50 protein-coding genes (2 of these 50 cut by a window edge) are annotated in these 57,029 nt (G+C 69.3%); 30 read left to right on the top strand and 20 right to left on the bottom strand.

Annotated elements, in window-relative coordinates:
• Positions 1–2,320: the 5' portion of a 3-hydroxyacyl-CoA dehydrogenase/enoyl-CoA hydratase family protein gene (locus IT355_17165; GenBank protein MCC7055006.1), read on the bottom strand. Its footprint begins 26 nt before the window's first position; only the first 2,320 of its 2,346 coding nucleotides appear in the window; the start codon lies at positions 2,318–2,320; the stop codon falls past the left edge of the window.
• 160 nt (positions 2,321–2,480) lie between these two features.
• Positions 2,481–3,137, bottom strand: coding sequence for a hypothetical protein (locus IT355_17160; GenBank protein ID MCC7055005.1), 657 nt, complete (start codon positions 3,135–3,137; stop codon positions 2,481–2,483).
• Positions 3,138–3,306: 169 nt separating this feature from the next.
• Between IT355_17160 and IT355_17155 the strand changes: the two genes are divergently transcribed.
• On the top strand, positions 3,307–4,254 hold the full coding sequence (locus tag IT355_17155) for a hypothetical protein (protein ID MCC7055004.1): 948 nt from the start codon (positions 3,307–3,309) through the stop codon (positions 4,252–4,254).
• Between the two features lie 9 nt (positions 4,255–4,263).
• On the opposite strand, the gene IT355_17150 is transcribed toward IT355_17155, so the two are convergent.
• Positions 4,264–6,243, bottom strand: a complete 1,980-nt coding sequence (locus IT355_17150) for a M20/M25/M40 family metallo-hydrolase (GenBank protein MCC7055003.1) — start codon at positions 6,241–6,243, stop codon at positions 4,264–4,266.
• Positions 6,244–6,344: 101 nt separating this feature from the next.
• Here IT355_17150 and IT355_17145 point away from each other — a divergent pair, with 101 nt between their 5' ends.
• The 11 genes from IT355_17145 to IT355_17095 all read left to right on the top strand — a co-directional run bounded on the left by IT355_17145 (position 6,345) and on the right by IT355_17095 (position 16,131).
• Positions 6,345–6,740 (top strand): hypothetical protein, encoded by a 396-nt coding sequence (locus tag IT355_17145; protein MCC7055002.1) that lies wholly within the window; start codon positions 6,345–6,347, stop codon positions 6,738–6,740.
• A gap of 167 nt (positions 6,741–6,907) precedes the next feature.
• Positions 6,908–7,432, top strand: a complete 525-nt coding sequence (locus IT355_17140) for a hypothetical protein (GenBank protein ID MCC7055001.1) — start codon at positions 6,908–6,910, stop codon at positions 7,430–7,432.
• Positions 7,429–7,857 carry a hypothetical protein gene (locus tag IT355_17135; GenBank protein ID MCC7055000.1) on the top strand — a complete coding sequence of 143 codons (429 nt, stop codon included), beginning with the start codon at positions 7,429–7,431 and terminating at the stop codon, positions 7,855–7,857. Before IT355_17140 ends, IT355_17135 begins: the two co-directional genes overlap by 4 nt.
• A gap of 197 nt (positions 7,858–8,054) precedes the next feature.
• Positions 8,055–8,924: an SPFH domain-containing protein gene (locus tag IT355_17130; protein ID MCC7054999.1), complete on the top strand. Its 870-nt coding sequence runs from the start codon at positions 8,055–8,057 to the stop codon at positions 8,922–8,924.
• Between the two features lie 33 nt (positions 8,925–8,957).
• Complete coding sequence (locus tag IT355_17125; GenBank protein MCC7054998.1) at positions 8,958–9,146, top strand: hypothetical protein; 189 nt, start codon at positions 8,958–8,960, stop codon at positions 9,144–9,146.
• Positions 9,147–9,272: 126 nt separating this feature from the next.
• The gene (locus IT355_17120) at positions 9,273–10,097 is read left to right on the top strand and encodes a hypothetical protein (GenBank protein ID MCC7054997.1); all 825 of its coding nucleotides are present in this window, start codon (positions 9,273–9,275) and stop codon (positions 10,095–10,097) included.
• Positions 10,098–10,109: 12 nt separating this feature from the next.
• Complete coding sequence (locus IT355_17115) at positions 10,110–11,369, top strand: hypothetical protein (GenBank protein ID MCC7054996.1); 1,260 nt, start codon at positions 10,110–10,112, stop codon at positions 11,367–11,369.
• A complete protein-coding gene (locus IT355_17110) occupies positions 11,369–12,706 on the top strand; it encodes a hypothetical protein (GenBank protein MCC7054995.1) in 1,338 nt (445 codons plus the stop codon). The genes IT355_17115 and IT355_17110 overlap by 1 nt, the downstream gene beginning before the upstream one ends.
• A 49-nt stretch (positions 12,707–12,755) precedes the next feature.
• Positions 12,756–13,358 carry a HupE/UreJ family protein gene (locus IT355_17105; protein MCC7054994.1) on the top strand — a complete coding sequence of 201 codons (603 nt, stop codon included), beginning with the start codon at positions 12,756–12,758 and terminating at the stop codon, positions 13,356–13,358.
• A gap of 164 nt (positions 13,359–13,522) precedes the next feature.
• Positions 13,523–15,607 carry a M1 family metallopeptidase gene (locus IT355_17100; protein ID MCC7054993.1) on the top strand — a complete coding sequence of 695 codons (2,085 nt, stop codon included), beginning with the start codon at positions 13,523–13,525 and terminating at the stop codon, positions 15,605–15,607.
• Positions 15,607–16,131 (top strand): hypothetical protein, encoded by a 525-nt coding sequence (locus IT355_17095; protein ID MCC7054992.1) that lies wholly within the window; start codon positions 15,607–15,609, stop codon positions 16,129–16,131. Before IT355_17100 ends, IT355_17095 begins: the two co-directional genes overlap by 1 nt.
• A 161-nt stretch (positions 16,132–16,292) precedes the next feature.
• Here the strand turns inward: IT355_17095 and IT355_17090 are convergent, their stop codons facing one another.
• Positions 16,293–16,433: a hypothetical protein gene (locus tag IT355_17090; GenBank protein MCC7054991.1), complete on the bottom strand. Its 141-nt coding sequence runs from the start codon at positions 16,431–16,433 to the stop codon at positions 16,293–16,295.
• Between IT355_17090 and IT355_17085 the strand changes: the two genes are divergently transcribed.
• From IT355_17085 to IT355_17050, 8 genes are all read left to right on the top strand, one after another.
• A complete protein-coding gene (locus tag IT355_17085) occupies positions 16,432–16,524 on the top strand; it encodes a potassium-transporting ATPase subunit F (GenBank protein ID MCC7054990.1) in 93 nt (30 codons plus the stop codon). The genes IT355_17090 and IT355_17085 overlap by 2 nt on opposite strands.
• Positions 16,521–18,254, top strand: a complete 1,734-nt coding sequence (kdpA, locus tag IT355_17080) for a potassium-transporting ATPase subunit KdpA (protein MCC7054989.1) — start codon at positions 16,521–16,523, stop codon at positions 18,252–18,254. The genes IT355_17085 and kdpA overlap by 4 nt, the downstream gene beginning before the upstream one ends.
• Positions 18,255–18,256: 2 nt before the next feature.
• Positions 18,257–20,329, top strand: coding sequence for a potassium-transporting ATPase subunit KdpB (kdpB, locus tag IT355_17075; protein ID MCC7054988.1), 2,073 nt, complete (start codon positions 18,257–18,259; stop codon positions 20,327–20,329).
• Between the two features lie 7 nt (positions 20,330–20,336).
• Entirely contained in the window at positions 20,337–20,957 is a 621-nt protein-coding gene (gene kdpC, locus IT355_17070) for a potassium-transporting ATPase subunit KdpC (protein ID MCC7054987.1), read from the top strand.
• A complete protein-coding gene (locus tag IT355_17065; protein MCC7054986.1) occupies positions 20,954–22,030 on the top strand; it encodes a porin in 1,077 nt (358 codons plus the stop codon). Before kdpC ends, IT355_17065 begins: the two co-directional genes overlap by 4 nt.
• A gap of 5 nt (positions 22,031–22,035) precedes the next feature.
• Complete coding sequence (locus IT355_17060) at positions 22,036–24,726, top strand: sensor histidine kinase KdpD (GenBank protein ID MCC7054985.1); 2,691 nt, start codon at positions 22,036–22,038, stop codon at positions 24,724–24,726.
• The gene (locus tag IT355_17055) at positions 24,723–25,430 is read left to right on the top strand and encodes a response regulator (protein ID MCC7054984.1); all 708 of its coding nucleotides are present in this window, start codon (positions 24,723–24,725) and stop codon (positions 25,428–25,430) included. The genes IT355_17060 and IT355_17055 overlap by 4 nt, the downstream gene beginning before the upstream one ends.
• A 154-nt stretch (positions 25,431–25,584) precedes the next feature.
• A complete protein-coding gene (locus IT355_17050) occupies positions 25,585–26,403 on the top strand; it encodes a prolipoprotein diacylglyceryl transferase (protein MCC7054983.1) in 819 nt (272 codons plus the stop codon).
• A gap of 261 nt (positions 26,404–26,664) precedes the next feature.
• On the opposite strand, the gene IT355_17045 is transcribed toward IT355_17050, so the two are convergent.
• The gene (locus tag IT355_17045) at positions 26,665–28,473 is read right to left on the bottom strand and encodes a DEAD/DEAH box helicase (GenBank protein MCC7054982.1); all 1,809 of its coding nucleotides are present in this window, start codon (positions 28,471–28,473) and stop codon (positions 26,665–26,667) included.
• A 171-nt stretch (positions 28,474–28,644) separates the two neighbouring features.
• Entirely contained in the window at positions 28,645–29,154 is a 510-nt protein-coding gene (locus IT355_17040; GenBank protein MCC7054981.1) for a DUF2127 domain-containing protein, read from the bottom strand.
• A 120-nt stretch (positions 29,155–29,274) separates the two neighbouring features.
• On the opposite strand from IT355_17040, the gene IT355_17035 reads away from it, so the two are divergent.
• Positions 29,275–29,703, top strand: a complete 429-nt coding sequence (locus tag IT355_17035) for an SET domain-containing protein-lysine N-methyltransferase (protein ID MCC7054980.1) — start codon at positions 29,275–29,277, stop codon at positions 29,701–29,703.
• A gap of 241 nt (positions 29,704–29,944) precedes the next feature.
• Here the strand turns inward: IT355_17035 and IT355_17030 are convergent, their stop codons facing one another.
• The 5 genes from IT355_17030 to IT355_17010 all read right to left on the bottom strand — a co-directional run bounded on the left by IT355_17030 (position 29,945) and on the right by IT355_17010 (position 37,112).
• Positions 29,945–30,640, bottom strand: a complete 696-nt coding sequence (locus IT355_17030) for a ferritin-like domain-containing protein (protein MCC7054979.1) — start codon at positions 30,638–30,640, stop codon at positions 29,945–29,947.
• A gap of 159 nt (positions 30,641–30,799) precedes the next feature.
• On the bottom strand, positions 30,800–31,480 hold the full coding sequence (locus IT355_17025; protein ID MCC7054978.1) for a ferritin-like domain-containing protein: 681 nt from the start codon (positions 31,478–31,480) through the stop codon (positions 30,800–30,802).
• 26 nt (positions 31,481–31,506) lie between these two features.
• Positions 31,507–32,202 (bottom strand): PEP-CTERM sorting domain-containing protein, encoded by a 696-nt coding sequence (locus tag IT355_17020; GenBank protein ID MCC7054977.1) that lies wholly within the window; start codon positions 32,200–32,202, stop codon positions 31,507–31,509.
• Between the two features lie 245 nt (positions 32,203–32,447).
• Entirely contained in the window at positions 32,448–33,899 is a 1,452-nt protein-coding gene (locus IT355_17015) for a hypothetical protein (GenBank protein ID MCC7054976.1), read from the bottom strand.
• 264 nt (positions 33,900–34,163) lie between these two features.
• Entirely contained in the window at positions 34,164–37,112 is a 2,949-nt protein-coding gene (locus tag IT355_17010; GenBank protein MCC7054975.1) for a TonB-dependent receptor, read from the bottom strand.
• A gap of 747 nt (positions 37,113–37,859) precedes the next feature.
• On the opposite strand from IT355_17010, the gene IT355_17005 reads away from it, so the two are divergent.
• The 4 genes from IT355_17005 to IT355_16990 all read left to right on the top strand — a co-directional run bounded on the left by IT355_17005 (position 37,860) and on the right by IT355_16990 (position 41,253).
• On the top strand, positions 37,860–38,459 hold the full coding sequence (locus IT355_17005) for a DUF305 domain-containing protein (GenBank protein MCC7054974.1): 600 nt from the start codon (positions 37,860–37,862) through the stop codon (positions 38,457–38,459).
• Positions 38,460–38,482: 23 nt separating this feature from the next.
• Complete coding sequence (locus IT355_17000; GenBank protein MCC7054973.1) at positions 38,483–40,321, top strand: hypothetical protein; 1,839 nt, start codon at positions 38,483–38,485, stop codon at positions 40,319–40,321.
• A gap of 145 nt (positions 40,322–40,466) precedes the next feature.
• Positions 40,467–40,913, top strand: a complete 447-nt coding sequence (locus IT355_16995) for a type II toxin-antitoxin system RelE/ParE family toxin (protein MCC7054972.1) — start codon at positions 40,467–40,469, stop codon at positions 40,911–40,913.
• Positions 40,914–40,941: 28 nt separating this feature from the next.
• Positions 40,942–41,253 carry a helix-turn-helix transcriptional regulator gene (locus IT355_16990; protein ID MCC7054971.1) on the top strand — a complete coding sequence of 104 codons (312 nt, stop codon included), beginning with the start codon at positions 40,942–40,944 and terminating at the stop codon, positions 41,251–41,253.
• 22 nt (positions 41,254–41,275) lie between these two features.
• Here the strand turns inward: IT355_16990 and IT355_16985 are convergent, their stop codons facing one another.
• Positions 41,276–44,410, bottom strand: a complete 3,135-nt coding sequence (locus IT355_16985; GenBank protein ID MCC7054970.1) for a DUF3427 domain-containing protein — start codon at positions 44,408–44,410, stop codon at positions 41,276–41,278.
• Between the two features lie 132 nt (positions 44,411–44,542).
• Positions 44,543–45,526 carry a proline iminopeptidase-family hydrolase gene (locus IT355_16980; GenBank protein ID MCC7054969.1) on the bottom strand — a complete coding sequence of 328 codons (984 nt, stop codon included), beginning with the start codon at positions 45,524–45,526 and terminating at the stop codon, positions 44,543–44,545.
• Positions 45,527–45,654: 128 nt separating this feature from the next.
• On the opposite strand from IT355_16980, the gene IT355_16975 reads away from it, so the two are divergent.
• Positions 45,655–46,383, top strand: coding sequence for a hypothetical protein (locus IT355_16975; GenBank protein ID MCC7054968.1), 729 nt, complete (start codon positions 45,655–45,657; stop codon positions 46,381–46,383).
• 246 nt (positions 46,384–46,629) lie between these two features.
• On the opposite strand, the gene IT355_16970 is transcribed toward IT355_16975, so the two are convergent.
• Both IT355_16970 and IT355_16965 read right to left on the bottom strand, forming a co-directional pair.
• Positions 46,630–48,477, bottom strand: coding sequence for an ABC transporter ATP-binding protein (locus tag IT355_16970; GenBank protein ID MCC7054967.1), 1,848 nt, complete (start codon positions 48,475–48,477; stop codon positions 46,630–46,632).
• Between the two features lie 99 nt (positions 48,478–48,576).
• On the bottom strand, positions 48,577–49,515 hold the full coding sequence (locus IT355_16965) for a hypothetical protein (protein ID MCC7054966.1): 939 nt from the start codon (positions 49,513–49,515) through the stop codon (positions 48,577–48,579).
• Between the two features lie 613 nt (positions 49,516–50,128).
• Between IT355_16965 and IT355_16960 the strand changes: the two genes are divergently transcribed.
• From IT355_16960 to IT355_16950, 3 genes are read left to right on the top strand one after another with little or no spacing between them, the layout of a single operon-like run.
• Positions 50,129–50,683, top strand: a complete 555-nt coding sequence (locus IT355_16960) for a sigma-70 family RNA polymerase sigma factor (GenBank protein ID MCC7054965.1) — start codon at positions 50,129–50,131, stop codon at positions 50,681–50,683.
• Positions 50,680–51,633: an anti-sigma factor gene (locus IT355_16955; protein MCC7054964.1), complete on the top strand. Its 954-nt coding sequence runs from the start codon at positions 50,680–50,682 to the stop codon at positions 51,631–51,633. The genes IT355_16960 and IT355_16955 overlap by 4 nt, the downstream gene beginning before the upstream one ends.
• A 3-nt stretch (positions 51,634–51,636) precedes the next feature.
• Positions 51,637–52,035, top strand: coding sequence for a MaoC family dehydratase (locus IT355_16950; GenBank protein ID MCC7054963.1), 399 nt, complete (start codon positions 51,637–51,639; stop codon positions 52,033–52,035).
• Between the two features lie 133 nt (positions 52,036–52,168).
• Here the strand turns inward: IT355_16950 and IT355_16945 are convergent, their stop codons facing one another.
• Positions 52,169–52,606: a hypothetical protein gene (locus tag IT355_16945; GenBank protein ID MCC7054962.1), complete on the bottom strand. Its 438-nt coding sequence runs from the start codon at positions 52,604–52,606 to the stop codon at positions 52,169–52,171.
• Positions 52,607–52,995: 389 nt separating this feature from the next.
• Here IT355_16945 and IT355_16940 point away from each other — a divergent pair, with 389 nt between their 5' ends.
• On the top strand, positions 52,996–54,651 hold the full coding sequence (locus tag IT355_16940; protein ID MCC7054961.1) for an amidohydrolase: 1,656 nt from the start codon (positions 52,996–52,998) through the stop codon (positions 54,649–54,651).
• Positions 54,652–54,899: 248 nt separating this feature from the next.
• Here the strand turns inward: IT355_16940 and IT355_16935 are convergent, their stop codons facing one another.
• The 4 genes from IT355_16935 to nosD form a co-directional block, all read right to left on the bottom strand.
• Positions 54,900–55,259 (bottom strand): Rrf2 family transcriptional regulator, encoded by a 360-nt coding sequence (locus IT355_16935; GenBank protein ID MCC7054960.1) that lies wholly within the window; start codon positions 55,257–55,259, stop codon positions 54,900–54,902.
• A gap of 130 nt (positions 55,260–55,389) precedes the next feature.
• Positions 55,390–56,226 (bottom strand): ABC transporter permease subunit, encoded by an 837-nt coding sequence (locus tag IT355_16930; GenBank protein ID MCC7054959.1) that lies wholly within the window; start codon positions 56,224–56,226, stop codon positions 55,390–55,392.
• Entirely contained in the window at positions 56,223–56,996 is a 774-nt protein-coding gene (locus tag IT355_16925; GenBank protein MCC7054958.1) for an ABC transporter ATP-binding protein, read from the bottom strand. Before IT355_16925 ends, IT355_16930 begins: the two co-directional genes overlap by 4 nt.
• Positions 56,993–57,029: the 3' end of a nitrous oxide reductase family maturation protein NosD gene (nosD, locus tag IT355_16920; protein MCC7054957.1), read on the bottom strand. 1,208 nt of this gene lie beyond the right edge of the window; the window shows 37 of its 1,245 coding nt (coding positions 1,209–1,245); the start codon falls outside the window, past its right edge — the gene reads right to left on this strand; its stop codon occupies positions 56,993–56,995. Before nosD ends, IT355_16925 begins: the two co-directional genes overlap by 4 nt.

The following is a 57,029-nucleotide window of genomic DNA, read 5'->3' as shown; positions in this document are numbered from 1 at the left end:
CGAGCATGTGCTCGATCCGGGCCAGGGTGCCCGGTGTGCGGGCGAGTTGCATGAAGTGCGTGCGTTCCAGCGCCAGCAGCGCCACTTCGTCGAGCGAGGCGCCCGCCGCCGCGTCACCGCCGGTGACCACGCTGGCGAGGTGTTCCGACACCACTGCGTCGTGCGCAGTCGCCTGTCCGGACGCCACCATCGATGCGACACCGGCCATGAGCATCGCCTTGCCACGCGCACCGGCGACCGACACCGAACGCATCGGCGGCGCGGCATAGCCGGCCACCAGCGACAGCGCCTTCGCCTTCGCGTCGGCCAGCAGCCGGTCACGATTCATGGTGATGCCATCGCCGCTGCGCAGGTATCCGATCGTCCGCGCGTCGGCCGCCGAGGTGGAGGTTCGCGTGGTGGCGATGGCCTGGAACACGTGCCCGGTCGCCGCCATTGCCCTGGCGGCATCAACCTGCACCGGTGCGACGTGGCGCAGCAGCATCTCCTTGCACCCGCCCCAGCCCGGCACGATGCCCACACCCGCCTCCACGAGCCCGATGTAGCTCTCCGCGTTCGCCTGCACCGCATCGGAGTGCAGCAGGATCTCGCAGCCGCCACCGAGTGCCATGCCGGCCGGCGCACTCACCACCGGGAACGGGGCATGCTGCAGCGCGAGGTACGTCTTCTGCCCGTCGGCCACACTCTGCTCGAGGGCATCGTAGCTCGCGATGTTCAGCAGGAACATCGCGAGGCCGAGGTTCGCCCCGACGCTGAAGTTCGATCCGTCGTTGTAGATGACCAGTGCCTTGTAGGCGCCGCCGCCGTCGCCCACGGTCGCGATCACCTGGCGGATCATCGCCATGATCTCGGGATCGATGGTGTTCATCTTCGAGGTGAACTCCAGGCAGAGCACCCCATCGCCGATGTCCCACACGCTGGCAGACGCGTTCTTCATCACCGGCTTGCCCTTCCGCTTCACGTCGTCCAGCGAGAGCACGCCGGCGGCGCGCGGCACGGCCGCGTACTCGCCCGACGGGAGCAGCTCTTCCAGCACACCACCGTCGATGCGATAGAACGGAAGCCCGCGCGCCGCGATCGGTGGCACGGCGATGCCGTGTTGCTGCAGCAGCGCAGCGAATCCTGCGGCACCGAGCTGGTCGATCAGTTCGAAGGGGCCGAACGTCCAGCCGTAGCCCAGCTTCATCGCCTCGTCCACCGCACTCACACGATCGGCGATGGTCGGCACCAGCGAAGCGGCGTACGAGAGTCCCTGCGCCAGCAGTGACGCCGCGAAACGCCCGCCCCGATCATCGAACGACACGAGCGTGCGCAGCGCCCCCTTCCCCTTCGCTGCCGACAGCGACGCCAGTCGCGGTTCCCGTTCGGCGCGGTACGCGCCCGTCTGCAGGTCGACCACTTCCTTGATTCGCGCGCCGCTGGCGTCCTTCACCAGCCGTGTGAAGCCACCACCCTTGCTCTTCCGGCCGGTGTTGCCGGCGGCGATGAGCGTCTCCATCGGGGCGAACGATGTCGGCAGCGACAGGAACGGATCGCCGGCCGGCAGCGTGGCGTGGAAGCTCTTCATGATGTGCGGCATCAGGTCGAGTCCCACCAGGTCGGTGAGCCCGAAGATGCCGGTCTTGGGCAGCCCCATCGGCTTGCCGCACACCGCATCCGCCTCCTCCACCGACAGCCCGTGCCGCAGGGCCTCGTGCATCGCCGCATACATGAAGTACGTGCCGATGCGGTTGGCGATGAAGCCCGGGGTGTCCTTGCACACCACCACGCCCTTGCCCAGCCGCTCGTCGCAGGTGCGGCGCAGCGCGTCGGTGACCTCCGGGCGCGTCTGCGGCCCGCTCACCAGCTCCAGCAACCGCATGTACCGCGGCGGGTTGAAGAAGTGCGTGATCGCGAAGTCGGCGGCGAACGCCTCGGACTGTCCCGCGATCAGCGTGCCGAGCGGGATGGTGGAGGTGTTCGACGAGATGATGCTGCCGGGGCGACGCGTGGCGTCGAGCTTCTTGTACAGCGGCGCCTTCACCGCCGGGTCCTCGAACACCGCCTCGATGATCCAGTCCACCTCGCTGACGGCGTCGAGGTCATCCTCGACGTTCCCGGGGGTGACGAGGGCCATCGCCTCGGCGCTCATGAACGGCGCGGGTTGCTGCGTGCGCATGCGCGTGAGCGCGCCGGCTGCGAGGACGTTCCGCTCGGCGGCGCCGGCTGGAACGACGTCAAGCAGGAGGACCGGGATTCCCGCGTTCGCCAGCTGCGCGGCAATACCACTCCCCATCGTGCCCGCGCCGATGACGGCGGCGCGGCGGATCTCGATGGCCATGAGAGGCGACGTTGAGACGATGAGTTGAGAAGAAGCAGCCGACCGCGAAGCAGACGCCGGCGTGGTACCCGAATCCTGCCGCCGCGGCCGCGCCGGCGCAACGTCGGATGGTCAGGGTCGCGTCACGACCCGCGTCGTGCACTTCCCGTTTGCCTGACGGTCAGCTCGCCTCGGCCGGAAACACCAGCATCGGCCACGTCCGGCGCCACGGCTCGGCGTTGGCGAAGGTCAGTTCCATCGTCATCGTCCAGCGCACCGAGCTGCCGGCATCGTACCAGCTCGCAGGCGCGCTGTCGGGGATGCGGAAGGTCACCGTCTGGCGCCAGCTGTCCCCCGCCGCGACCTGGCTGCCGGAGAGGGTCACGGGGAGCGGCAGCACCAGCAGCGATGCCCCCCGCCGGTCACCCGCCCACTGGTGGGCCTCGGCCACCAGCGACAGGCCCCGCACCGTGAGCGCGTTCCTGGCATGCAGCACGGTGGCGAAGGTGGCCGGCTCGCCGGCCGTCACCCGGCTGTCGTCGAACGACGGCTCCACCCACCCGATCCGCCGCGACTCCTCGAACTCCGGGCGCAGCGCCTGCAGCTCGGGCAGTGACGAGAAGAGCGCCACGCCACCGACCGCCACCGCAACCAGCGCCTCGGGATTGGCGACCCAGGCCCCCACCACGCCGAGGATCACCAGCGCGATCGCCAGCAGCGCCGTGGCCAGCGACCGGCGCACGCTCCCGCGCTCGAGCGGCGCCCGGTACTGCTCTCGCACCAGCTCGACGTACACGTGTCCCTTGGGGCCGATGCGATCGGCGTCGTTCGAAGGCATCGGGCGAGAATGGCGGCAGGTCAGGGGCGGCGCAACCGCAACCGGCGGATCGCTCGACGCCGGGGTGGCCGGCGCGCCGGGTATCCTTCCTGCCGGGGCGAACCCGCCCCACCCGCGGCGCGAGCACCTCGCACACGCCACGTGCACGCCGTTCCCGCGCCCGGCCCCGATGACCGACTTCCCCATCCTGCACGCCCCTGTCTCACTCGGTGCACTCCGGCTGCCCTCGCGGGTGCTGAAGGCCGGCCTCGGACGCGGGAGAGCGCAGGCGGACTGGTCACCGTCACCGGAGTCGGGTGCGCTGCTCGCCGCGCACGCCGACGCCGGGCTGCTGCTCACCGACGGCGCCGCCGCAGCGCGACCAGGCGTGGGTTGGCCAGGCATGGCCGGCCTCTGGACCGACGAACATGGCGAGGCGTGGCGTCAGGTGGTGACCAGCGTGCACGATGCCGGAGGACGGATCGCACTCCAGCTCACGCACTGCGGCCGTCTCTCGCTCCACGCGTGGCAGGAGGGCGGCGCGGCGCCGCTGACATCCACGCCACTCACCGCCTCCTCGGTGTTGCTCCGCTCGCCGCGCGGCACCGACGAGCCGGCGTCAGAGCCACGCGCGCTGGACTCGACCGAGATTCCCGCGGTGGTGCAGCAGTTCTCGCTCGCGGCGCGCCGCGCCCTGGTCGCCGGCGTCGACGCCATCGAGATCCAGGCGGGAGACGGCCACCTGGTGGACCAGTTCCTGCGCGACGGCGTGAACCAGCGCTTCGACCGCTACGGCGGTGCCGCCGAACAGCGCGCCCGGTTCCTGATGGAGGTGACCGAGGCAGTGGCGAAGGTGGTCGGTGCCGACCGCACCGGTGTGCGCCTGTCACCGGCCGGCACCGCGAACGCGATGCGCGACCGTGATCCCCTCACCACGTTCGGCACGGCACTGCGGCTGCTGGCCTCACTCGACCTGGCATGGGTGCACCTCTCCGGCCCCACCGACACCGACCTCACCCCGCGCCTGCGCGACCGCTATCCACGGCCGTTCGTGCTCCACGGCGACTTCACCCCTGAGCGCGCCGCCGCCGCGATCCTCAGCGACGTCGCGTGCGCGGTCAGCTTCGACTGGGGCTAGTGGCGTGCCCTAGCGCATCGGTCGCGTGGTGCCCACCGGCTGGCCGTTCGGGTGCCACGCCGGCTTCGCACCGTTGGCGAGGATGACGATCGCCTGCGCCGCCGCCTCGATCACGCGCGCCATGTGCGAGGGGTCGGCGTAACGGGCCTCGTCGCGCACGGTGTGGTAGTCGGCGTGCAGGTTGAAGCTCGAGAGCGTGTGGGCCGGGATGCCCATGCGCGCGAACGCGATGTTGTCGCTGCGCTCGAAGAAGCGCTGGGCGGGCCGGCGGTCGGGAACGATCGGGATGCCGCCGTCGCGCAACTGGTCGCCGAGGGTGGAGCGCTCGTACCCCGTGAGCCACGCCTTGCCCGCGCCACCGGCCAGGCTGTCCGGGCGCCCGATCATCTCCACTTCCAGGTTCGCGACCATCTCGGACAGCGGCCGCGTGGGATGGTCGATGAACCAGCGCGTGCCGAGCAGCCCCACCTCTTCCCCGGTCATCGCGGCGAAGATGATCGTGCGCTTCGGGCGCACCGCGCCGCGGGCCAGCAACCGCGCCACCTGCAGGACGGCGATCGTGCCCGCCGCATCGTCGTCGGCGCCGTTGTTGATCGAGTCGCCCTCCACCGCCTTCGTCACGCCGATGTGGTCGTAGTGTGCGGTCATCAGCACGTACTCGCTCCGCAACGCGGGATCACTGCCCTCGATGTAGCCCACGACGTTGGCGCCCGGCAGGCGGTTGGCCGCCGGCACCGAGTCGTACGCGCCCCAACTGGTGAGGAGCTGCGGACGCACCCGCGCGCCGGGCGCCGCGCTGCCCCTCGCCAGCGGCACGCGCTGCACGAAGCCGCTGTCGCCCGCCGGCTGCAGCCCCGCTGCCGCGAACTGCGCGGCCAGCCACCGCGTCGCACGCCAGCTGCCCGGTGAGCCGGTCAGCCGCCCTTCCATGCTGTCCGCCGCGAGGATGGCCAGGTCGCGCGCCACATCCGCATCCCGCACACGCGGTCGGTATGTCGCGGCGCGGGGCGGCGGCACCGGCGTGGGCTCGGCCACGAACGCCAGCCAGGCGCCGGTGGGATCGATCGTCACCCGCGTGATCTTCGTGAGCGGGGCGTACGACAGGTCGGCGGCGACGCTCCAGCCCTGCTGGTTACGCGTCCACACCTGCAGCGTGGTGCCGCTGCCGGCGACGATGGTGGTGCTGTCCAGCCACGCATACTCCTCGGCACCCGGCAGCGTCGGCACCAGTCGCGTCACCACGCGGGTGGCCAGGTCCACCTCGTCGATGAACCACTGCGCGCCGGCGCGCTGGACGAAGCTCACGCGCCCAGTGCCGGGCACGCGCTTCACGCCACGCCCGATGTCCCGCGCGATCGTGTCCAGGCGTCCCGACACGGTGTCCATCACCTGCAGCGTGGCGGGCGCGCCGAGGACGAACATCGCCACCTGCGCGTCCACCCACGCGTAGTACCCCACCGGCTTCACGCGCCCCACGAGGCGTTCCGCGCGACCGTCGGCCGACAGCGGGAGGCGCCAGAGGTGCTGGGCCGAGTCACGCTCCACCCGCACCACCGTGAGCGCGCTGCCGTCGGGTGTGACCTGCGCCGAGTACTCGCTCTCGGCGGTGACGGCGACCGGCACGTGCTGCGAGCCATCCAGGGCATAGCGCCAGATGTCGGTCTGCACGTCGCGCTCCGTGTTGGCCAGCAGCGCGTTCGGCGCACGGCGCGTGTAGAACAGTGTGCGGCCGCGGGCGTCGAAGCTGGGCTGGTTGTCGTAGCCGTCGCGCCGCGAGAGGTTCAGCGGCGGCTGCACCAGCAGGGCGCCGTCGCGGCGACTGATGCGCGAAAGCCAGACATCGGTGTTGGGTGCGCCGTTGGCGGCGCCGGTGGCTGGTGCGCGGCGTTGCTGCGCAGGCAGGTCGGCGGCGGGAAAGGCGGCGGGAAGCGCCAGCAGCAGTGCCGCGCGCGGGAGCTGTCGGAGACGACGAGGGGTGTGGAGTGCCATGCGGGCACGCTACGCCCGAACGCCGGGCCACGCCAGCAGTGGCGGGCGGGATCCCGGGAGCGGCGCTGTGATGCGGTGCCGGCCGGTGCGAGATTGTCCCCATGCGCCCACGCCACGCCACCCTCCTCTGCATCGCCATCCTGTCCGTCACCGCCTGCAGCCAGCGGGACAAGAAGGCCCGCGTCCAGGACAGCGCGGTGGTGGGACGCTGGGAGAGTGACAGCGTGTCCGGTGCCGGAGGCAGTGCGCGACTGGCCCGGCTGCTGATCCGCGAGGACGGCATGGCCGAGCTGGTGCGCGTGACGCCCGGCCGTGACAGCCTCGTGGAACGTGGCACCTGGGACGGCGCCGACTCGCTGCTGCGGGTGGTGGTCCGCACCGAGGGAACGGCGGCCCGCGCCACCTCCATCCTGCTCGCGGTGCGCGGCGGCACGCTTGGCCTGGTGCAGTTCGACAGCACGACCTGGGACGCCGGCCAGCACTTCCGCCGCCGCTGATCGTCGCGTCCCGCGACCCGCGCGCGACGGACGACCGTTGAATCTCGCGTGCCGGCACGCATGACATTCCGGCACCACGCCGCGCACGCTTGCGGGATGCTGGAATCGAGGCGAAGGTCGTGCACGCGCCGCTCTCCCGCCGCGGTGCCTTCCCCCTGCTCCTGCGCATGAACCGTCCGCGCCGACGCACCCGGGCCGGCCTTCCGGTCGCCGTGATCCTCGCGATCCTCGCCGCGATCTTCTCGTCGCGGTCGCGTGCCCCGCAGCGTGCGCCGGCCAGCACGGCGCCGGCTGCCGCACCGGCGACGCCCCGCGCCGCACCGGCAGGCCAGGCCGCGCGGGATGCCGATGCCGCACGCGAACCGTCGGCCGGTGCCGCGGCTGTCGGTGGCGGGCCGGGCTTCACCAACCGGCGGCACCTGGTGGAGCACTTCGAGAAGCACGGTGCCGAGTTCCCGGGGCTGGACATGGCCGGCTACCTGCGTGCGGCGCAGTCACTGCGGGATGCGGCAACCGGCGCCACCGTGCTCGAGGCCCGGCGTGCCGACGGTGTCGTGACCCGCTTCGATCGCGAGAGCGGGGCCTTCCTGGCGTTCAATCGCGACCGCACGATCCGCACGTTCTTCCGGCCGAACGACGGCGAGTCCTATTTCCGGCGGCAGGCCTCACGCACGCCGGGGGGTGGACCATGACCACCGAACGTGAAGCGGTGCACACGTACCTGGTCAGCCGCGGCTGCGCGCCGCTGGTGGTGCGTCGCGGGCTGGTGGGGCTGCTGGAGCAGTGGTCGGCGATCGTCGCCCAGGCCGAGCGCGGGCGCGACATGTCGCTGGACGAGTGGCTGAACGACATGGACCTCCGCGACATCCTCGCCGGCGCACTCGCCGCCACCGGCACCCGGGAGCGGCGCGCCGCCTCGACGCGCCTCGACGAAGCCGACGAGCGCTTCCACGCCATCACCGAGCCCTCCCCCTGCCTCTGGGGCGAGGCCATCGCCCAGACGAACGCGTGGCGACCCGAGTGGCAGTGGTGGTATTTCCGGCGCCCCACCCTGCCGGGGCCGGTGCTCAAGGAGGACCTGCTGGTCAACGGGTTGCTCCGACCCGACCAGGACTGATCCTCGTCCAGGCGCGCGGGCGTCGGTCCGGGGTCCGGCCAATGGGGTGGCGAGAGGGGGACGGCCGGTGGCCGCTCCCCCTTCGTGCGTCATGCCTGTCGCCACCACGGTCGGTGTCGGCTGAAACCAGGGGGGTCGACGATCGTATATCACGGTGATATCATATCGATGTCACTTCACCCAGGTCGAGAACTCCCATGACACGTGAATTCCTCCGCAAGGCCGCCCCTGGCCTCCCCATGCTGTTCGCCCTGCTCGCCGGCATGGCCATCGGGGCGTACTTCATCTATGCCGGCATCAGCGGGCGGTCGTTTTCCACGCTCGCCGGCGGCGCGGTCCTGATCCTGGCCTGTCTCTTCCTGTCTGCCGGCCTGTTCACGGTGGAGCCGAACGAGGCCAAGGTCCTGCAGCTCTTCGGCACCTACAAGGGCACGGTGCGCCAGCAGGGGCTCTTCTTCGCGAACCCGTTCTTCACCAAGAAGCGGATCACGCTGCGCGCGCGGAACTTCGAGACCACGCGCCTGAAGGTGAACGACAAGCACTCCAACCCGGTCGAGATCGCGGCGATCGTGGTCTGGCGCGTGATCGACAGCGCCGAGGCGCTGTTCGAGGTGGAGAACGTGGAGACGTACGTGATGACGCAGAGCGAGAGTGCGCTGCGTGCACTGGCCACGAAGTACCCGTACGATGCCCACGCCGAGGGGGAGGTCTCCCTCTCGGTGAATCCCGACGAGATCGCGAACGAGCTGAGCATCCAGCTCACGGAGCGGTTCGCGAAGGCCGGCGTGGAAGTGATCGAGAGCCGGGTGAGCCACCTGGCCTACGCCCCGGAGATCGCGGGAGTGATGCTGCAGCGCCAGCAGGCCTCGGCGATGATCGCCGCCCGCACCAAGATCGTGGAGGGCGCCGTGGGCATGGTGGACATGGCGCTGCAGATGGTCGAGGAACGCGGCATGGCGACGCTCGACGGCGAGCGCCGGGCCGCCATGATCAGCAACCTGCTGGTGGTGCTCTGCGGTGAGCGGAGTGCGCAGCCGGTGCTGAACACCGGCACGATCTACCAGTAGGCCGGACCGTTGGCGGAGCGGAAGTCATTCCTGTTGCGCGTCGACCCGGCGCTGCTGGAGTCCATGCAGCGCTGGGCGAACGCGGACCTGCGCAGCCTGAACGGCCAGATCGAGTTCGTCCTGCGCCGGGCGTTGCAGCGGGATGGCCGCCTCCCCGCCGCGCCGGGCGACGCGCCCGCGGCCGGCGACGCCGGGCCCTCGGGCACACCGCCGGCGGGGTGAGGAGGGGGCTGGTGCCGGCCCGGCTTGGGCAGCATCCTCAGCTGACGGAACTGCAGACTCCGACACTGGTACTCAGCTGATACCATTCTGGTGGTCTTCCCGCCAAGCCCAGCCCCGGAGCGCCCCATGCGTCCCTCCCCGACCCGGTTCCATCCCCGCTCCGCCGCCCGTGCCCGCACGGCCGAGCCGCGCACCGGCACCTGGCTGCGCTGGCTGCTGGCGCTTGCCGCCGCCGCGGCCCCGATTCCGCTGATGGCCCAGAACGTGGGCAGCGTGGGTGACGGCTTCTACTTCCGCCGTCCGATCCTGAGTCTCTCCGTGCGCGGCGGCTACGAGCGCCCCACCGCCGGCAGCGACATCTACGGCCTGGTCACCGAGCAGCTCACCGTGAACCGGGGTGACTTCGCCACCGGCGGCTACCAGGTGGACCTCGGGGTGCGCCTCAGCGAGCGCGCCGAGATCGTGCTCACCGCCGGCAACTCGAGCCGCGACGTGGCGTCCGAGTTCCGGCGCTACGTCGACAACAACGACCTGCCGATCGAGCAGTCCACCCGCCTGCAGCGCTTCCCGGTGTCGCTCGGCGTGCGCTACGCCGTCACCGCGCCGGGCGAGCGGATCTCGAAGTTCGCCTGGATCCCGTCCCGCATCACGCCCTGGGTGGGCGCCGGCGCGGGCGTCATGAGCTACACCTTCAGCCAGACCGGCGATTTCGTGGACTTCGAGACGCTCAACGTCTTCCGCGACGAGTACAAGGCGTCGGGGTGGGCCCCGATGGCCTACGCCAGCCTGGGCACCGAGCTCCGGCTCACCACCCGCTTCTCGCTGATGGGTGACCTGCGCTACACCGCGTCGCGTGGCAGCATGAACGCCTCGCGTGGCGCCTTCGTCGGCTTCGACAAGATCGACCTGTCCGGCGGCTCGGCGTCGCTCGGCCTCACCATGCGCCTGTAGGAGGGGACGACCATGACCGTCACCACACGCACCACCGGCGCGCTCTGCACCGCCGCGTTCGGCCTGCTGCTCGCCACGCCGGCCCTTGCCCAGAAGGACCCGGGCGTGCGCCTCGACGAGCGCTGGCGTCCCTTCGTCGGCTGCTGGAGCACGCACACGGGTGGCCTCGCCGGCCCGGGCGTCTGCATCCTCGGCACGGAAGACCCGCAGGTCGTCGAGCTGCGCAGCATCGGCGCCGACTCGGTGGTCACGAGCCTGCTGATCGATGCCAGCGGGCGGCAGGTCACGCGCACGCGTGACGGCTGCACCGGATGGGAACGCGGCACCTGGTCGCGCGATGAGCGGCGCCTGTTCGTGCAGTCCGAGCTCACCTGTGGCGGCGGGCCGGTGCAGAAGACGAGCAGCCTCTACGCCATGTCGCACAACGCCGGCTTCGCGCGCATCGAGGCGGTGAAGACGCGCGGCGGCTCGGGCGTTCGCGTGATCAACTTCGCGTCGGTGGCGCCAGGGGCTGACGTGCCGCAGGCGATGCTGGACCGCATGCCGCCGGCCACGGAGCTGCGGACATACGCCGCGCGCGTGGAAGCGGCGGCGCCGGTGACCGCCGCCGACGTGGCCGAGGCGGTGAAGCAGGTGGATTCGCCGGTGGTGGAGGCGTGGATCGCGGATCGCGGCCAGCGCTTCGACCTCGCGGCGACGGACCTGCGCCGGCTGCGTGATGCGGGCGTGGCACCGGGCGTGATCGACGTGATGGTGGCGCTGTCCAATCCGCAGGTGTTCACCCTGGCACGCGGCGGTTCTCCCGCCGTTCGGACGGCCACCGCGGACCCCCGCGTGGTCGCCGGTGGCCAGGTGCCGTGGGGCTACGACCCGATGCTCGGGTCGCCGTATGTCGGGGGCGGGACGTATGGCTACGGGTACGGCTATGGTTACGGCTACGCCGGCGGCCTGTACGGCAACTGGCTCAATCCATACGCGGCGTGCATCTCGGTCTTCAGCTGCCAGAACTCCGGCTGGGCCTATGGCGGCGGCGGACCGGTGGTGATCATCACGCAGCCCACGCCGACGGGTCCGGCTCCGCGACCGGGCCGGGTGGTGAACGGGGCCGGCTATTCGCAGGGCGGCGCGTCGAATGACGGCCGCCGGGCGACGCCCTCGGGCGGCGGCGGCGGCACCTCCACCAGCGTGGGATCTGGCTCCGGGTCATCGTCGTCGGGCGGGAGCAGCACGAGTGGCGGCGGTGCGCAGCGCACCGCGAAGCCGAGGCCGTGATGCCGCGCGCACTGACGGCGCACCGCCGGACGTGCGCCGCACTCGGCCTGATCGTGGCCGGCACCGCGGCGAGTCTCGGTGCGCAGGCCCCCGACACCGCTGCGGCGCCTGCCATCACGGTCGATGCCCACTGGCTGCCATACCTGGGCTGCTGGGAGACGACGGTGGACGGGCTGCGCGGGCCGATGACCTGCCTGCTCTCGACCGATGACCCGCGCATCGTCGACCTGATGACGGTCGCCGGTGATTCCGCCACCATGCGCGAGCGCTTCGACCTCACCGGACGGCCCGTGGCGCTCGAGCGCGATGGGTGCACCGGCACCCAGGTCACCGGGTGGTTGCTGAACGAGCGCTCCTTCCAGGTGCGCACGGAGTTCACCTGCGCCGACAGCGTCACGCAGCAGTCCACGTCGGTCTTCACGATGCGCACCGAAGGGTCGTTCGTGCGGGTGCAGGCGATGAAGCGGCGGGGGACCACCGCGGTGCGCATCATCGAGCACCGGCTGGCGGCGGACACGCGCGCCGTGTCCGCCGCCGTCTTGCGCCGCGTGCCGAACCCCGACGGCTCCGTCGTCCGCACGGCGCGCTCCACCGCACTCGCGTCGCTCACCGCCGGCGACGTGCTGGACGCCACGCAGTTGCTGGACCCGGCGCTGGTGGAGGCGTGGATTGCCGGCCACGGGCAGAAGGTGCTCTTCGGCGCGCGCGACCTGCGGAGCCTGCGCGCCGCGGGCGTGCCGGAGCGGGTGCTCGACATGATGATTGCCGTTTCCAGCCCCGGCACATTCACGCTCTCCCCGCGCGGTGAGCCGGTGGTCCGCGAGCGGGTCGCCCTGCGCCAGCCTGCGCGCGAGCGGGCCGTCGCCAACGCGGCAATGCTCGCGGGGCTCGGCACATTCGGGTGCGGCGGCTACGGCGGCATGTACATGAGCGCGTCGTGCTCGCCGAGTTACTCGTGTTACCTCGGGTACGGCAGCTACGGCTCGGCGTGGGGCGGGTGGAACGACAGCTACTGCTACAACCTCTCGCAATACCGGCAGGCGTACGTCGTCTATCCGGACACCTGGGTGGGCGGTGGCACACCGAACGCCAATCCGCCGGCCTCCGCCTCGCCGCCCAGCCGGGTCGTGAATGGCAGAGGCTACTCGCAGGGGGCCGTCGACGGAGACGGACGGACGGCGCGGCCGGTGCAATCGGTGGGCAGCAGCGTCGGGAGCGTGGGCTACAGCGGTGCAGCGGCGGCCGGCGGCGGCACAGCCGTGAACACCAGCACCGGTGGCAGCGGCAGCGCGTCGGGCGAGGGTGCTGCCCAGCGGACGGCGAAAGAGCGACCTTAGGTCGCGCGCGACGCGACGGTCGCGGGCGCGACCGTCCTCAGCCTTCCCGATGTCGTCCTTCGGCAGCTTCCTCGCGCTCGGCCTGCACCACATCCTCACCCCTGAGGCGGCCGACCACCTGCTCTTCCTGGCCACCCTCGCGCTCGCGCACGAGCTCGGAGGATGGCGCCAGCTCCTCGTCCTGATCACCGCGTTCACCATCGGGCACTCGCTCACGCTGGCGCTGGCCACGCTGAACCTGGTGCATCCCGACACGCGTGTCGTGGAGGCGCTGATCCCGGGCACCATCGTGGTCACCAGTGTCGTGAACCTCTGGACCTGGCGGCGTGGCCGGCGTGCCAACGACCCTCCGGCGACCGACACCGCCGGCCGGCTCTGGCCCCGCTACACCATGGCGCTGACCTTCGGCCTGATTCACGGGCTCGGATTCTCGTCGGTGCTGCGGGGGCTGCTGGGCGACGAGGAGTCGATCGTGATGCCGCTGCTGGCCTTCAACCTCGGCATCGAGCTGGCGCAGGTCATCGTGCTGGTGGTGCTGGCGGTGATCGGGGCCCTGCTGGTGGGCCGCCTGACGGACCGCCGCGGGTACGTGCTGGCGGCCAGCGGCGTGACGCTGGGATGTGCCACGCAGATGCTGCTGGCGCGGCTGTGAGCGACCCCGCGCACCGCGCCACGACGGGGGCGCGGAAGGTCCGCGCCAGGCCGGGGAGGTCCTCCGTGCTCCCTGCCTGGCCGGGCAGCGCGGCTGAGCGGAACCGTTCCGCCGGTCCCCCCGTAGTTTTCCGTGTGTCGTCCCAACCTCCAGACCGCCACCCCATGTCATCTCCCATCGTCTGTCGCCGGCTCCTCACGGCCCTTGGCCTGCTCGCATCGGCGCCGCTCGGCGCGCAGCAGTGGCTCCACCCCGACACCGTCGGCCGCACCAACCAGTCCATGTTCCGCGTGCTGGACCAGTGGCCCGCACCGAACGAGACCCGCGCCGCCAACGGCAAGCCGGGCGCGAAGTACTGGCAGCAGCGCGTGGACTACGTGATCCGCGTCGCGCTCGACACCACCACGCACACCGTGACCGGCTCCGAGCGCGTCACCTACCACAACAACGCCCCCGACGCGCTGGGCTACCTCTGGTTCCAGCTCGACCAGAACATCGACAACCCCACGGTGAGCGAGGCGATGATCGGCGCGCCGGCGCTGCCGCGCAACATCTCGCCCCGCGCGCTGGCGTTCATCAACGCGCGCCTGGACACCAAGGGCTACACGATCACGCGCGTGCAGCTGGTGTCGCGCACCGGCCAGAAGACCGATGCCGCCTTCGTGCTGCAGGGCACGCAGATGAAGGTGCCGCTGTCGTCGCCGCTGGCCACCGGCGGGGTGCAGGACCTGGAGATCGACTGGAGCTACGTGATGCCCGAGTCGTTCGCCAGCCGCAACGGCCGCGGCGCGCGCGAGAAGCTCAAGGACGGCTGGGAGTACCTCGCGGCGCAGTGGTTCCCGCGCGCCGCCGTGTACGACGACGTGGTGGGGTGGCAGAACGACCAGTTCTACGGGCAGGGTGAGTTCTACCTGAACTTCGGCAACTACGACGTCAGCATCACGGTGCCGCACAACCACATCGTGCAGTCCACCGGCACGCTGATGAACCCGACCGAGGTGCTGACGGCCACGCAGCGGCAGCGGCTGGCGCAGGCGATGACGTCGGAGACGCAGGTCTACATCATCACCAAGGACGAGGCGAACACGCCGGCCACGCGCCCGGCCGGCTCGGCGCCGCTGACGTGGCGGTTCAAGGCCGAGAACGTGCGCGACTTCGCATGGGCGTCGTCGCCGGGCTTCATCTGGGATGCAGCCGGCTTCCGGTACACGCCGGCGTCGAAGCCGATCGAGATGCACTCGCTGTACCCGCGCGAGGCGCTCGGCGTGTGGGATTCGCTGAGCACCAAGGCCATCGCGCAGACCATGCGCACGTACGGGAAGCTGGCGTTCGAGTACCCGTACCCCAAGGCCAGCAACATCCACGGCATCGTGGGCGGCATGGAGTACCCGATGATCGCGTTCTGCGGCGCCCGCCCGCCGGCCAACGCGAACGCCACGGTGCTGAAGAACGTGGGGTACGGCCTGGTGGCGGTGACCATCCACGAGGTCGGGCACAACTGGTTCCCGATGATCGTGGCCAGCGACGAGCGGAAGTGGACGTGGATGGACGAGGGGCTGAACAGCTACCTGGAAGGGATGGCGTCGGTGGAGTTCGACCAGTCGTGGCCGAAGGCCCGGCTGCCGATCGTGGGGGCGAACATCGTCGGATACATGCGGAACACCGACCAGGTGCCGCTGATGACGGAGTCGGACCTGATCCACCGCGGCTTCGGCCCGAACGGGTACACCAAGCCGGCGTCCGGCCTGTTCATCCTGCGTGAGCAGGTGCTCGGCCCGCAGCTGTTCGATGCCGCGTTCCGCGAGTACAGCCAGGCATGGATGTTCAAGCACCCGCAGCCGGCCGACTTCTTCCGCAGCATGATGCAGGCCAGCGGCGACAACCTGAACTGGTTCTGGCGTGGCTGGTTCTACAGCACGCACGCCAACGACCAGGCGATCGGCAAGGTCGAGGCGCAGAACGCCGACTCGCTTGGCCTGGGGGAACGCGGTCGCTTCTACAACCGCGTCTCGCTGGAGAACAAGGGCGGGCTGGTGATGCCGGTGGTGATGGAGTTCACGTTCACCGACGGCACGAAGGAACGGGTGCGGCTGCCGGTCTCGATCTGGCGCACGAACGAGAAGGCCTTCGAGTACGGCCGCTTCTCGCAGAAGGAGGTGGCGTCGGTGGAACTCGACCCAGACAACGCGCTCGTGGACATCAACCGCGAGAACAACAAGTGGTCGAAGCCGGCGCCGGTCCTGCCGTGATGACCGGCTGGCTGCCGGCGCTGCTGCTGGCGGGGACGGTGCTGTCGGCCGCCCCCGCCCGCGAGGTGCCGGGGCGTGACCCGCCCGTGCGGCACGACTTCCACGTGTCGTACACGCGCATGGCGATCGAGCCCACGGTGATCACGGCGCAGATCCGGATGTTCACCGACGACGTGACGCGGGCGCTGGTGGAGCGCTCGCGCACGCCGGCGCTGGTGCTGGCCTCGAAGGCGGCGGAGGCCGCGTTCCAGTCGTACCTGGCGGAGATGTTCCCCGTGTCGGTGAACGGACGGCGGCTCGCACCGGTGGTCGTGAGCGGCGGGGCGGACGGGCAGATGTGGGCATTCATCGTGACATGGACGTCGGCGGCGCCGATCACTGCGGTGTCGATGCACAACGCGACGATGTTCGAGCTGTTCGACGACCAGCAGAACATCGTGAAGCTGAAGCACCTCGGCAGCGGGAAGGAGGCGACGCAGTTCTTCTCCGGGGGATCCCGGGCGGACCAGGTGTTCCGGTTCTGAGCCGTGGTCGAGTGGACCACGTTCGCGGGGACCGTGCACGGGGACAGGGATCGTGAACCACCACCGTGCGGGTGACGCGGGCATGCGTCACCCGCCCGGTCCGTTCCCGTCCACGCCCTCACACTTCTCTCACACCCGCCACCCGAAGTCTCGCACGGCGCTCACGCCGCCACCGGTAACCTGAGGGAGTTCCCTTCCCGACGGAGATACCGATGGACCTCGTCGTACTGCTGGTGGCCGGCGCGCTGCTGGCGCTGTCGCTCCTCGCCGTCCGCGCCCTCGCGCGCCGCTGAGCCGACCATGCCGCTGACCGACATCATCGCCGCGCTGGTCGTCCTCGCGCTGCTGGCCTACCTGATCCATGCGCTGCTGGCGCCGGAGCGCCTCGGATGACGCGCTCCGCCTGGCTGCAATCCGCCCTCTTCATCGCCCTCGTGCTCCTCGCCGCGCACCCGCTCGGCGTGTACATGGCGCGCGTCTACCAGGGCCAGCGCACCATCCTCTCGCCGCTGCTCGCACCACTCGAGCGACTCTGCCTGCGCCTCACCGGCGTTTCCGCCGACAGCGAGACGGGATGGGCTGCCTATGCCCGGCAGGTGCTGCTGTTCAGCGCAGCCGGCGTGTTGCTGGTCTACGCGCTGCAGCGGCTGCAGGGTCTCCTGCCGCTCAATCCGCTGGCCCTCGGTGCCGTCGAACCGACGCTGGCGCTGAACACCGCGATCAGCTTCGTCACCAACACCAACTGGCAGGCCTACGGCGGTGAGGGCACGATGTCGTACCTCACGCAGATGCTGGCGCTCGGCACGCAGAACTTCGTCTCGGCGGCGGCCGGCATGGCGGTGCTGGCTGCGCTGGTGCGCGCCTTCACCCGCGCCGAGCGTGGCACCATCGGTGACTTCCGGGTGGACCTCGTGCGCGGGACGGTGCATGTGCTGCTGCCGCTGTCCCTCGTGCTCGCGGTGGCGCTGGCCGGCGAGGGCGTGGTGCAGACCTTCGACGCCCCCGCCACGGCCCACGTGCTCGACGCCGCGCCCGACCCGACCGCCACGCAGGTGATCCCGCTGGGCCCCGCCGCCAGCCAGGTGGCGATCAAGCAGCTGGGCACCAACGGCGGCGGGTTCTTCAGCGTGAACAGCGCGCATCCCCTCGAGAACCCCACCCCGCTCTCCAACCTGCTGCAACTGGTCGCGATCCTGCTGATCCCCGCCGCCCTCTGCTGCACCTTCGGCGCAATCGTGGGTGACATGCGACAGGGGTGGGCGATCCTGGCCGCGATGACGATGATCTTCACGCCGCTCGCGGTGGGCACCATCGCTGCCGAGCAGGCCGGCACGCCGCTGCTGGCACGGGCCGGCGTGATGGCCGATGCCACCGCCACCCAGGCCGGCGGCAACATGGAAGGCAAGGAGGTGCGCTTCGGCATCGTCAACAGCGCCCTCTGGGCCACCGCCACCACCGCCGCGTCGAACGGGTCGGTGAATGCCATGCACGACAGCTTCACGCCGCTTGGCGGCCTCGCTCCGACCTGGCTCATGCAGCTCGGCGAGATCGTCTACGGGGGCGCCGGCAGCGGGTTGTACGGCATGCTGGTGTTCGCACTCATCACGGTGTTCATCGCCGGGCTGATGGTGGGACGCACGCCCGAGTACCTCGGCAAGAAGATCGAGGCCTTCGAGATGAAGATGTCGGCGCTGGTGATCCTGCTGCCGTCGGCGGCGGTGCTGCTTGGCACGGCACTCGCCGTGGGGACGCAGGCGGGACGTTCCGGCATCCTGAACCCAGGCGCCCACGGCTTCACCGAGGTCCTCTACGCACTCAGCTCCGCCAGCAACAACAACGGCAGCGCCTTCGGCGGGCTGTCGGTGAACACGCCATTCTACAACGTGCTGCTCGCGGTGGTGATGTGGGTCGGGCGATTCGGCGTGATCATCCCCGTGCTGGCCATCGCCGGCAGCCTGGCGCAGAAGAAGCGGGTGCCGGCCGGCGCGGGCACGCTGCCGACGCACACTCCGCTCTTCACCGCCCTGCTCATCGGCACCGTGCTGCTGGTGGGGGCACTCACCTTCCTGCCGGCGCTGGCACTCGGGCCGGTGGTCGAACAGCTCCAGCAGGGAGGGCGCTGACCATGTCCACGCATGAACGGACCGGGCTGGTGCGGTCCGGGCAACTAAGGGCCGGCATCCTCGCCGCATTCGCCAAGCTCGACCCCCGCTCTCAGGTACGGAACCCGGTGATGTTCGTGGTCTTCGTCGGCAGCATCGCGACCACGATCCTGGCCCTTCTCGCGAGCACGGGCCGCGTGACGGAGGGCTCGCCCGCGTTCGTGTGGGCCATCGCCGCCTGGCTCTGGTTCACGGTGCTGTTCGCGAACCTCGCCGAGGCGCTGGCCGAGGGCCGCGGCAAGGCACAGGCTGATGCTCTGAAGGCCACGCGGCGCGACGTGATGGCCCGGAAGCTCGACGATCCCGCGAATCACCTGGTGATCGAGAGCGTGGCCGCGGCGACGCTGCGCAAGGGCGACGTGGTATACGTGGTGGCGGGCGACGTGATCCCCGGCGATGGCGAGATCATCGAGGGCATCGCGAGCGTGGACGAGAGTGCGGTCACCGGCGAGAGTGCACCGGTGATCCGCGAGGCTGGCGGCGACCGCAGCGCCGTGACCGGCGGCACCCGCGTGCTCTCGGACTGGATCGTGGTGCGCATCGCCGCCAACCCCGGTGAGAGCTTCCTCGACCGGATGATCGGCCTGATCGAGGCGGCACACCGGCAGAAGACGCCGAACGAGATCGCGCTGGCGATCCTGCTGGCCGCGCTCACGATCATCTTCCTGCTGGTCTGCGCAACGCTGCTGCCCTACTCCCGGTTCAGCGTGACCGCCGCCGGCAGCGGCGTGCCGGTGACGCTGACGGTGCTGGTGGCGCTGCTCGTCTGCCTCATCCCGACCACCATCGGCGGGTTGCTGTCGGCGATCGGCATCGCAGGGATGGACCGCATGCTGCGCCAGAACGTGCTCGCGACCTCGGGCCGCGCCGTGGAGGCGGCCGGCGACGTGGACGTCCTGATGCTCGACAAGACGGGCACCATCACGCTCGGCAACCGGCAGGCGTCACGCTTCATTCCTGCGGCCGGCGTGCCGGAGCGCGAGCTGGCCGAGGCGGCACAGCTGGCGTCACTGGCCGACGAGACGCCGGAGGGGCGGAGCATCGTGGTGCTGGCGAAGACACTGCACGAGCTGCGCGAGCACTCGTTCGCCGTGGGCGAGGCGACGTTCGTCCCGTTCACGGCCGAGACCCGCAGCAGCGGGGTGGACTTCGGCACGCGCTCCATCCGGAAGGGCGCGGCGGACTCGATCGCACGCCTCGTGACGTCGCACGGCGGCACCGTGCCGCCGGATGTCGCCGCCGCGGTCACGGAGGTGGCCCGCGCCGGCAGCACACCGCTGGTGGTGGCCGACGGCCCGCGCGTGCTCGGCGTGATCCAGCTCAAGGACATCGTGAAGGGTGGCATCCGCGAACGCTTCGCCGAGCTGCGGCGGATGGGCATCAAGACCGTGATGATCACCGGGGACAACCCGCTCACGGCCGCGGCCATCGCCGCCGAGGCGGGGGTGGACGACTTCCTTGCCGAGGCGACGCCGGAAGCCAAGCTGCGGCTCATCCGCGAGTACCAGGCCGGCGGCAGGCTGGTCGCGATGACCGGCGACGGCACCAACGACGCACCCGCGCTGGCCCAGGCCGACGTCGCGGTCGCGATGAACTCCGGCACGCAGGCGGCGAAGGAGGCGGGCAACATGGTGGACCTCGACTCCAACCCCACCAAGCTGATCGAGATCGTCGAGACCGGGAAGCAGATGCTCATGACGCGCGGCTCGCTCACCACCTTCAGCCTCGCGAACGACGTCGCGAAGTACTTCGCGATCATTCCCGCCGCCTTCGCCACCACCTACCCCGCGCTGAACCGCCTCAACGTGATGGGGCTCGCCACACCGCAGAGCGCGGTGCTCTCGGCGGTGATCTTCAACGCGCTGGTGATCGTGGCGCTCATCCCGCTGGCGCTCCGCGGCGTGACGTACCGCCCGCTCGGTGCAGCGGCGATCCTGCGCCGCAACCTGCTGGTGTACGGCCTCGGCGGGCTGGCCGCGCCGTTCGCCGGCAGCTGGCTCATCGACCGCGCCCTCGTGGCGCTGCACCTCACCTGAGGTTCGCATGTCCCTTCGCCCCGACCTGCTCCCCGGACTCCGCGCCCTCGGCGTGCTCTCCCTCCTGACAGGAATCGTGTATCCCGTCGCGGTCACCGGCATCGCGGCCACCGCCTTCCCCGTGCGGTCGCGCGGATCACTCATCACCGTGCGCGACACGGTGCGCGGCTCGCTGCTGGTGGGCCAGTCATTCACCAGCCCGCGCTACCTGTGGGGTCGCCCGTCGGCCATCGCACGGCCGTACGATGCGCGCGGCAGTGCCGGCTCCAACCTCGGCCCGACCAACCCTGCCCTCGACAGCCTGGTGCGGGCCCGGGTGGCCAGCATCCGCGCCGCCGGCGACGCTGGCGACACGCCGGTGCCGGCGGACCTCGTCACGGCCTCGGGCAGCGGGCTCGATCCCCACCTGTCGCCGGCGGCGGCCGACCTGCAGGTGGCGCGCATCGCGCAGGCCCGCGGCCTGGACCCCCGGGTCGTGCGGCAGGCCGTGGACGCCGGCACGGCAACACGTACCTTCGGCTTGCTCGGCGAACCACGCGTGAACGTGCTGCAGGTCAATCTCGCGCTCGACGCCCTCCCCGCGACCGCCGCGCCGGCCCCGACTCTTCGTCCCACCATGACACCATGATCCGCCCACTCTGCCTCGCCGCCGCCCTCGCGCTGCTCACCGGCGCCCTCGGCGCGCAGGTGGCCGACACCGCCACCCGCATCCGATTCAACGGCTTCATCGACACCTACTACGCCTGGGACTCCAACCGGCCCGTGGATGGCGAACGGCAGTTCACCACCCAGGCCGTGCGCCACGACGAGGTGAACGTGAACCTCGCCTGGCTCGGCGTGACCGTCGAGCGCCGCGCGCTCCGGGCACGGTTCGCCATCCAGGCCGGCACGTCGGTGCAGGTCAACTACGCCGGCGAACCACGCAGCGGCCCCACCAGCGGCCCCGACGTCGCACGGATGATCCAGGAGGCCGTGGTCGGCGTGAAGCTCGGCGATCACGCCTGGGTCGATGGCGGCGTGTACCTGAGCTACATCGGCCTCGAGGGCTGGTCGTCATCCGACAACCCCACCTACACGCGCTCGCTGGTGGCGGACTACTCGCCGTACTATCTCTCGGGTGTGAAGCTCACCTGGCAGCCGACACCGCGTGTCACCGCGCAGGCGCACGTGATGAACGGCTGGCAGAACATCGCCGAGAACAACCGGTCCAAGGCCGTCGGCGGCCGGATCGACGTGGCCGTCTCCCCTGCGCTCACGCTCAGCTACGCCAACTTCTTCGGCAACGAGCGCCCCACCGGCGGCAGCGGCGTGCTCCGGCAGTTCCACCAGGTGATGGCGAAGGGAGTGCTGCCCACCGGCACCCAGTTGCAGGGCCAGGTCGACATCGGGTCGCAGGGTGGCCGGCGCTGGGATGGGCTCGTCGGCATCGCGCGGCAGCCGGTGAGCGCGCGGGTGGCGGTGGTCGGGCGACTCGAGCGCTATGCCGATCCCGACCAGGTGATCATCGGCACGGGGTTGCTGACGGGATTCACCGGCACTGGCGGGTCACTGGGAGTGGATGTGACACTGGATGAGGGCGTGCGCTGGCGATCGGAGGTGCGCGAGCTGCACACCTCCTCCCCGCTCCTCGCGCATGGCAGCGCCGCGATCGGGTCGTCACGTGACCGCCTGCTCGTGACGTCGCTCAGCCTGGCGTTCTGACCGGCATGGTCGAGCCGCGCGACGGGCGCCCCGATCCTGACGCGTTGCTGCACCGGCTGCGTGAGGAGGGCGATGAGGCACGCACGCGCGGCCGGTTCAAGCTGTTCTTCGGTGCGGCCCCGGGCGTGGGCAAGACCTTCACGATGCTCGAGGCAGCCGCCGCCCGTCGCGACGAGGGCGTGGACGTGGTCATCGGCATCGTGGAGACGCACGGGCGGCGCGAGACGCAGCGCCTGACCGAGGGGCTGCCCATCCTGCCGCGGCGGACGGTGGAGCACCGCGGCATCGTGCTCGAGGAGTTCGACCTCGACGCCGCCATGGCGCGCCGCCCCGCGCTCCTGCTGCTCGACGAACTGGCGCACACCAACGCCCCCGGCAGCCGCCATGCCAAGCGCTGGCAGGACGTGGACGAGCTGCTCGACGCCGGGATCGACGTCTACAGCACCCTCAACGTGCAGCACGTCGAGAGCCTGAACGACGTGGTGGCGCAGGTCACCGGCATCACCGTCCGCGAGACGGTGCCTGACAGCGTGATCGAGCATGCCGACGAGATCGAGCTGGTGGACGTGTCGCCGGAGGTGCTGATCGAGCGCCTGCGCGACGGCAAGGTGTACGTGCCCGAGCAGGCGGCACGCGCACTGGACCGGTTCTTCCGCCGCGGGAACCTGCTCGCGCTGCGCGAGCTGGCGCTGCGCCGCACGGCGTCGCGCGTGGACGCCGACATGCGCGGCTGGATGCAGCGCAGCGGCATCCGTGACACGTGGGCCGCCACCGACCGCGTGCTGGCGTGCGTGGGACGCCGGCCCGACGACGACCGCATCGTGCGCCGCGCGCGCCGGCTCGCCGAGGCGCTCGACGCCGAGTGGATCGCGCTCAGCGTGGAGCCGGTGATGGCCGGCGGGTTCAGCGACGACGACCGCGCCACGGTGGCCGCACACCTGCAGCTGGCCGAGCGCCTCGGCGCGCGGGCCGTGACCCTCGCGAACGACGATGTCGCCGATGCCGTTGCCGGGTTCGTGGGGGCGAACAACGTCACCCGGCTGGTGCTCGGCCAGCCCCGACGGCGCGCCTGGGCGCCCTGGCGCCGGTCACTGCTGGACGCCGTGGCCCAGCGCGTGACCAGCGTGGACGTGATGGTGGTCGCAGCCGATGCGCCGCGCGGGGACGGCAGTGCCACCGCGGCGCAGCATGCACCGGCGCCGCGCCTGTCCGGCTACCTGCAGGCCACGGTGGTGGTGGGGATCGTCACCGCCATCGGCCTGCTGCTGCGTGCACGTGTCAGCACGACCGACGTCGCGATGCTCTACATCCTCGGCATCGCCATCATCGGCAGCCGCACGCAGTACCGGCCCGCCCTGTTCGCCTCGGTGCTCGCGATCCTCGCGTTCGACCTCTGCTTCGTGCCGCCGTTCTACACGCTGGCGGTGAGCGATGCGAACTACCTGCTCACGTTCGCGATGATGCTGGTGGTGGCAGTGCTGGTGAGCCGGCTCACGGGCACGCTCCGTGCGCAGGCCGACGCCGCGCGCGCACGGGAGGCGCGCACCGCGGCCGCATTCTCGCTTTCCTCCGACCTCAGCGCCGCGCGGGCACCGGCGGAGATCTCGGCCGCGCTCGAGCGGCACAGCACCAGCGTGGTGCCGGGCAGCTCACGGGTGAGCCTGCGCCGCGACGATGGCGCGCTGGACTCCGACGACGGCGTGGAGCGCTGGGCCTTCGAACACCGCCAGATGGCGGGCATGGGGACGCAGACCCTGCCGGCCAGCCCGGCGCTCTACCTGCCGCTGGTGGCCTCCGACGTGGCGCATGGCGTGCTGCGGATGGCGCCGGCCGATCCGCGCGACGTGTCGGACCCGGCGCGCCGGCAGCTGCTGGAATCATTCGCCACGCAGGCCGCCATCGCCCTCGAGCGGGTGCGGCTCGCCGAGGGCACCGAGCTGGCCCGCGTGGAGGTGGAGGCCGAGCGGCTGCGGACGTCGCTGCTCAGCTCCCTCTCGCACGACCTGCGCACGCCGCTCGGCGCCATCGAGGGTGCCGCCAGCAGCCTCGCGGACGCCGGCACCACCCTCGGTGACGAGACCCGGCGTGACCTCGCGCAGGCGATCGTGGAGGAATCGCGCCGCATGACGCGCATGGTCGGCAACCTGCTCGACATGATCCGCGTCGAGACCGGGGCGCTCAGCGTGCACCAGGAGTGGCAGCCGCTGGAGGAGGTGGTGAGCGTGGCGTTGCTGCGACTCGACGAGCGCCTCGCCGGCCGCGAGGTGACCGTGTCGCTGCCGGTCGCACTCCCGCTGGTCTGCATCGACGCGATCCTGGTGGAGCAGGTGCTCATCAACCTGCTCGAGAACGCGCTCAAGTACTCGCCGGCGGGTTCGCCGATCGCGATCGGCGCCACCGCAGCCCGCGACACCGTGACCGTCAGCGTGAGTGACCGCGGCATCGGCATCCCGCCGGGCCAGGCGCTGGCGGTGTTCGACAAGTTCCACCGCATCGAGCACTCGACGGAGACGCCGGGCGTGGGGCTGGGGCTCACCATCTGTCGCGGCATCGTGCTGGCGCACGGCGGCAGGATCTGGCTCGAGGCGCGCGACGGCGGTGGCACCGTGGTGCGCTTCTCGTTGCCCGCCGGCGAGCCGCCGGCGCACATTGTCGGCATGCCCCACGACGGTCCCGACGACGACGTCACCGCATGACGCAGGCCGGCCCGCTGGTCCTGCTCATCGAGGACGAGCCGCAGATGCGGCGCTTCCTGCGCTCGGCGCTGCCCGCGCACGAGTACCGGCTGGTCGAGACGGCGACGATGCACGACGGCCTCGCGCAGGCCGCGGCGCGGAATCCCGACCTGATCCTGCTCGACCTCGGGCTCCCCGACGGCGATGGCCTCGACGCCACCCGCCGCATCCGCGAGTGGAGCGCCGTGCCGATCATCGTGCTGTCGGCGCGGGAGCTGGAGAACGACAAGATCGCCGCGCTCGACGCGGGGGCGGACGACTACCTTACGAAGCCGTTCAGCGTGGGAGAGCTGCTGGCGCGGATGCGCGTGGCGCTGCGGCATGCCGCGCGGGCCACGCAGCCGGCGCAGGCCACCTTCCGTGCCGGCACCCTGGCGGTGGACCTCGTCAGGCGCCTCGTCACCGTGGCTGGCGAGGAAACCCACCTCAGCCCCACCGAGTACAAGCTGCTCACGACCCTGATCCGGCACGCCGGCATGGTCTGCACGCAGCGGCTGCTGGTGCGCGAGGTCTGGGGCAACCACGTGGTGGACGACACGCAGAACCTGCGCGTGGTGGTGGCCCAGCTCCGGCGGAAGATCGAGGCCGACACCGCGCGGCCACGGCTGCTGCAAACCGAGCCCGGCGTGGGCTACCGGCTCCGTGACGACGTCGAACCGGGCTAGTGTCGTGTCCCGCAGATTCGTGACACGAGAGGCTGGCAGGAATTCCGTGGCCTGGCAGTGCGGAAAACGCAGCAGTACCAGCGGTATCGCGAGGATTTCCAACGCCGCCAGACCGCAGGCTGCCGGCCCCGGCGCGGGCCTTTAGATTGGGCAGATGACCTGGCCCTATCCGAAGCTCTCGCCCGACCTCATCCACATCGGCCCCCTGCGCGTGCGCTGGTACGGGCTGATGTACGTGTTCGGCTACATCGCCGGCGCGCGGCTGGCCCGGAAGCGCATCAAGGACGGCACCCTGCCGCTGACGCAGGAAGGGCTCGACACCTGGCTCACGGCGCTGTTCATCGGGATGCTGCTCGGTGCCCGCGCGATGTACGTGCTGGTGTACGACCGCAGCCTGCTGACCGGTGTGGAGTGGCTCAAGGTCTGGAACGGCGGCCTCTCGTTTCACGGCGCGGCGCTGGGAATGGTGGTGGCGTGCTGGTGGGCCGCGCGGCACTTCCGCATCGACCTGATGTACCTCACCGACGCGCTCGCGCTCTGCGCCGCGCCGGGCCTCACCTTCGGCCGCATCGGCAACTTCATCAACGCCGAGCTGTACGGCCGCCAGTCCGACGTGCCGTGGGCGATGGTCTTCCCCACCGACCCGCAGCAGGTGCCGCGCCACCCGTCCCAGCTCTACGAGATGCTCGGCGAGGGCATCATCCTCGGCAGCTTCCTCTGGTGGCTCGAGGCAAAGGCGCGGCGCGAGGGATGGTGGCGTCCCGGTGTGGGCGGCACGGCGTTCCTCATCGGCTATGGCGTCGTGCGCATCCTGGTCGAGTTCACGCGGCAGCCCGACGCCCAGCTCGGCTTCCTCGCCGGCGGCATCACCATGGGGCAGCTGCTCTCGACGCTGATGATCGTTGCCGGCGTCGCGGTCGCGTCATGGGTCTACCGCCAACCTGTGCGCACGCCGGCTCCTGCTGCGGCCTGAGCGTCTTGAACAGCATTGACGCAAAGGCGCAAAGGGCACGGAGGACGCAAAGGGGTCTGCGCCGACCTCAAACCTTTGCGCCCATCGCAACTGAAGATGCTCTAGGAACTGCGTGATCGTGCGCGCAGTTCCTACAGCATTTTTCGTTGCCGCAAAGGAAGCAGAGGCCTGCCGTGTTCACCGACCCCTTTGCGCCCTTCGCGCCCTTTGCGACTTTGCGGTGAAGCGGTTGCTCCTGACGATGCCGCAGGGGCGTAGAAGTCAGGAGCGGTCGCGACGGACCACGACGCGCTTGCCCTTGATGGTGGTGTTGCGGAGCGCGTCGATGATGTCGTCGGCGATCTCGTCCGGCACCTCGACGATCGAGAACTTGTCCTGGATCTGGATCGCCCCCACCACGCTGGCGTCGAGCTGCAACTCGTTGGCAATGGCACCGACCAGGTCGCCCGGACGGACCCGCGCCAGGCGGCCGGCGCCGACATAGAGTCGTGCGACATCCCACTGCGGCTTGCGTGCCGGGCGGGCGGGACGCTCGCCGTCGGCGCCGGGGCGCTCGGGCCGCTCCGTGCGCTCGGGACGATCGGTGCGCGGTGCGCGCTCCGGGCGCTCGTTGCGCTCGAAACGCGTGCTCGTGCGCTCGGCCGAGCCGCGGTGCGGCGTGGGCGTGCGCTCGCTGCGCTCCGGGCGGTCCCGGCGCGGCTCGACGGCGGGAATCTCCTTCTCGTCGGCGCTGCCGCCGTTCGCCAGCTCCAGCTGCTTCACCGCGGCGGCCGCGACGTCCATCACGTCGAACTCCTCCGCCAGAGACTCCACGATGCTGCGGAACGCATCCAGGTCTCCGGCCAGGATCCCCTCGCGCAGCGACGCCTTCGTCAGCTCCAGGCGGCGGGTGCGCAGGTCGGCGACGGTGGGCACCGTGGCGATCTCGATCTTCGACTTCGTCGCCAGCTCGATGTTCCGGAGCATCCGGTGTTCGCGCGGCTCGGCCAGCGAGATCGCGACGCCCTCGCGGCCGGCACGCCCCGTGCGGCCGATGCGGTGCACGTAGGCCTCCGTCGACGTCGGCACGTCGTAGTTCACCACGTGCGACACGTGCTGGATGTCGAGCCCGCGCGCGGCCACGTCGGTGGCCACCAGCAGGTCCGTCTTCTCGGCGCGGAACTTCTTCATCACGCGGTCACGCTGGTCCTGGCTCAGGCCACCGTGCAACGCCTCGCAGCGGTAGCCGCGGGCGTTCATCGTCTCGGTGAGCTCGTCCACCTCGGTGCGCGTGCGGCAGAAGATGATCGCCGACTGCGGCTGCTCCACGTCCAGCACGCGGCCCAAGGCGGCCATCTTGTGCGCGCGCGGAACGATGTAGGCCACCTGGCGCACCTTCGCGGTCTGGCCCGGCTCCACCTTCGCCTTGTCGATCCTGACGCTGATCGGGTTGCGGAGGTGCTTCTTCGCGATCTGCGCGATGCGCGGCGCGACGGTGGCCGAGAACAGCGCCGTCTGGCGCTCGGCCGGCGTGGCGGCGAGGATCGCCTCGAGGTCCTCGGCGAAGCCCATGTCGAGCATCTCGTCGGCCTCGTCCAGCACCACGATCCGCACCGTGTCGAGCAACAGCGTGCCACGGCGGATGTGGTCGAGGGCGCGGCCCGGCGTGGCGACGACGACGTCGACGCCGCGGCGGAGCGCGCGGATCTGCGTGTCCATCGCCGAGCCGCCGTAGATCGGCAGCGCGATGATGCCCATCGCCTTCCCGTACCGGTGCACCGCCTCCGCGACCTGCATGGCCCGCTCGCGGGTGGGGGTGAGGATCAGCGCCTTCGTGCGGGTGCGCGCCGGCGCACCGGTGTCGACGAGGTGCAGCAGCGGCAGCGCGAAGGCTGCCGTCTTGCCGGTGCCGGTGGCGGCCTGCGCGAGGATGTCATGCCCCGCGAGCAGCGGCGGAATCGCCGCGCTCTGGATCGGGGTGGGTTCCTCGTAGCCAAGACCGGCGAGTGCGCCAACGAGTCGTGCATCGAGACCGAGGCCGGCAAAGCCGGTATCGGTGGAGAGTTCTGAACTTGTGGGACTTGATGTCATAGCTTATGAAGGTACACCGGCCAGGGCCGAAAAACGGCCCCGCGGTCCGATCTGGGCCGGTGCGGAGGCGTCCCGCAGCAGGCGTTCCGGCCCTCGTCCGGCGCCCCCGGGCGGCAAACAGGCGCTTCCGTCGCGCTCCCGTCCGTCAGGCCGCAGCGGGCCGGCGCAGGCTCAGGGCGCGGGGGCCCGTCCGGTGGGGATCGTCCCCGCCAGTTCGTGCTGCAGCCGCTTCGCGAGCAGCCAGACCACGGTCACGTTCACGAACAGCAGCACGAAGAGCGTCGTGGACGGGTGCATGAAGCACTCGTAGACCTCCGGCGGGATGAGCAGCCCGGTGGCCACCACCGTCAGCCACTCGGCCCAGCGCCGCTGCAGCCAGAGCCCCACGGCCTCCACCAGGAAGAGCGCCGAGTACGCGAAGAGCGCGCCACCCAGGATCAGCACGCGGTGCGTCTGCGGGCCGGAGATCCACCCGAGAAACCGCTCGGACACGTGCTGCACGTAGCCGACGGGCAGGTCCTGCACCCACTGCTCGAACGCCGCCGCCACCTCCGGGCGTACCAGCCGCACCGTGGCCAGCCCGAGCGCCACCAGGATCGCCGTCTGCACGAACTTGTACACCGCCAGCACCCGGAGGAATGCGGTGCGGTCGACGACGGACGGGCGGGTTGGTGCGTTCATGGACAGGGAAAGGTGGTCTCGCGCGCGGCCTCGTGCGAGAGTCACCCCGCGCCCGGCCCGGGTCCCCGCCACATTTGACGAATGCCGCGCTACGACGCCACAGCCTCCCCGCCCTTCGAGATCCGCCAGTCACCGATCCAGGGCCTGGGTGCCTTCGCCACCCACCACATCCCGGCCGGCACCCGGCTGGTCGAGTACGCCGGCGAGCGCCTGTCACCCGCGGCGGCGGAGGCCCGCTACCCCGATGACACTCACACCCGGCACCACACCTTCCTCTTCGCGATCGACGATGCGGTGGTGATCGACGCCGCCGTGGACGGCAACGATGCCCGTTGGATCAACCACTCCTGCGCCCCGAACTGCGACGCCGTGATCGACGACGGGCGCATCTGGATCGAGTCCATCCGCGACATCGTGCCCGGCGAGGAGCTGGCGTACGACTACGCCTTCACCCTGCCCACGCGCCACACGCCGGCCGCCAAGCGGCGCTATCCCTGTTCCTGCGGCGCAGCCTCGTGCCGCGGGACCATGCTCGCGCGCAAGCGTTGACGCCTGGACCGACCGGCATCGGCAACACGGTCGTGTTGCCGATGCCGGGAATTCGGTGACAGGAATTCGGTGACAGTGCACTCAATCTGTAATCCGGTGACAGTGCACTCAGGAAAATCAGTGACAGTGCACTCAGAAATCCGGTGACAGTGCACTCAAATCGAAATCCGGTGACACTGCACTCAACTCGAAATCCGGTGACAGTGCACTCAATTCACCGGGTTTCGGTCGCCGAGCCCGGTCAGGCGATGAACGGGTCCACGATGGCCAGCACCTGTGCCATGGTGAGCGGCTCGTCGAACGCTTCCGTGACGGCCCCAGCCGACACACCCGTGATGGTCGTGACATCCAGGCCGAGGTGCGTCGTGTTGGCCTCGCCGGCGTAGACCGGCGCGATCGCGGCAACGTCGGTCATCGCCCCCGAGATCCACCCCTGATTGGGCTCGTTGTCCTGGAAGTTGCCGCGCAGGCGCCGGACTTCCGCCGCGTGACGCGCCTCGACGGAGTGGACGCTCAGTGCGGCCTGCAGCACATCCTTGTACGGGGCGAGCGTCGCCGCCTGTCCCTTGTACGCACGCACACCCGTGTCCTCGAACGCCTGGGCGACGGCCAGGAAGGTGGCGTAGTTCGTGAAGACATCCGCGAACGGCCCGCTGCCGCTGCCGTTGCCGGCCGTGAAGTCGAAGGTGGGCTTCGGCCGTGCCGAGCTGCCCAGCAGCGTCTTCAGGTAGTCCACGTGCACGGCCTCGTGCGACTGGATGGTCGTGAAGATCGTGCGATCGGCAGCGGGGATCAGCCCCGCGGCAGCCACACCGCGGTTGTAGAACTCCGACTCGAGGTATTCGAGCCGAAGGGCGAAGTTGAGCACCCCCAGCACGGCGGTCGGCAAGGCGCGCCCCTGACCGTAGGCCGCCGTGGAGAGGGCTGCGAGCGCCATCGGGATGGTGCCCATGCGCAGGCCGGCCAGCACGGTGCCCGAGGTGGTGGCTCCCTTCGCAATCGCGTCGCGCCGGGAGACGAGCGTGGCTGCGATGTCAGGATCCAGGGCGCCGGGCATGGCTGCTGTGGTGGAATCGTTGGTCATGTCGTGTGGCTCCTAGGCGTTGACGACGGTGATGCTTTCCGTGATGAACGGACCGGCGGCGGTGAGCACGTCCTGCGGGGTGCTGCCGGCGTCGAACGCGTCCGGTGCAAAGGCGGCGCTGCGCGGGCTGAGCATGTCCCGGATCGCCGATGCGTGACGCGCCTCCACCGAGACGATCTTGCCGGCCACACCGAGGTACGCCTCGCTGGCGATGAACCGGGCCGCGCCGTTGTACGCGCTCACGCCGAGGTCCTCGAAGGTGCGCGCCGTCTGCAGCACGCTGGTGCGGTCCGCGAAGTCGATCGCGCCGAACTTCGGTGTGAGGTCCGGGATCCGGGCCGACCCGAGCGCCGCGGCGAAGAAGTCACGATGGGCCACCTCGTGGTCGCGGATGTCCGTGAGCACGCGTCGTTCGGCCGCCGTGAACACCGAGGCGAACGCCCCGTTGGTCACCACGCCGATATAGAAAGCCGCCTCGAGCTGCTCGAGCGCATAGGCGTAGTTCAGCACGTCGATGTCCTGCGAGAAGTCGAGCGTGATCGCACCACCGGCCCCGACGACGGCGCCCCGCGGCCCGCTGGAGGGGGCGAGCAGCTCCGGGGCACCGGCACCACAGCCCACCAGCGCGAGGGCAGCACCGGCGAGTCCGGCGCGCCGGAGGAATTCGCGGCGATCCGCCACGACGGCGGACACAGCCCGGGACGTATCAGTTGACTGGCTCATGCGCGAGTCCCCCAGCGGCGGCCCACAACCAGCATGATGCAGAGCCCGGATCCGAGCAGCAGGACCGTCGACGGCTCCGGCACCACGCCGACATCCGGGACCCCCGCGCTGAAGTCGTCGAACTTGACCAGCGACTCGCCGAACTCGTTGGTGGCGACGATCTGCACCCCGGTGACGCCGATGAAGAGGTCGGCGAAGGAGAACATGGCGAAGCCGGCCTGGCTGCCCGCCAGCGTGACCGACCGCGACACGTCGCCGCCGGCGCGGAACCCGTTGAACGTCACGCTCGTCGCCGCGCCATCGAACGGCGCGAGCAGGATCGACGTGAAGTCGAACGTGGCGCCGTCCTGCCGACGGATGTCGATGGTGGTGGCCGCAGCCGCGTTGAGGAGGAGCGATGGCGTGCTGCCGCCACCGAAGACGGGGCTGCTGGCGCTGCCCGCCACGAACGCATTGGCGGCCGCGGCGCCGGTGCACGGAATGCCCACCGCCGTGAACAGGAAGCCGCTCTCGAGATGACAGTTGCCAACGAAGCGCGTGCCCGAACCGGGCGAACTCTCGGTCAGGCTGTTGAAGGTGACGACAGTGGCCTGCGCGGACGCAGGAGCAGCGGTGGCCGCGACGCCTGCGAGCGCGATGGCGGCCACGGCAACGAGACGCGTGGCGTTCCGGTACGGATGAGACATTGGCATGCCCGGCGAATTGTGGGTGGCTGTCGAAGGGCCCTCCGACAGCTGGCGCGAGCGAGCGACGGCGGCTCGCGCAGGCAGGCGCCCAGTCACGGTCACTCCCGTGCAACGGACGCCTCGCTATCGGGCTACGACGGCATGATGCCGACCGGATCTCTGCACCCACAACACGGGCGGTGTGCGGAATGCCTGCGCTCGCTCGCCGCCGGTCACCTCACCGCGTCACACCTTCCCGCGCGCTCAGGACGTCATCGCCCGGTGGACGTACTGTCGAGCCATCCGCCCGTGAAGCCCGCCCGACGCAGGCCGGCGACGACATACGGGTTGCGACGCATCGTCCGCCAGATGAGGCCGGAGCGGTGGTTCTCGAGCATCGCCACGATCGGCCCCTGGTCGATGCCGAGGTGATCGGGGGCGATCCAGCCGGCACCTGGCACGACGGCGCCGTGCGACAGCTTCACCCCCGGCAAATCCAGCATCGTGGGATTGAAGGAGTCGTGGAATCCGTAGCGCGTGAACAGCGCGTCGCCGTACCGCTCGCGCATCGCGACCATGGCGGGGAACGCGATTTCGGGTGCGAACGGCAGGGATCCGATCGCCGCCGTCGGTGCGATGGTCCCGTCGTCACGCTCGGCCCCGTCGGCATCATCGAACGCGGAGGCCCCGCGCGCCCAGTAGGTGTGGAGCTGCAGCGGGCCGTCCTTCCAGGTGAGCAGCGTGTCGGCCGGTCCGTCGGCCGCCGTGAGGCCCCAGATGGTTGGCCCGTAGTCACGGAAGCCGCGCGGGTTGTCGATGGCGTACTGCCGCTGCGCGAGGGTCGCCCGTCGGGAGTTCTCGAACCAGTCGATGCCCTTCCCCTGCATGTATGCGTCGCGGATCCCGCGGAAGTCGATCCAGACGTGCGAATACTGGTGTCCGAACAGCGGCGTGAAGTTCACGTGATCCTGCCCGCGATAGCGGCGCCACGCGTTGGTGCTGGACCAGGCGTCCCAGGCATCGCGGCCCAGCGGATGGGTCGGTGAGCCGAGGGCGAGGATGTAGAGGAGCATCGCCTCGTTGTAGCCCTTCCAGTCGGCAGTGATGTAGCCGCTCTCGGGCTTCCAGCCCATGCTCACGCGCGGCGCGCGCGTGACGGCCCAGGGCCACTCGACGCGCCGGTAGAGGGAATCGGCATACGCGCGGATCGCCACCTCGGTGGTGTCGCTGCCGGTGTAGTAGCTCTGCGCGAAGAGCGCGCCACCGAGCAGCAGCGAGGTGTCGATGGTGGAGAGCTCCACGTTTTCGAAGCGCTGGCCGTCGGTATAGCGCAGGAAGTGGTAGAAGAACCCCTTGTGCCCGCCCATGCCCTTCGCGGCCGGCCCCTGCGGCAGCGTCCAGAGGTACCGCAGCGTGGTGAGCGTGCGGCGCGCGGCCTGCGCCCGCGTGACCCACCCGCGCTCCGCACCCACGGGGTACGCCGTGAGTGCGAAGCCGATGCTCGCCACCGACGAGAAGTCCGTCCGCGGCCAGCGATCGTGTGCCAGTCCGGTGAGGGTGTCGGTCGTTTCCCAGAACCACCGGAACGTCCGCTCCGCCACCGTATCCGCGAGCGCTGATTCGCGTGCGCTCGGGGCATACCTGGCTGGCACCGGCGCACTCGTCATCCCGCCACGCGAGCAGGCTGCAACAACCAGGACAGCCGCCAGCTTCAGTGCCTTCATTCGTGGCTCCGTGCATTGGCCTGGACCGATCCAACTGCTTGAACGCAAAGATGCTAGAGCGGGCGATGAACGCAAAGGAACTGCAACAGCGAAAGCCCTGGGAACGAGCAATCGCAACAGCCCACAACACGAGTCGGCCGTTGCGGTTGCCGTTGCTGTCACCGAGGCAACTCGATGCGCCGGGCGGCGCCAGTCGCCGCCCGCCACACGGAGTCCTTTGCGCCCGTCGCCCTCCCCTGCGCCTGTGCGCTCAAGCAGTTGGCGTCAGAAGTCCACCGTCAGCCCCGCCTGGAACCGCCGCGCATCAGCCGACACGCAGTTCGCGCGCCCGAAGTTGGCGTTGGTGCCCGGCGGCGTCGGGATGAAGCCATCCCAGCACCCGAGGTTGTCGAAGTTGAAGGCGTTGAACAGGTCCGCCGTCACCCCGATGCGGTTCACCGAGCGGGCGGTGAAGAGGTCCTTCCGCAGGCGCATGTCCACGTTGCGATAGCCCCACACGTTGCCCGGCACCAGGAAGCGCTTCTTCGGCGGCCGGCCACTGTTCAGCAGCAGCTTCTGCTGTCCGCCACCGCTCCCGAGCGTCTGGTCGACGATCGTGTACGGGTCGCCCGAGTGCAGGCGGATCACGCCGGAGTAGTTGATGCCCCACAGGTACGGGATGTCCACGATCCAGTTCGCGACCAGAAGGTTCGGCACGTCGATGCTGGTGGGGAATTTCGGATAGGCACTCACGCTCGGATAGTCCAGCGAGAACAGGTCGCCGCCGCGCTGGCGTCCCTGGGCGTAGGTGTACGCGACCCCCATGCCCCAGTTGAACTTGTCGCGCGCGACGAAGGTGTACGGGCGGTCGAGCTGGAGCATCAGCGCCTGGTACCAGGTGCGCGGTGAGTTGTCACTCAGCAGCACGTTGCTGTAGTTCGAGCTGACCGTCGCGCAGCAGTTCCCCTCGGCCGTGCGGTTTCCGAAGATGAACGTGAAGCCGTTCCGGCTGCTCACGTTGGTATAGGTGGCCGCCGCGCGCCAGCTGCCCAGCACCTGGCGGATGCCGGCGCTGTACTGCGTGGAGACGGGTGGCTTCTGGTCGTTGCGGATCAGGAACACCTCCGGCTTCGGCGCCAGGCCACTCGCGATCAGCCCGTCCAGGCCGGCGGCGCTGAGGTACGACGAGTTCCACTGGATCGTCTGGAAGCCGTCGCGCGGCAGCCCGTCGCTGCTGAAGCGGAAGGTGCGGATGGCGTACTGCAGCCGGAACCGCTCGTCGAGGCCGTTGTTGAAGTTGCTGCGGTCGTAGAAGAGGCCGAAGCTGCCGAACACCGTCGTCCGCTGCGCCTCGTCCAGGGCGTAGCTGAACCCGGCCCGCGGCTGGATGGCGCCGAAGAAGATCTTCCGCTGGCTGCCGTCGCTGAAGTAGGTGCCGGGATCGAAGCCGCGGTTACGCAGCACCGAGTCGAGGTCGGCCCGCACCTGCGACGGCGTCACGTAGTTGCGGTCGAACTGGTTGGTCTCCACGTCCCAGCGGACGCCGAGGTTGAACTGCAGCCGCTTGGTCGGGCTCCAGTCGTCCTGCGCGTAGAGGCCGAACTGGTTGTTGTCGGCGGTGATGTCGGGGTTGCCGGTGCCGTACTGCGCCTCGCGCGGGAACGCGAAGTTCTCCGCCGAGTTGAAGCGGAAGACCGGCGGGCGCACGAAGGTCTTGCTCGCGCTGTAGTTCAGTCGGTCGTAGTTGCCGCCCACCTTGATCACGTGGTCGCCGGCGAGCTGCAGGCCACTGTAGGTGTAGTCATGGCGGATGGAGTAGCGATCCTGCACCCAGCTCTGGCCACCATCACGGCCACCCAGGCGGCCGATGCCCTGGTAGTCGAGGCCCACCAGCGTGCGGTTCTCCGGCGTCGGGTCCCAGTTCCAGCGCGAGAAGTTGAACAGTGTCTCGTGGAGCTGCGGCCCGCTGGACCACGACCGCTTGGCCACCACGGAATTCACCTTGTTACGCACGTTCTCGGCCGACTCGATGCTCGTCTGGCCGCCGAAGCTGCGGACGTCGGTCTCGAAGCGGCCGTTGTAGCTCAGCTCATACGACGTCTCGTCGCTGGCCGAGTAGTTCAGCTTGCCGAGGAAGAGGTTCGAGCGGAAGGGCGACTGGTACGAGCCGGTGTTGGTGGCGAAGCGCTGCACCACATCGGCCGGGATCACGGCCGTGGACGGCACGGTGTTGAAGTTCACCGACTGGCCGCGGTTCTGGTTGTTCATCTCGTACGAGCCGAAGAAGAACAGCTTGTTCCTGATGATCGGCCCGCCGAGCGTGGCGCCGGCGAGGTAGCGGCGGTAGTCCTGCAGCGCGAACGACGGGTTACCGGCTCGGTTGCGGCGCTGGAACGAGTCGAGGGCGACGAAGTCGTTGTTCACGTAGGTGCCGAACGCGCTGCCCGACCACGTGTTCGAGCCGGACTTGGTGGTCGCGACGATGATCGCACTCGACGCCTTCTGGTACTCGGCCTTGAAGTTCTGCGTGATCACGCGGAATTCCTGCACCGCGTTCTGCGGGAAGGGGTTGCCGCGGCTGGCATCCTGGCCGGCGATGCCGCTGCCGGTCACGTCGTTCTTCTGGCTGGCGCCGTCGATGAAGACGTTGATGCTTCCGGCGTCCAGCGCCCCGGCTCGGAAGCTCTTGGTGGTGCCCTCGGCGTTCTCGCCCGAGATGCGCACACCCGGCGCGAGGCTGGCGAGGCCGAGGAAGTTGCGGTCCGCCGTGGGCAGGTTGGCGATCTGCGCCTGCGAGACGTTGGTGGCGACCTCGGAGGTGCGCGTCTCGATGGCGCCGCGACTGGCCTGCACGGTGACGGCGCCGAGTTGCGTGGCGACGGCCGTGAGGGCGATGTCGAGCTGGATCACCTGGCCGATCCCGACCACCTGGCGGCGGGTCTGCGGCGACAGGCCGACCCGGCGCACGCTCACGTCATACTGGCCGGGCACGAGGCCAGTGAGGACGTAGAGGCCACTGGTGGCGGCGACGGCCGATCGCGTCGCACCGTTGGCGATGTTGGTGGCCGTGACCGTGGCGCCGGTGGCCGGCTGGCCCTGCGACGTGATGTACCCGCGGATGGTGCCGGTGGTGGTCTGCGCGGTGGCGGTCACTGCGGCCGCGACCGTGAACGCGATGGACGCGAGCGTGCCGAACCAGCGGCGCAGTCGCGGAGCGAACGAACGTGTGTGCATGGGTATGGTTCTCCCGAGGCGTGACACATGGCGTCCGTGACGGACGCGATGTCGTGCGTGGAAGCGTGCCAGCGCACCGGCGTGCGTGCGTGGACCTGCCCGCACGTGCGACGCGCATCGCTCGGCGCACCCCTGTCATCGTCGCCGTCCGCGGGGGAGTGCACGCGGGACGCGAGGTGCCAGGGTGGACCGGACTCGTGTACGACTTGTCGTGACACCGCGTGTGGTACGGTGCGATATCACACCTGAGAACATCGCGCGGCGGCAGGCGCGGTCAAGGGCGGGGCGTGTTCGGCTCGGGGGTGCTCAGGTCGCTTCTGCATCTGGTCGCGCTCACGGATGAGCTGCGGTGCGCGGAGTGCGTGTGGTGTCGCGGCGGGTCCACGATGGACTTGCGAGGCCATACGGCGCACGCCTCTCCTGCGGTGTCTCGACGGGTCGGTGCTGTGGTGGGTTTCCTGTTCCCACGGAGCCACGGAGTGCACGGAGGTCACGGAGAAGAGCATTGGGGAACTGCGTGCGCGTGGCGGAGCTTGCGTCGGGCACGCAGTTCCATCATCCGTTGCTGTCCTCCGTGGACTCCGTGTGCTCCGTGGCTCCGTGGGAACCAGCGAGCCAGCCACCGCAGCGACCACCGGACTCGCTCACAACGCCCGCGGAGACGGGCGCGGCACAGCCACCCCAGCAGTGCCGGCGTTCAGGGAGTATCGTAGGGGCAATCCTCACCTACACCATCGCCTCACACCCATGTCCATCCGCCACCTCCTGCTCCTTGCCGCCACGGCGGGCGCGACGGCCGCCAGTGCCGGCGGCCTGGGCGCACAGCACCAGCATGACCACGCCGCCGGGATGCCGCCGGTGACACTTCCGGCCGGTTCGATCGTGACCGAGGCCGACGTGCGGTTCATGCAGGGGATGATCGCCCACCATGCGCAGGCGGTGGTGATGTCGCAAATGGCCACCGCGCGGGGGGCCACGCCGCGGGTGCTGAAGCTGGCGCAGAAGATCGACCTCGCGCAGGCCGGCGAGATCGTGCTGATGCAGGGCTGGCTCCGCGAGTATGGGCAGTTCGTGCCCGACACCTCGTCGTGGCGCGGGATGACGATGCCTGGAATGCTGACCACGGAGCAGCTCGCGCAACTGGATGCGTCCCGCGGCGCCGAGTTCGATCGCCTGTTCCTGACCTTCATGATCCGCCACCACGAAGGGGCGCTGACCATGGTGGCCGACCTGCTCCGGACGCCGCGCGCCGGACAGGAGGTGGACATCAACGTGTTCGCGAACGACGTCGAGACCACGCAGACGGCCGAGATCGGCCTGATGCGCCAGATGCTGCTGGATCACTGACATTCACCCTGGAGTTCGACGACATGACCGTGTCATTTGGCGCGCGCCCCCCTGCGCCAGCCCGGCTTCCTGCCCTGATTCCGTCCGTGCTGCTGGCCCTCGCGGCCACCGCGCCGTCACTCGGCGCGCAGACTTACCCCAGCGCCACGGATCCCCGGAACGGCCTGAAACCCGGCCTGCACGATGCCGGCGTGGCGATCTCGGGGATGACGCTCGTCTCGACCACCCGCAAGCCGGCTGCGCTGGACACGGTGCGCGGCCTGACCTTCGTGAACAGCGACCTGGCGTTCCGTGGCACCACGGTGGTGGTCGGGAACTTCGCCGGGTTCTCGATCTATGATGTGAGCAACGCCGCTCGGCCGGCCCTGCTGTCGGTGGTGGAGTGCATCACGTCGCAGGGCGATCCCTCGGTGGTCGGCACGCTGCTGTTCGTGAGCGCCGAGGGCGGCGGGAACCGGAAGGATTGCGCGAAGGGCGGTGTGAAGGAGCCGTCGGAACACATGACCGGCGTGCGCATCTACGACATCGCGAACCCGCGCGCTCCCCGGCTGGTGAAGAACGTCGAGACCTGCAAAGGATCACATACGCACACCGTGGTGCCGTCGCCCACGGACCGTAACGTCGTGTACCTCTACGTGTCGGGGCAACAGGGGGCGCGGCCCGAGTCCGAGCTGGCCGGCTGCCGCAACGGAGCCGACCCGGCCGACGCGGGCAACTCGCTCTATCGGCTGGACGTGATCCGGGTGCCGCTGAACCGTCCACAGGATGCGGCGGTGGTGACGGGGGCACGCCTGTTCACCGGGCTCGGCCCGGCGCCGGCACGCGGCGGGCGTTCGCAGCGGGCGCGCGCACTGCCCGGTGCCGACAGCGCGATGATGGCGCAGATGAACGCCTCCGGCCCGCGCAACTGTCATGACGTGACGGCCTATCCCGCGAAGCACCTGCTGGCGGGGGCCTGCGGCAGCTACGGCCTGCTGGTGGACATCAGCAACCCCGAGCAGCCCGTGCGCCTGGATGCCGTGGCCGACACGAACTTCTCGCTCTGGCACACAGCGGTGTTCTCGAACGATGGCAGCAAGGTCGTGTTCACCGACGAGTGGGGTGGTGGCACGTCGCCGAACTGCCAGTCCATGCATCCGCTGGAGATGGGTGGCAACACGACGCTGGTGATCGGCGCCGACCGCAAGTTCCGGCAGCATGCGTACTTCAAGATCCCGACGGCGCAGGGGGCGAACGAGAACTGCGTGAGCCACAACGGGTCGCTGGTGCCGGTGCCGGGGCGCGACATCATGGTGCAGGGGTGGTACCAGGGTGGCGTGGACGTGATCGACTTCACCGATGCCGACAAGCCGATGGAGATCGCATACTTCGACCGTGGGCCGGTGGATGCACCAAGTCCGGATGGGGCGGCGAACAGCCGGACGCGGGGGACGATTGGCGGGAGCTGGGGGGCGTACTGGTACAACGGGCGGATCTACAGCGCGGAGATGGCGCGCGGGTTCGACATTCTCGAGTTGGTGCCGGGGCCGATGCTGAGCGCGAACGAGATTGCGGCAGCGAAGCTGGTACAGTGGGGGGAGTTCAATCCGCAAAGTCAGCCGGAGATCGTGTGGCCGGCAGCGTTTCCGGTGGTGCGGTCGTACCTGGACCAGCTGGTGCGGTCGGAGGGGCTTGGGCCGGCGCGGAGTTCGGCGATCAGTGGGCAGCTGGACGCGGCGGAGAAGGCGACAGGTGCGCGGCGGCGGGCGATGCTGACGAGGCTGGCGACTGAGGTTGATGCGGACGCGGCGGTGGCGCAGAAAGGGGGGAAGATCCTGGCGATGGCGGCGGCGATCCGGGAGTTGGCCGAGGCGACGAGGTAAGACTCTCTGCTCGGATGTGAATGGCGGCACCTGCGCTTCGGCGCGGGTGCCGCCTTCTCGTGGTGACACGTGCGTGAAAGCGGTGTGCGGATCATGCCCTGCCGAGCGATCGTGGGCGACGTCGCGTGAATGCGCGGCTCACTCCATGTCAGACGCGTCGCCCCTTGCACTATCTCATTTTTGCTATATTCTGGAGGGGCGTGTGCCGGCGTGCGTCGTCCTGCGTTTTCGTGATGCCAATGGCCGGGTGCCTTTCGATGACTGGGTAGAGGCGTTGCGGATATCGGGTGTCGCTGGCGCGCGTTCGAGTGAGAAGATTCGCTTCGCCCTCGAGCGTCTGGCGCAGGCGGGGCATGAACTGCGACATCCAACGGCTGCGCCGCTTCGCGACGGTGTGTACGAGCTGCGCATTGCGGTTGGACGTGTGCAGTACCGGGTGCTCTACTTCTTTGCCGGCCCAGGTGTGGCGGTCGTCTCGCACGGCTGCGCCAAGGAGCGCCATGTGCCTGCGGGAGAGATCGAGCGCGCGATCCGGCGGCGGGCTGCGCTTCTCGCGGCACCGTTGAGACACACGGCGCCGGACATCAAATAGCGGACACGACGTCACACGGAGGATACGGATGGCAACGCGAACGAACGCTCGGCGCCGCAACCAAGCCACTGATGTGATCGATGCGGCGTTCTCGGGGACGCCAGGCTGGGCGGAGAAGGTCGCCCTGGGGGCGGCCGCGTTCGAGATCGCCGAAGAGGTGCTCGCGCTGCGCGAGCGCCACGGGCTGACGCAGGCTGCGCTGGCCGAGCGGGTGGGGACGACTCAGTCTGCGATCGCGCGCCTGGAGAACGCGTCGTATGCCGGGCACTCGACGGCGATGCTGCGACGGATCGCGCTGGCGGTGGGGGAGCGAGTGAGTGTGCGGTTCGTTCCGGTGTAGGCTGGAGCGTTGGCCGGACGGCCTACACACCGCGGATGGCACAGAAGGCGCGGAAGGCGTGCACGGGGAGCTGCGTATCGAGCGTCCAGACGATGTTCATGGGCTTTTCGCCAGAGACGTCAGCCTCGGACACAAGCCGTGCGGTGCCACAGGAAAAGAAGGCGTGCTCCGGTGTTTCGCGCACGAACAGCAGAAATCGCCAGCCATTCTCCTGACTCTCTAGATAACGCCGCCCGGTCTCGGTTCGCGGGCCAGCGCTGTTCTGCGTCTGCCAATGGAAGCGCGAGACGCTGACGGCATAGTCATGGTACGCGATCCGGTCGTGAAAGCCGTCCGACTTGTCCAAAGTGACGAATAGGAGCTGCAGCTTCGCGTCGGGGAGATTCAGGACTCCCTCACGGACGCTCGGCCTCGACGTCGCGGAATGGTATCCCACGCCAGCGAGAATCTCGCGTCGGCTGTACCTGGCATGGAGCAAGAGGGGGAGGTCCTCGAACCCGGGGATACGAACCGCTCCCACGCGCGACCGTGCGGCGAGAATCTCGGTCAGCTGGCCGAGTTCGTCCAGCACAGCCGTCGAGGAACACAGCGGCACGAGCAACTCCTGGTAGCTACCGGTCGAGGTATGATCGAGCTGATAGGCGAGCATCTGCAGGCGTCGCGCCGAACGAGCAGAGTCAACCTCGTATTCGCCCTTCGACTCGGCGACTCGACCAATCAGCGCGAGGTGCTCCGGATCATCGTTGTGCAACAGCATTCGCAATGCCCTCGAGAGCTTCGCTTCGTCAGCGGGTTCGTCATTCGCGCTGAGCACCCCAGCGTCACGGCGCAACGGAGTCCACCCGGAGCGAGCCGCATCTCGATACACGTCGCGCAATTCGACCTCATACTCATCGAGGAAGCGGCCGAGACGCACTCCGCCGGCGGGCCGAGTCGCGGAGAAGGCCATGAGCTCGCGCTTCAGATTCCTCCACGAGTTTGCAGCGATCCCGCGCAGGCTCGACAGGATCTGCGCTGTTGCCTGTGCCTCGAGGTGGATATGGCAGCCGCTGGGAAGCGTGCTGAATCCCTCTTGGACACCGCGCAGAATGCCTTTCCGCGTGAGCCCGGTGATTGATGCAAGCAGTCGATCAAAGCGGAACTCGGCGCGATGCCGACCGACGAAATCGAGGACCAAACAACTCGCCTTTCCGTCGCTTAACCGAAGTCCGCGCCCGAGCTGCTGCTGGAACACCAGCGGGCTCTGCGTTGGGCGCAGGAAAAGCAGAGTATCAACACAGGGGATGTCGATGCCTTCATTGTACAGATCGACCGTAACGATGCCGCAAATCTCGCCACGCTCCAGCCGGCCTGGCGCTAAGGCGCGCTCCTCGTCACTGGAATCGCCACTCAACATCACGACCGGCAAGCCAGCGCGCTTTAGGTAGTCGGTCATGAATCGCGCGTGCTCCAATGAGTTGCAGAAGATCAAAGCTCGACTGCCGGCAGCGTTGCCACTGAGACGCTCCCATTCATTGACGATCATCCGTGCTCGGACCTGATTTCCGGTCACCAGTCCGTCGATTGCCTGCTTCTGGCCGTCCTGCCCCCAAGGCACGTTCGAGAAGTCTGTCTGGTCATTGCAGCCGAAGTACTCAAATGGCGCCAGCAGCTGAAGATCCAGCGCGTGCCAGAGGCGGAGTTCTGCTGCAGGTGAGCCATCAGGCCGCATGTGAAAGAACGGCGCCAACGGCTCTCCGTCAGATCGCTCCGGCGTCGCGGTCAGGCCAAGGAACACAGTTGGCCGGATCGCCTGTGCAAATTGCTCAAACTGCTTGGCGGCCAACCGATGACATTCGTCGACAACGACCGTGTGCCAGTTGCCGGTGCCGAATCGCCGTACGATGTCCTGCGCAGATACGCTTTGGATCGTCGCGAACAAGTGATCATACTGCGCTGGCGAGCTACCGGCCGCGAGCAAATCGCCGAACCCGCCGTCGCGCAGCACCGCGCGATAGGTCGCCATCGCTTGTGCCAGAATCTCCTGACGATGTGAGACGAACAGCAACCGCGGCCGTGAACCCATCTGTGCGACGGAGCGACGGTAATCAAGCGCTGCCATCACCGTCTTGCCTGTGCCCGTCGCGGCCACGAGCAAGTTCTTTGTGCGCCCGTGGTCGCGCTCGTACTGTAGCTGCTGCAGCATATCTGCTTGGTACGGCTTCGCTGTGATATCGAAGAAGAAAGTCGAAGCCGCACCACTGCCTACCGCTTCCCTCTTTAGCGCCTGGCGCAGCGCCTCGGTGGCCTGGGGAATATCAGGATGGTACGGGGAGAACTCGTCGTCCTCCCAGAGCGTCTCGAAGTGCGCCGCGGCCCGCTTGAACAGGAAGTCCTGGCCGCGTTCCGTGAGCTTGACGGTCCACTCGAGCCCGCCCAGCAAGGCAGCGCCGGATAGGTTTGCACTCCCCACATACGCGGTGCCAAACCCGGTTTTCCGTTTGAACATCCAAGCCTTGGCGTGCAAACGTGTGCGGCGACCGTCGAGCGACACTCGCACTTCGCACCCGTTCAATCGCGCCAGCGTGTCGAGCGCTCGTTGCTCCGTCGCACCTGTGTAAGTGGTCGTGAGCACTCGAATGCTAGTTCGACCCCTCCCTGTGGCGTCCGCAGCCGTCACACGCTGCAGAACGTCCATCAACTTGCGAACTCCGGATACCGTGATGAAGCTCACGAGGATGTCGATGGAATCGCAGGACGCGGCTTCGCGCCGAATCTCCTCGTACAGCGTCGGCGACCCCTTCGATGCCGTGAAGAGCCACGGCACAGCAAGGCCGGTCTCTGGCAGCACGGCACCAATATTGGCGTCCCCGACAGCCCGAAGCCTCTTCAGCGGCGGCGGCGGCAAGCCGGGAACGCCGTCTGCAGATCGACTATATCGCTGGATGACCTTGAGTATTTCAGAGATCAAGGCGGCATTCGACTCGACCTGCTCGGACAGCGACCCGGGTAAGGATTCGAGCGAGTCCGCGAGCGTTCGGCCGACGAGATCGACCAGGTGAAGAATCGAGTCTGACCGCGAGAGTGTATCGACCGCAACAGACGGCGTCTCACCGGCAATGCGCTGCTTGAGCTCAGTGGTCAGAAGCTGGTCGTACAATCCACGGGGGAGAGTCATCGGGACGTCCGTTGTTCTGGCATGTGTCGGTTCGGCCACACGGAGAATTGGAGTAGTGCAAGTACGCAGCTGACGGGAGAGGCTCCCCGCCAGAATGCCGTTTTCGACCCCCGCCCAGCGCAGGCGCCAGCTTCAGCGCTCGTGCGCCGCGATGAACGTGCGAACAGCGGCGAGGTAGTCAGCCCGCGCATCATACATCGTCATATGCCCCGCCCCCTTCAGCTCCACGTACTCACTCCCCGGCACCATCCTCTGGAAATCCCGCGCCGCCGCCGGTGACGTCTCGTCATGCTCGCCCGCAATCCACAGCACGGGCTGCGTCAGCTCCTTCAGCCGCGGCGTCCCGTCATAGTCCTTGAACGACCCCACCACCGTGAACTCCGTCGGCCCGTTCATCGTGTTGTATACCTGCGTGCCGAGGTACTTGAACGTGCTCTCCACATCGGCCGGCATCGGCTTGGTCCGGATCACGTGGCGGTCGTAGAACACCTGGCTCGCGGCCATGTAGTCCGGCGCGGTGGTCGTCCCAGCCTTCTCGTTCCTCCGGATCGCCTGGATCAATGAGTCGGGGAGCATCGCGATCATGCTGTCCACATCGTGCCGGAACCGCACGATGCTGATCGCCGGGCCGGACATGATCACGCTCTTCACGCCCGTCGGCTTCGTGAGCAGGTACTCGAACGCCAGCAACGTCCCCCAGCTGTGGCCGAGGAGGTGGACTTCCTTGTAGCCGAGCGCGGTGCGCACCGCCTGCACTTCCCGCACGAAGCGCGGGATGGTCCAGAGGGTCGTGTCGTTCGGATGGTCGCTGCGCCCGCACCCGAGCTGGTCGAAGAAGATCACCGGCCGGTCGCTCGCCAGCTCGGCCAGCGGCGACAGGTAGTAGCTCGGCATCCCGGGGCCGCCGTGCAGCGTAAGCAGCGGTATGCCCGGCTTGTCGGCGCCGACGACGCGGTACCAGACTTTGCCGCCGGGGACCTGGATGAAGCCCTCGACGGCGGAGTCCTTCGTCGCGACCGTGGTCGAGTCCTGCTTCGCGCCGGGGGCGTCAGCCTTGGGGGCGCAGGCGGCGAGGGTGGCAGCGGTGAGGAGGGCACAGCAGGTGATGCGGCGCATGGGCGGGGCTCCGTGATCGTGTGGGTGAGCGCCCCTGGAACCGACTCCGGCACCTGACGCCAATCCGGAAGTTACACCGCCGCCATCCGCAGCTCATGCACACGTCATCCAGGCCACACGGGGAGATCATGTCCCGGCGCCATGATGCACTCACCACCCACACCGGAGGCGTCACCATGCGCGCGATCCTGCGAGTCGCTGTCCTCCTCAACGCCCTCTCCACACTCGCCGGCTGCGACAGCCCACCGTCGTTCCCGCGTTCCTCGCCCACCGTTGTCTTCCGCACCGACACCACCGCGACCGCCTACTTCGACACGCCGCGCAACTGGGGCGACACGGTCTGGCTCGAGTACCTCACCGACATCTTGCGCGCGATGCACGAGCCGCCGCTCCGCCACGCGACCATCGACTCGGAGACGACTGTCCTGCGCTTCCTGTGGAGCCGCGCGTTCCACCCGAGTGTCGCGGTCCAGGTCACGCGCGCACCGGCGGGCTGCAGGGTCGTCACGACCGTGCGCGAGAATGACGGCTGGACCATCCCGACCCTCGACTCCGGTGCGAGCCGACTCGTCCGCGGCCGGATGCTCCGCCACGATACCGTCACTGTCGATCGCAGCACCTGCGACGACCTGGCCGCCAGGCTCGCGGGGCTCGGGCTCACCTCGACAGGCCCGTACATCACGAGCCGCGGCTGTGACGGCGCGGACTGGACCTTCGAGCGCCTCGACGCACGCGGGCATGCCCTGCTCGTGCGCTGGTCCCCGGACTCAGCCGACGCGCCAGCCATCTGGAACGCCGGCATGGCGTTCCTCTCCGCAGCGAACGCTCGACCGACATCGCCGCGAGAGATGTACTGAGCGCCTCTGGCTCTTGCCGCGCTCGCGGCATCGCCAACAGGGCTCACGCGGAGACGCGGAGGGATCTTTCCCCTCATGCCGAAATCCACACCAGACGAGAAGGAAAGGGCTTGAGGAACTGCGGTGCGAGCGCGCTGTTCCGTCAGCACTCTCAACCCTCGCGACGCGCACCAGACTCCCCCCGCGCGTCGAACCCTCCGCTGCTCCGCGTCTCCGCGTGAGAACCTTTGACGATGCCGCGAACCGCTACGACGCCCGCGCCCCCGACTCCACTGTCACCGCCGACGGATCCTCCCCCGGATTGATGAACCGGTCCGACTCGATCCGGTGCTGCCGCTCATAGAGCTCGCGATACCGCCCGTTCATCGCCAGCAGCTGCGCGTGCGTGCCACGCTCCACGATCTCCCCCTGCTCCAGCACCAGGATCTGGTCGGCCGACGTGATGGTCGACAGCCGATGCGCGATCACGAACGTCGTCCGCCCCGACCGCAGGCGCCGCAGCCCCTCCTGGATCAGCTGCTCGCTCTCCGAGTCCAGCGCCGACGTCGCCTCGTCGAGGATCAGGATGCGCGGATCGGCCAGGATCGCGCGCGCGATCGCCACCCGCTGGCGCTGACCGCCGCTCAGCTTCACACCACGCTCACCGACGATGGTGTCGAAGCCGTCGGGGAAGCGGCTCACGAACTCGTCGACGTACGCGATCTTCGCCACCTCCTCCACGCTCTCCGCGCTCGCTCCCGGACGGGTGAAGGCGATGTTCTCGCGCACCGTGCCGTCGAAGAGGAAGTTGTCCTGCAGCACCACGCCCAGGTGGCGGCGATACTCGTGCAGCTTGAGCTCACCCAGCGGCGTGCCGTCGATGCGGATCTGCCCCGCACTCGGCCCCGCGAACGCCATCACCAGGCTGATCATCGTGCTCTTGCCGCCGCCGCTGCTGCCCACCAGCGCCGTGGTCGTGCCGGCCGGCGCGTCGAAACTGACGCCCTTCAGCACCGGCACGCCGGGCTCGTACTCGAACGTCACGTCCTCGAACTGCACATGCCCCTGCACCGTCGGCACCGAACGCTTGCTCGCGTCGAGCTGGTCCTCGGTCGCCATGTCGCGCAGCTCGCGGATGCGATCCAGGCCGGCCAGCGCCTCGGTGAGCTGCGTGCCGATGCTGGCGATGCTCACCACCGGCAGCGTCACGAGGCCGATGAAGAAGACGTACTGGATCAGCGAGCCAAGCGTCATGCGGCCGTTCAGCACGTCGCCACCGCCGATCATCATCAGCAGCACACCGAGCGCACCGACGATCGCCACACTCAGCGCCGTGGTGGCCGACGTACCGGTGATGGTGGCGGCGATGTTCCTGAACAGCTTGTCCACGCCCACCGCGAACACCTTCTGCTCGCGCTCCTCGGCCGTGTACACCTTCACGATGCGGATCCCACCGATGGTCTCGGTCAGGCGCCCCGTGACGTCGGCCTGGATCACGCTGCGCTCGCGGAAGATCGGGCGCAGCTTCTTGAATGCGATCGACATGCCGACGCCGAAGATCGCGAGGAAGACGACCGTGGCCGACGTGAGCTTCCAGTTCAGGACGAACAGCCACACGATCGCGATGCCCGCCGTGAGGAACCCGCCGAGGAGCTGGATCAGCCCCGTGCCGACGAGGTTGCGGATGCCCTCGGGGTCGTTCATCACGCGGCTCACCAGCACGCCGCTCTTGGTGCTGTCGAAGTAACGCACCGGCAGGCGGATCAGGTGCGCCTGCACCTCCTCGCGCAGCTTCGCGATGGCCTGCTGCGCCGCCACGCTCACCACCTGCGACAGCGCGAACGAGGTGATGGCCTGCACGACCGTCGCCGCGAACGCCGCCGCCGCCAGCTTCGGCAGGAGGTCGTGGTTCTGCTTCCCCAGCACCTCGTCGATGAAGTACTTGGTGCTGGCCGGGAGCACGAACCCAGCCAGCCGGCTCACGAGCATCAGCACGATGCCGATCCCGACCGACTTCCGGTACGTCCAGATCAGCCCCCGGGCCTCGGCCCAGGCACGCTTGGAGTCGAACTTCGGCTTCTTGCTCTTCTCGTCCTTCGTCGCTGGGGTCGCCATCCGCCAAAACTACTCAGTCCGGAGGGCCGGCTGACTCCTGTCTCTTCGGGCAGGCCGTCAGAGCAAAAGCTTGACGCAAAGGCGCCATGCCTTTGCTGTTCAGCTCGCTGGCGCTGACCGAAGCTTGGCGAAGAGCGCCGACAGAGGCGCTTCCTGGAGGACGGTGCGGACGGGGCCGGAGGGCAGTGTCTTCCATCGGATCAACCGAAGCATGCCATCCTGGATCTCCATCCCGGTGATGTCGCCGTCGGCGAACTTGCAGCACCCGGTGTTGAAGTACGCCGGCTTGCTCCCGGGCTCGTGCTGCTGCTCCTTCGTGCGGCCGGCCCACACCGGGCGATGGGTGTGGCCGACGATCAGCATCATCTTCTCCTGCTGCTCGGCCCAGTTGTACATGATCAGGTCGTGTTCCCCACGCAGCGAGTCGTCCTGCGACGGCAGGTCGACGCCGCCGAACCACGCCACGCCGAATCGGTTCTGCATGAAGCGATAGAACTGCAGCGCCCATCGCGAGAAGAACTTGAACCGGTCGGAGCCGAGCGTGCCCTGGTGGCCGTGCGTCATGAAGAGCGTGCCGATCTTCCGCTCGCCGTCACGCACGCTGATGCGCACACCCTCGAACACGCGCCGCAGCCGGCGCCCGGGGGCATAGAGGCGCAGGTCGAGCGCCACCAGCAGCTCCTCCATCCAGCGATCGTCGTGGTTCCCCCAGACGCGCACGTACCGGTCCGCCCCGAACGCGGCCTCGGCCTCGAGCACCTCTCGGTAGGCGGCAATCACCTCGCGGATGTCGTTCTCCCAAAGCTCCTCCACATCGCCAAGCAGCACGAGCCGGAACTGGTTCGCGTCGTAGTGGCGGAGCGCGGAGAGGTAGGTCGCGCGGCAATGCCGGAACTCGTCGGCACCGTCGCCCGCGCCCTTGTGCTGGTCCGAGAAGATGATCCACGGCTCGTGCTGCCGCACGTCGAGTGCGGTGCGCCAGGTGAAGAACCCCGAGATCGCCTTGTCCAGGCCCTTCATCACCGCACGTTCGTTCATCGTCGTCCTGTTCGGGTCAGCGGACGAGCATAGTGCGGTGCACGGGGTGCGGAAAGCGGTTTGCGCACGGGGACGGGTAGTGGTGTTGCTCGGGCCTTGCGGGCTCGCGCGCGGGGGCGGGCGCTGGAGTGCTCGGGCCTTGCGGGTTCGCGCACGGGGACGGGCGCTGGTGGCGCTCAAGGCTTGCCGGTTCCCACGGAGCCACGGCGAACACGGAGGCCACGGAGAACAACTTGTGGGGAACTGCTCGAGCGAGGCAGCGATCGTGTCGCGCGAGCAGTTCCCAAGAACCGCTGTTGCTGTCCTCCGTGGCCTCCGTGCTCGCCGTGGCTCCGTGGGAACCAGCGAACCATGCCAAGCCACCAGCGCACCGAGCCCCCCGCACCGAACCAGCGCACCGAACCAGCGCACCGAGTCCGCGCACGGGCGGCCCCGCCCGGGAAACGGCTGCTCCCCTCCCTCGTCTTCCATGGTATCTTGCGGCGTTCCTCCGCGGTCCGCCGATACCGGCGAGATCCGTTTCGCGACCCCTCTCGTAACCTTCATGCCAGAGTTCGATTCGACAGCAGCATCCCTCGGCGTCGGCCGGAGCCGGCGTGTAGAGGATCCTGCGATGGACGCGACGATCGTCGAGCGGATGGCGAGGGGGGAGGAGGCCGCACTGGCGGCGCTCTACGACCGGTGGTGCGACAGCGTGAACGCGCTCGTCGTCAACATCGTGCGCGACGAAAGCGAGGCCGAGGAAGTGGTGGAATCGGTGTTCTGGCAGGCGTGGCAGCAGGCCACACGCTGGTCCCCTGAGCGGGGGGCGCCCGGGGCGTGGCTGCTCTCGATCGCCCGCAGCCGGTCGCTGGACCGGCTTCGCGTGATGCGGCGTCGGCGGGACGACCAGATGGCGGATCCGGCGATCTTCGAGGCCGCCCCCGCCGTCGGCGACCCGCTGTCGGACCTGGACCAGTCGGACCGCGCCAGTCGCGTGGGCACCGCGCTCAAGGGACTGCCGCCGGAGCAGCGCGAGGCGCTCGAACTCGCCTACTTCGAGGGACTCAGCCAGACCGAAATCGCCGAGCGCCTGTCGCTCCCGCTGGGCACCGTGAAGACCCGTGTACGTCTCGCACTCCGCAAGATGCGCGACCGACTTGAAGCGCTGCGCGAGGGACAGTCATGAGCACCCCCAACGAGCAGGACGAAGCATTCGTGATGCTGCCCGACCTCGCCCTCGGCAACCTGCCGAAGGCCGAGGCCGAGCGCCTGATGGCGATCGTCAGGACCTCGCCGAAGCTGCAGGCCGAGCTGGCCTCGCTGCGCGGCACGGTGGATGTGCTCGGCTATGCCGTGCCCAAGGCGCAGCTCTCGTACGAGCGTCGCACCGGCATCCGCTCGCGCCTCATGTCGCGCGCGGCGGCCGACGCGAACCTGCGCATCCACGACGAGACCGGCGAGCGCGCCGCGGTGCCGACGCCGATGTCCTCGCCGGCGATCCGCGAGAGCCGCGGCACCCCGCTGGCGACGCCCGCGCTGTCCCTCGATCGCCAGGCCGGCGGTGACACCGCACGGCCGACGCGGTCCACGCCCGTCGTCGCACAGAAGGTCATGCCGAAGTGGGTGCCGATGCTGCTCGCCGCCGCCGGCATCGCCGTCGTCGCGTCGGTCTGGAAGGCGGGCAGCGCCGTGGCCGACCTGAATGCGGCGCAGAAGGCGTACGCCGCCGCCACCGCCGAGGCCTCGCGCCTCGGTGCCACGCTGGCCGTGCGCGACAGCATGATCGCGTCGCTCACCGGGCCCAAGGTCACCGTCGTCGAGATGGTCTCCACCGCCAAGCTGCCGCCGGGCGCCCGCATGTTCTGGGACCGCATCGAGAACCGCTGGACGCTGGTGACGCACGACCTGCCGAAGGCCTCGGAAGGACATGTCTACCAACTCTGGCTGGTCACGGCGAAGTCGGAGAAGATCAGCGCCGGCACCTTCAACACCGATGCCAGCGGCAACACCGTCTTCCAGGCGACCTACGCACTCGCCGGCCCTGACCTCGCCGCCATCGCCATCACCGAGGAACCCGAGGGCGGGTCGCCGCAGCCGACCGGCGGGATCCTCATCGCCGGCACCCCGACCAGGTAGCACGTGGAGCGCTTCGTGGTGGGCCAGTCGGCACAGCTCGAACGCACCCTCGCGGAGGCCGACGTGGTGGCGTTCGCGGCGGTCACCGGTGACCACAACCCCGTGCACCTCGACGAGGCGGCGGCGGCCAGCTCACCGTTCGGCGGCCGCATCGTCCACGGCATGCTCACGGCGAGCCTCTTCTCGACGCTGCTCGCCACCGAGCTCCCCGGTCCCGGGGTGATCTACCTCTCGCAGACGCTGAACTTCCTGCGCCCCGTCCGGCTCGGCGACACCGTCGTGGCCCGGGTGGAGATCACCGCCATCGATGCCGCCCGCCGGCGCATCACGCTCTCGACGACCGTGCTCAACGCACGCGGGAAGCCGGTCGTGAGCGGTGAGGCCGTCGTCCAGCGGCCCTGAGGTCGGTTCGGCTCGATGAGCGACAGTCTTGACGCGACGGGCGCAAAGGGGTGCCGAAAGGGCGCAAAGATCACTCTGCGCCCTTGCTGCTCATCCCGTGCGGCCTTCGCGTCCGAGCGGCGGCAGTAGCAGATCAGGCAGGCGCGATGAGCTGCTCGACGGCCGTCTGGATGGCCGCCAGCGCGGCCGCGTTCTTGAGAGCGGAGAAGCCGATGCGCAGCTTCTCGTCGGGCAGCAGCGGCTCGCGCATGTGCGCGTTGAGGGTGCTGGTCAGCTTTTCGCGCTGCTCGGGAGGGATCGTCTTGAGCGCCTTCGGCACCAGCTCCAGCCGCGGCACGTCCTGCCGCCGGGGCGACGCCGTCCAGACGATCATCTTCGATCCCACGCGCTCGAAGGCGATCGTACCGGGGGTGTCCTCCTCCTCGCGGAACTTGAGGAGCGTCGGGTGCTTCGCACTCCAGGCGATCAGCGCATCGAGCACCGCCACCAGTCTCGGCTGCTCGACGGCGTGGGTGTCACGGGCAATCGCCTTCACGAACTGGTCGCGGGCGGCAGGCAGCGTACGGGACATCGGCTTCTCCTCGTCGGTGCGGGGCACTCGACGGGCGCACACCGGCGGCACCCTGGAGTCACTACGCTCAGGGAAGCTAACAGGCGGTACGCCTTTCGACCTGTATTCCTGAGATCTGGCTCTCACTAACAGCTGTCCCGTTCACGCGTACACTTCAGGTGCGGGCCGACGACGGCCTGTCGCGCCTGTGGAGGGGCGGCCCCCCAACCGGACCGATCAAGATCCCCGTCCCCTTGAACTCGAGATCCCCGTCCCCTTGAACGCCAACCGGTTCAAGATCCCCGTCCCCTTGAACTCGAGATCCCCGTCCCCTTGAACGCCAACCGGTTCAAGATCCCCGTCCCCTTGAGCGCGCCGCACCGCACGCCCACCCACCCCCGAGACGCCTGATGCCGCGTATTCGTGCTGCCCTCCTCTGCACCACCACGCTCCTCCTCGCCGCCAGCCCCCAGCGGCTGCGCGCGCAGGATCCCGAGATCGCACCGGCGCCGTCCGCGCCACGCGCACCGCTCGATCCGCGCATCGAGCGACTCAAGGCCGAAGCCGCCACCAAGGTCGAGGCCCGGGCGAAGCTGATCCAGGAGATCATCGACCAGGTCTACTCGTACGGGGAACTCGGGATGCAGGAATTCGAGACCTCCCGCTACCTCACCGGCATCCTCGAGCGCAACGGCTTCACCGTCACCCGCAACGTGGCCGGCATGCCCACGGGCTGGGTCGCCCGCTGGGGCAACGGCAAGCCGGTCATCTCGCTCGGCTCCGACATCGACGGCATCCCGCAGTCCAACCAGGCACCCGCCACCGCGTTCCGTCAGTGGCAGGTGCCGGGCGCACCGGGGCACGGGGAGGGCCACAACTCCGGCCAGGCCGTGAACATCGCCGCCGCGCTGGTGGTGAAGGAAATCATGATGCGCGAGCGGATGCCCGGCACGCTGGTGCTCTGGCCCGGCGTGGCCGAGGAGGCCGTCGCGGGCAAGGCCCACTTCGTCCGTGCCGGTGTGTTCAAGGACGTGGATGTCACCCTCTTCACGCACGTCGGCAACGACCTCGGCGTGACCTGGGGCCAGTCGTCGTCGCTCGCGATCGTGTCGGCGGAGTTCCGCTTCAAGGGCCAGTCGGCGCACGCGGCCGGTGCCCCGTGGCGCGGCAAGAGCGCGCTCGATGCGGTGATGCTGATGGCGCAGGGCTGGGAGTTCCACCGCGAGCACATGGAGCCGGGCCAGCGCAGCCACTACGTGATCAAGGACGGCGGCGACCAGCCCAACGTCGTGCCCAGCACGGCGTCGATCTGGTTCTACTTCCGTGAACGGGACTACCAGCACGTGCAGGACATGTTCGAGGCCGGCAAGCGCATCGCCCGCGGTGCCGCCATGATGACCGAGGCCACGCTCGACACCGTCATCATCCTCGGCTCGGCCTGGCCCGGCCACTTCAGCAAGCCCGTCGCCGAGGCGATGCACGCGAACATCGAGACCGTCGGCCTCCCGAAGTGGGATGAGAACGACCAGGCGCTGGCCAAGGGGCTGCAGCGCGAGCTCGGCGTGGCGCAGAACGGCCTCGTCACGCAGGTGCGCCCGCTGCAGGGGCCCGCGCGCAGCCTGGTGGCCTTCGGCGGCGGCAGCGACGACATCGGTGACGTGAGCTGGAACGTGCCGACCATCACGCTGCGCTACCCGTCGAACATTCCCGGCACGCCGGGCCACAACTGGGCCAACGGCATCGCCATGGCCACGCCGATCGCACACAAGGGCGCGGTGGCCGGCGCCAAGGTGCAGGCCATGACGCTGATCGACCTGCTCACGCAGCCGAAGATCGTTGCCGACGCCTGGGAGTACTTCAACAACGTCCAGACCAAGGACACCAAGTACGTGTCGTTCCTCGGCCCGAACGACGGCCCGCCGACCTGGCTGAACGCCGACATCATGGCGCGCTACCGGCCGGAGATGAAGAAGCTGTACTACGACGCGACGAAGTTCCGGACGTACCTCGAGCAGCTCGGAATCGCGTACCCGACCGTGAAGCCGCCTACGAATCCGGTGCCTTGAGGTCGGTGGTCGTGGAAGGTCGATGACATTCCTCACGCGGAGACGCGGAGGGGCGGAGGGATCGGTGCTGGCGGCACTTATCTGAACCGCGCATGGGAAAAGAGCTGTAGGAACTGCGCGATCGTACACGCAGTTCCTACAGCTCTTTCGTTTGCGTACAGCATTGAACGACGCAGTGCTGTAGTTCCCTCCGCGACTCCGCGTGAGACATGCGAACGATGCCGACAACTGCGCAGACGCCCGAGCGGTCAGGCCGCGACGTCCGCCACAGTGGTTCCCCGCAGGTACTCGTCCCGAGCCCTTCCGAGCTCTCGCCAGCCTCGATGCGCCGCGCACGGCACGGAGTCCTGGCAGCGCGCGCGGCCGAGGATGCAGGTGCGCGTGGAGCCCGGCGGCTCGAACGGCGCGACGACTTCCGCGAGCCGGATCTGCGCGGCTGCCCGGGCGAGCCGGAATCCACCCGTGCGCCCGCGTGTCGATTCCAGCAGGCCCGCGCGCGTGAGCTGATTCAGGATCTTGGACCGGTAGTTCGCCGGCACCCGCACCTTCCCTTCCATCGCGATCGCCGACACCAGCGCCGCAGGCGGTTGCTGCGCGAGGTAGGCCATGATGCGGAGCGCGTATTCAGAGGTCTGGGAAAGCACGAGCGGTCCGGGGAATGCGGTCAGGGGCAATGAATCTTCCAGTGTACGTCGGGACCGGCCCGCTCCGATAGCGGCAGTTGCCCGACGCCCGGATTCAGAAGTCCCGACGCTCGAACGCCCTGGCACCGAGCCACCATGGTACCACGATCCACGCGCCGAGCGCGGCCAGTGCGATCCCGACGCCGGCCGTCGAACCGAAGGCCGCACGGAACACGGCGCCCGTGTACCCCATGAGCGCGGCCACGTCGAGCCGCAGCAGCAGGATCGTCCGCGCGAGGTCGATGGGATTCAGCGCCATCGCCGCCAGCATGCCGCGCTCGATGGGCCAGTCGCGGAACGCCGTGGCGATCATGAGGATGAGTCCATCGTACAGGACACCAAGCCCGAGCCAGGCGAGGATCGCCACCCCCAGACCGCGCGCGCGGTCACGCACCAGCACCGTGATCACGAACGCGAGCGCCGTGAACACGCCCACCAGCAGCACGCTCACCGCCAGCAGCAGCACCAGCACCGGCAGCGTGGCAGGATCCAGCGCACGCTCGACGAGGAACGGCAGTGCCAGTCCCGCGGCGGTTGCACCCATCAGCGGCACGGTCAGGCCGAGGTACAGCCCCACGTACAGCGACCGCCGCGGGATCGGCTGCGCGAGCAGCAACTCGGTGAACTCGCGCGCCCCGTACAGCGACGCCGATCCGAGGATCAGTGCAATCAGCGGCACCAGCAGCAGCACGACATTCAGCAGCGAGACGAGCGCCGACGGACCGTCTCCGGCCAGGCGCAGCAGCAGGTCGCCGGCCACCGCCAGGACGACGGCGTAGGCGATCACCCAGCGCTTGCGCAGCACGTCGCGCGACTGGTGGACGGCGATGATGCGCGCCAGCGCGGCGGTGCCTGGCACCCGCGGCACCGCGACGACTGGGACGACGCTCATGGCCGCACCTCCCGCACCATGTGCAGGCGGGACTCACCGACCGAGAGCGCGGCGGTCGGGATCTCCTCCAGTGGCGACTGCATCAGCGTCGTGAGCGCCTCGTCGAGCGTGGTCGCGCCGGCCCGGCGCAGCAACTCGGCCACGGGACCCGCGAAGCGGATGATGCCGTCGAGCAGGAACGCCACGTCGTCGGCCAGTATCGCCAGCTCTGCAACGACATGGGTGGTGAGGAGGACCGTGGTGCCGGCGTCACGCGCCGACATCACCGCCGCCTTGAACACGGACGCCGCCAGCGGATCGAGGCCTGCCGTGGGCTCGTCGAGGATGAGCAGCGAGGGACGGTACCGGAACGCGATCACGGCCGAGAGCTTCTGGCGCGTACCTCCCGAGAGCGTGCGCACCGGCTTGTCGAGCTGGCCCGCCACCTGGAAGTGCTCGAGGAGCGTGCCGTCCGGCACCACCTCGGGGCGCAGCGCATCGAGCATGGCCAGTACCTCGTGCCCGGTGAGGTTGTCGGGGAAGCTGGGCAGCTGTGGCATGTAGCCGATGCCGGCGCGCGCGGCAGGGAGCCGCACGTCGCGACCGTCCGGCAGGGTGATGCTCCCGCTGTCGGGGCGTGTGAGCCCCAGGATGCAGCGGATGAGGGTGCTCTTGCCGGCGGCATTCGGCCCCACGATCGCCGTCACGCGTCCCGGTGTGAGCGCGAGGCTCACGCCACGCAGCACCGGCAGGGTGCCGAACTGCTTGTGGACGTCGGCCAGCCGGATCATGCCTGCCTCCGCATCGCCGGCGCCCTGTCCACC

It is taken from the genome of Gemmatimonadaceae bacterium, assembly GCA_020851035.1.
Taxonomy (GTDB): domain Bacteria; phylum Gemmatimonadota; class Gemmatimonadetes; order Gemmatimonadales; family Gemmatimonadaceae; genus JACMLX01.
This window is presented reverse-complemented; position numbering and strand designations above follow the sequence as displayed.

Coding starts and splice junctions, on each gene's coding strand:
- IT355_16985 (MCC7054970.1), bottom strand. CDS start 44,410: ATGACTCTCCCCCGTGGATTGTACGACCAGCTTCTGACCACTGAGCTC.
- IT355_17090 (MCC7054991.1), bottom strand. CDS start 16,433: ATGGTCGGCTCAGCGGCGCGCGAGGGCGCGGACGGCGAGGAGCGACAG.
- IT355_17060 (MCC7054985.1), top strand. CDS start 22,036: ATGGTCGAGCCGCGCGACGGGCGCCCCGATCCTGACGCGTTGCTGCAC.
- IT355_17155 (MCC7055004.1), top strand. CDS start 3,307: ATGACCGACTTCCCCATCCTGCACGCCCCTGTCTCACTCGGTGCACTC.
- IT355_17150 (MCC7055003.1), bottom strand. CDS start 6,243: ATGGCACTCCACACCCCTCGTCGTCTCCGACAGCTCCCGCGCGCGGCA.
- IT355_16940 (MCC7054961.1), top strand. CDS start 52,996: ATGCCGCGTATTCGTGCTGCCCTCCTCTGCACCACCACGCTCCTCCTC.
- IT355_17140 (MCC7055001.1), top strand. CDS start 6,908: ATGAACCGTCCGCGCCGACGCACCCGGGCCGGCCTTCCGGTCGCCGTG.
- IT355_17005 (MCC7054974.1), top strand. CDS start 37,860: ATGTCCATCCGCCACCTCCTGCTCCTTGCCGCCACGGCGGGCGCGACG.
- IT355_16970 (MCC7054967.1), bottom strand. CDS start 48,477: ATGGCGACCCCAGCGACGAAGGACGAGAAGAGCAAGAAGCCGAAGTTC.
- kdpC (MCC7054987.1), top strand. CDS start 20,337: ATGTCCCTTCGCCCCGACCTGCTCCCCGGACTCCGCGCCCTCGGCGTG.
- IT355_17105 (MCC7054994.1), top strand. CDS start 12,756: ATGTCGTCCTTCGGCAGCTTCCTCGCGCTCGGCCTGCACCACATCCTC.
- IT355_17015 (MCC7054976.1), bottom strand. CDS start 33,899: ATGAAGGCACTGAAGCTGGCGGCTGTCCTGGTTGTTGCAGCCTGCTCG.
- IT355_17020 (MCC7054977.1), bottom strand. CDS start 32,202: ATGCCAATGTCTCATCCGTACCGGAACGCCACGCGTCTCGTTGCCGTG.
- IT355_17000 (MCC7054973.1), top strand. CDS start 38,483: ATGACCGTGTCATTTGGCGCGCGCCCCCCTGCGCCAGCCCGGCTTCCT.
- IT355_16930 (MCC7054959.1), bottom strand. CDS start 56,226: ATGAGCGTCGTCCCAGTCGTCGCGGTGCCGCGGGTGCCAGGCACCGCC.
- IT355_16975 (MCC7054968.1), top strand. CDS start 45,655: ATGTCCCGGCGCCATGATGCACTCACCACCCACACCGGAGGCGTCACC.
- IT355_16980 (MCC7054969.1), bottom strand. CDS start 45,526: ATGCGCCGCATCACCTGCTGTGCCCTCCTCACCGCTGCCACCCTCGCC.
- IT355_17010 (MCC7054975.1), bottom strand. CDS start 37,112: ATGCACACACGTTCGTTCGCTCCGCGACTGCGCCGCTGGTTCGGCACG.
- IT355_17050 (MCC7054983.1), top strand. CDS start 25,585: ATGACCTGGCCCTATCCGAAGCTCTCGCCCGACCTCATCCACATCGGC.
- IT355_17085 (MCC7054990.1), top strand. CDS start 16,432: ATGCCGCTGACCGACATCATCGCCGCGCTGGTCGTCCTCGCGCTGCTG.
- IT355_17030 (MCC7054979.1), bottom strand. CDS start 30,640: ATGGCGCTCGCAGCCCTCTCCACGGCGGCCTACGGTCAGGGGCGCGCC.
- IT355_16935 (MCC7054960.1), bottom strand. CDS start 55,259: ATGGCCTACCTCGCGCAGCAACCGCCTGCGGCGCTGGTGTCGGCGATC.
- IT355_17100 (MCC7054993.1), top strand. CDS start 13,523: ATGTCATCTCCCATCGTCTGTCGCCGGCTCCTCACGGCCCTTGGCCTG.
- kdpB (MCC7054988.1), top strand. CDS start 18,257: ATGTCCACGCATGAACGGACCGGGCTGGTGCGGTCCGGGCAACTAAGG.
- IT355_17055 (MCC7054984.1), top strand. CDS start 24,723: ATGACGCAGGCCGGCCCGCTGGTCCTGCTCATCGAGGACGAGCCGCAG.
- IT355_17095 (MCC7054992.1), top strand. CDS start 15,607: ATGACCGGCTGGCTGCCGGCGCTGCTGCTGGCGGGGACGGTGCTGTCG.
- IT355_16995 (MCC7054972.1), top strand. CDS start 40,467: ATGTCAGACGCGTCGCCCCTTGCACTATCTCATTTTTGCTATATTCTG.
- IT355_17130 (MCC7054999.1), top strand. CDS start 8,055: ATGACACGTGAATTCCTCCGCAAGGCCGCCCCTGGCCTCCCCATGCTG.
- IT355_16990 (MCC7054971.1), top strand. CDS start 40,942: ATGGCAACGCGAACGAACGCTCGGCGCCGCAACCAAGCCACTGATGTG.
- IT355_16960 (MCC7054965.1), top strand. CDS start 50,129: ATGGACGCGACGATCGTCGAGCGGATGGCGAGGGGGGAGGAGGCCGCA.
- kdpA (MCC7054989.1), top strand. CDS start 16,521: ATGACGCGCTCCGCCTGGCTGCAATCCGCCCTCTTCATCGCCCTCGTG.
- IT355_17110 (MCC7054995.1), top strand. CDS start 11,369: ATGCCGCGCGCACTGACGGCGCACCGCCGGACGTGCGCCGCACTCGGC.
- IT355_16925 (MCC7054958.1), bottom strand. CDS start 56,996: ATGATCCGGCTGGCCGACGTCCACAAGCAGTTCGGCACCCTGCCGGTG.
- IT355_17115 (MCC7054996.1), top strand. CDS start 10,110: ATGACCGTCACCACACGCACCACCGGCGCGCTCTGCACCGCCGCGTTC.
- IT355_17120 (MCC7054997.1), top strand. CDS start 9,273: ATGCGTCCCTCCCCGACCCGGTTCCATCCCCGCTCCGCCGCCCGTGCC.
- IT355_17145 (MCC7055002.1), top strand. CDS start 6,345: ATGCGCCCACGCCACGCCACCCTCCTCTGCATCGCCATCCTGTCCGTC.
- IT355_17045 (MCC7054982.1), bottom strand. CDS start 28,473: ATGACATCAAGTCCCACAAGTTCAGAACTCTCCACCGATACCGGCTTT.
- IT355_17160 (MCC7055005.1), bottom strand. CDS start 3,137: ATGCCTTCGAACGACGCCGATCGCATCGGCCCCAAGGGACACGTGTAC.
- IT355_16965 (MCC7054966.1), bottom strand. CDS start 49,515: ATGAACGAACGTGCGGTGATGAAGGGCCTGGACAAGGCGATCTCGGGG.
- IT355_16945 (MCC7054962.1), bottom strand. CDS start 52,606: ATGTCCCGTACGCTGCCTGCCGCCCGCGACCAGTTCGTGAAGGCGATT.
- IT355_17065 (MCC7054986.1), top strand. CDS start 20,954: ATGATCCGCCCACTCTGCCTCGCCGCCGCCCTCGCGCTGCTCACCGGC.
- IT355_16955 (MCC7054964.1), top strand. CDS start 50,680: ATGAGCACCCCCAACGAGCAGGACGAAGCATTCGTGATGCTGCCCGAC.
- IT355_17135 (MCC7055000.1), top strand. CDS start 7,429: ATGACCACCGAACGTGAAGCGGTGCACACGTACCTGGTCAGCCGCGGC.
- IT355_17040 (MCC7054981.1), bottom strand. CDS start 29,154: ATGAACGCACCAACCCGCCCGTCCGTCGTCGACCGCACCGCATTCCTC.